Below are 55772 nucleotides of genomic sequence, written 5' to 3'. Positions count from 1 at the left end.
GCTTCTCACCTCGCCGCGTTTCTGGGGCTACTCGGTCGCGGCGATGTTCGCCTCCGGCACCTTCTTCGCCTACCTCGGCGGTGCGCCCTTCGTCGGTTCCGAGATCTACCACCTCGACCCGGCCACGCTGGGCATGCTGTTCGGCGCGGCGGCGCTAGGCTATCTCATGGGCAACGGCATCTCGGGCCGCTACTCGGTGCGCTACGGCATCGACCGGATGATCCTGGCCGGCACCGCCGTCTCCACCCTCGGCCTTGCCGCATCATTCTCGCTGCACCTGGCGGGGTTCGCCCATCCGCTGGTGTTCTTCGGCTTCATGGTCCCGCTCGGCTTCGGCAACGGCATGGTTCTGCCCAACGCCACGGCGGGCACGCTCTCGGTGCGCCCGCAACTCGCGGGCAGCGCCTCGGGGCTGGGCGGTGCGCTGATGATCGGCGGCGGCGCCGCGCTCTCGGCGCTTTCCGGCATGATCCTCAGCGCCGAGACCGGGGCGATCCCGCTGCTCGCGCTGATGCTGACTTCCTCGGCGCTCTCGGTGCTCGCCATCCTCGCGGTGATCCGGCGCAACCGGCGCATCGGCGAAGCCTGAACCGGTTGTCGCTTTCATCTTTCCCGAAATATCCCGGGGGTCCGGGGGCAGAGCCCCCGGTGCGTCGCCCGGGGCGAGACCGTTACTCCGCCGCGTCGGCGTAGGCTTCCAGCGGCGGGCAGATGCACACCAGGTTGCGGTCGCCATAGACGTTGTCGACCCGGTTCACCGGCGGCCAGTACTTGTCGACCCGGAACGCGCCGGGCGGAAAGCAGCCCTGTTCGCGTGAATAGGGCCGGTCCCAGTCGCCGACGAGATCCTCGGTGGTATGGGGCGCGTTCTTGAGCGGGTTGTTGTCGTGGTCCATCGCGCCCGCCTCGATTGCCCGGATCTCCTCGCGGATCGCCAGCATCGCGTCGCAGAACCGGTCGAGCTCGGCCTTGGTCTCGCTCTCGGTCGGCTCGATCATCAGCGTGCCCGCCACCGGCCAGCTCATCGTCGGTGCGTGGAAGCCGGCGTCGATCAGCCGCTTGGCGATGTCTTCCACGGTGACGCCCGCGCTCTCGGCGAAGGGGCGCACGTCGATGATGCATTCATGCGCCACCCGGCCGGTTGGCCCCTTGTAAAGCACCTCGAAGGCGCCGGCGAGCCGGGCCGCGATGTAGTTGGCGTTGAGGATCGCCACCTTGGTAGCCTGCGCCAACCCCGCACCGCCCATCATCAGGATATAGGCCCAGGAGATCGGCAGGATCGAGGCCGACCCGTAGGGTGCCGACGACACCGCGCCGGATGCGCCCGAGAACGGATCGCCCGGCAGGTGCGGGGCGAGATGCGCCTTCACCCCGATCGGCCCCATGCCGGGGCCGCCGCCGCCGTGCGGGATGGCGAAGGTCTTGTGCAGGTTGAGGTGGCTCACGTCGCCGCCGATCTCGCCGAGCTTCACGAGGCCGACGAGCGCGTTGAGGTTGGCGCCGTCGATATAGACCTGCCCGCCGAATTCGTGGGTGATATCGCAGACCTCGCGCACGGTCTCCTCGAACACGCCGTGGGTCGAGGGATAGGTGATCATCGACGCCGCCAGCCTGTCGCCGGCGGCCTGCGCCTTGGCGCGGAAATCGGCGACGTCGATATCGCCGTTCGCGGCCGATTTCACCACCACCACCTCCATCCCAGCCATGTGCGCCGAGGCCGGGTTGGTGCCATGGGCGCTCATCGGGATCAGGCAGATATCGCGGTGGCCCTCGCCGCGCGCGGCGTGAAAGGCGCGGATGGTGAGGAGCCCGGCGTATTCGCCCTGCGCGCCGGAGTTCGGCTGCATGCTCATCGCGTCATAGCCGGTGATGGTGCAGAGCTTGGCCTTCAAATCCTCGATCAGCTCGTGGTAGCCCGCCGCCTGGTCTGGCGGGCAGAGCGGGTGCATCATCGAGAACTCGCGCCAGCTCACCGGCATCATCTCGGCCGCCGAGTTGAGCTTCATCGTGCAGGAGCCAAGCGGGATCATCGCGCGATCAAGCGCAAGGTCGCGGTCGGCGAGGCGGCGCATGTAGCGCATCATCTCGGTCTCGGCCCGGTTCATGTGAAACACCGGGTGGGTGAGGTAGTCGCTGGTGCGCGCCAGCGCATTCGGCAGGCGGTGGTAATCCTCGGTGAAATCGCGGTCGTCCGCCACCACCCCGAAGGCGCGCCAGACCGCCTCGATGGTGGGCGAACGGGTGGCCTCGTCGAGCGTGATGCCGATCCGCGTCTTGCCGACGGGCCGCAGGTTCACCCCCTCCTTCAGCGCGGCGAGGATGATGCCCTTCTGCAGGTGCCCCACCTCCACCGTGATCGTATCGAAGAAATGTTCGGGCGCGATCTGGTAGCCCGCCTCTTCCAGCTTGCGGGCCAGCCGCGCGGTCTTGCGGTGAATGCGCTGGGCGATGGCCTTGAGCCCCTCGGGGCCGTGAAACACGGCATAGAAGCTCGCCATCACCGCCAGCAGCGCCTGCGCGGTGCAGACGTTGGAGGTGGCCTTCTCGCGGCGGATATGCTGCTCGCGGGTCTGCAGCGCCAGCCGGTAGGCCTTGTTGCCCCGCGCGTCGATCGAGACGCCCACGAGCCGCCCCGGCAGCGCGCGCTTGTGCGCCTCGCGGCAGGCGATGTAGGCGGCATGCGGCCCGCCATAGGCCATCGGCACGCCGAAGCGCTGGGTCGAGCCCACGGCGATGTCGGCGCCCATCGCGCCCGGCTCCTTCAGCAGCGTGAGCGCCAGCGGATCGGCGGCGACGATCCCGATGCCCTTGTACGCATGCAGCGCGGCGATCTCGCCGGAGAAATCGCGCAGCTCGCCATGTGTGCCGGGATACTGAAACACCGCGCCGAACACCGCTTCGGGGTCCATATGCGCCGGATCATCTACGATCACCTCGATCCCGAGCGGCTCTGCGCGCGTCTTCATCACCGCGATGTTCTGCGGGTGGCAGGCGGCATCGACGAAGAAGGCCTTCGCCTTCGATTTCGCCACCCGCTGCGCCATCGTCATCGCCTCGGCGCAGGCGGTGGCCTCGTCGAGCAGGGAGGCATTGGCCACCTCGAGCCCGGTCAGATCCGAGATCATCGTCTGGAAATTCAGGAGCGCCTCGAGCCGGCCCTGGCTGATCTCCGGCTGGTAAGGCGTATAGGCCGTATACCACGCCGGGTTTTCGAGGATGTTTCGCTGGATCACCGGCGGCGTGACGGTGCCGTGATAGCCCTGCCCGAGCAGCGAGCGCAGAACACTGTTCTTCGCCGCCGTCACCCGCATCTGGTAGAGCATTTCGCGCTCCGACCGGGGTTTGCCGAAGTCCAGCGGCTCGGCTTGCCGGATCGAGCGCGGCACGGTCTCGTCGATCAGCGCGTCGAGGCTGTCGACGCCCAGCGTCGTGAACATCTCGGCCATCTCGGCGGGCGAGGGGCCGATGTGGCGGCGGTTGGCGAAATCGTAGGGCCGGTAGTCGGTCGGGGTGAAGGGCATGGGGCAGATCCGGTCAGGTTTGTTCGACAAAACGGGCGAGGTTGGCGAGCGATGCGGATAGGCCGGCTTCGTGGTCCTCGGCGGAAATGCCGGGGGGCACGTTCTCGGCCACGACTTGGACCCGTGTGCCGCCGGGCACGGGCTGGAAATGCCAGCCGGTGCGCATGGCGCCTTCGAAGTCGGGATCGTCTGTGGTGAAGTCGCCCTCGGAGAGCACGAGTTCCCCCGGCGTGAGGGTGATGAAATGGCCCGTTATCACGTCCGTGTTCGCGCCGCTCTTGCCCTTGTAAGTGTCGAAGGTAAGCACGAAACGAAAGGCGCCGCCGGGCTGCGCGTCGAGCTTCTCGACGCGCAAACGCGCGCCCGGGGGCGCCAGCCATGATTCCAGCGCCTCGGGGTCGAGCAGGGCTTGATAGAGCACCTCCGGTGACGCGGCGATCTTGCGGCTGGCGCGGTGGGTTTGTGGCTCTCCCATGATCAGCCGATGAAGGCCTTGTAGGCGGCCTCGTCCAGGTAGTCGTCCATCTGGCCCGGCTCGGCGGGTTTGACCTTGAAGAACCAGGCCGCGCCCTCGGGGTCTTCGTTGACCTTCGCGGGGTCTTCGACGATCGCCTCGTTCACCTCCACGATCTCGCCGTCGATCGGCGCGAGGATGTCGGAAGCGGCCTTGACGCTCTCGATCACCACCACCTCGTCGTCCTTGGTCACTTCCGTCCCAATCTCCGGCAGTTCGACGAAGACGATATCGCCCAGTTGCTCGGCGGCATGGGCGGTGATGCCGACGGTCACGATGCCGTCGGCCTCGTCGAGCCATTCGTGTTCTTCGGTGTATTTCATGCGCGGGTCTCCGGTTTGGTGTCAGCGTTTGTAGGATGTGGGGTGAAAGGGCAGGGCGGCAACCGTCACGGGCAGGCGCTTGCCGCGCACCTCGCCCCAGAGCTCTGTGCCCTCGGCGGCCATGGCGGCGGGCACGTAGCCCATCGACATCGGCCGCCCGATCGAGGGGCCGAAGGCGCCGGAGGTGATCTCGCCCACCGGCTCGGCGGCGTCTTCACCGGCGAACAGCGGCGTATGCGCCCGCATCGGCGCGCGGCCCTCGGGCAGAAGGCCCACGCGCAGCCGCGCCGGGCCGTCCTCGAGTTCGCGCAGGATAAGCGCCGCGCCGGGAAAGCCGCCCGCGCGCGCGCCGCCGCTCCGCCGGGCTTTCTGGATCGCCCAGGAAAGCCCGGCCTCGACCGGCGAGGTGGTCTCGTCGATATCCGCCCCGTAAAGGCACATCCCGGCCTCGAGGCGCAGCGAATCGCGCGCGCCGAGACCGATCGGCGCAACCTCCGGGTTCTCCAGCAATGCCCGCGCCAGCCTTGGCGCCATCGTGCCCGGGATCGAGATCTCGAACCCGTCCTCGCCGGTGTAGCCCGACCGGCTCACCCAGCAGGTGGCGCCGACCAGTTCCATCTCGGCCACGTCCATGAAGCGCATGTCGCGCACGGCCGGGTTCAGCGCGGCCAGCGCCGCTTCGGCCCCGGGCCCTTGCAGCGCCAGCAGCCCGCGGCCGGTCGGGTGGCTGATCTCGACGTCGGGCAGGTGCTCGTGCAGGTGATCGAGATCCAGTTCCGCCCGCGCGGCGTTGACGACGAGAAACAGGTGCGCGCCGGTATTGGCCACCATCAGGTCGTCGAGGATGCCGCCGTCCTCGGTGGTGAACATCGCGTAGCGCTGGCGGCCCGGCGCGAGCCCCGCCACGTCCACCGGCACCAGCCGTTCCAGGGCTTCCGCCGCGCCCGGCCCGCGCAGGATCACCTGGCCCATGTGGCTCACGTCGAACAGCCCGGCCCGCGCCCGGCAGTGCAGATGTTCCTTCATCACCCCGGCGGGATACTGCACCGGCATCTCCCAGCCGGCGAAGGGCACCATCTTGGCGCCGAGTTCGATATGCAGGTCGTGCAGCGCGGTGCGTTTCAAGGCACTCATGGGTTCTCCCCGCCGGGAGTGCGCGCCCGGCATCGCGGGGCTCATGGCCCGCCCGATGCCCCCTCTGTCCCTTCGCCTGAGATCGTTATCCCTTCGGCGGGCCTCGCGGCCTCTCTCCAGAGTGTCGTCCCGCGCGGTCCGTTTGCCTGAGAGTTTTCCGGGGCGGTTGCTCCTTCGGCACCGGCCAACCCCGAAGGGCCGCCGGGTTCTCCCTGCGCAGGTGGCGCGAGCCTAGCAACCTCGCCTGCACCCGGCAAGAGCTTGCTTCGCCCGCGCCGCCGCGCCACATATCCGGCATGACCGACCCGTTCTTCTTCGGCTACGGTTCGCTGGTGAACCGCGGCACCCATGACTACGCCGAGGCACAGACCGCGCGGGCGACCGGCTGGCGCCGGGCGTGGCGCAAGACGCCGCTGCGCGACCGTTGCTTCCTCACCGTGGTGCCGGCCCCCGACGAATACGTCGAGGGCCTGATCGCCGCGGTGCCTGGCGCCGACTGGGCCGCGCTCGACGCCCGCGAACACGCTTACGCCCGCCACGACGTGAGCCACGTCACCACCCACCGCGCGGACCGCCCGCTCGAGGTGGCGATCTACGCCATTCCCGACGGTGCGCACCATGATCCGGGCGACGACAACCCGGTGCTGCTGTCCTATATCGACGTGGTGGTGCAGGGCTTCCTCGCCGAGTTCGGCGCGGAGGGCGTGCGCCACTTTTTCGAAACCACGGAAGGCTGGCACGTGCCGGTGCTCGACGACCGGGCGGCGCCGATCTACGCCCGCGCCCGGGTTCTCGACCTGGCCGAGCGCGCGGCGGTCGACGAGGGGCTGGCGCGCATCGGCGCGCGCATCTTGCGGCCCTGACGCCCCGCCCTGTCTTCATCCTGGCGGAAATACCTCGGGGGTGCGGGGGCAGAGCCCCCGCGTTCCCCGGCTGCTCACCCGAGCATGTGCTGGTAGCTCGCGGGCACGTAGTGGAAACCCTCGCCGCGGGCCTCGACAAAGCCGACCGCAGGCCAGGGCATGTGGTAGCCGATGAAGGGCAGCTTGTCTGAAGCCAACATTCCAAGCAGGCGACGCCGGGTTTCAGCCGCCTTTTCCTTGTCCTGATCGAACCTGACCTCCCAATCGGGATGCGCCAGCGACCAGACGTAATGGTTGGCGAAATCGGCGCCGAGCAGCAGCCCCTTACCCTCGCTCTCGATCATGAAGGCCATGTGTCCGGGCGTATGCCCGAAGGCTTCGATCGCTGTGATTCCCGAGGCCGGGCTGCCGCCATCGTCGAGAAAGGCCATGCGCTCGGCGAAGGGGCGCACCTTGGCCTCGAAGGCCTCGTTGCCCGACATGTCCCAGGCGTCGAACTCCACCGCCCCGGTTACGTAGCGGGCGTTGGGAAAGGTCGGCGCGCCGCTGTCGTCGGTCATGCCGCCGATGTGGTCGCCGTGCATGTGGGTGAGCACCACCACGTCCACCTGGTCGGGGCTGTAGCCCGCCGCCGCCAGCGCCGCGACGATGCCGGCATGGTCCGTGCCGGTGTCGAACAGCACCAGTTCGGCGCCGGTGTTCACCACCGTGGGGGTGAAGAAGAACTGCGCCCTGTCGGTGGGGATCATCGCCGCCGCGCTCGCCGCGGCGAAGTCCTCTTCCGAGGCGTTCAGCCCGAAAATGCCGTTCGGGTTTTCCACCGTGCGGGTGCCCGCGAGCAGCGCGGTCACCTCGAAGGCGCCGTGCTTGAAGCGGTTGAACCGCGTTGTCGCCATGCCCATCATCTCGGCCGCCGCGAAGGCGCCGGTGGTCGAGGCGGCGAGCGGCAGCGCCGCCGCCCCCATTATCATCGCCCGGCGGTTCAGTCTAAGATCGTTTCCAGCCATTTGGTCCTCCCGCTGCGGATTTCGGTTATGCTCAACCATACGATACCGAAACGGGGCGCGATTGCCGCAACACGAGAGCGTGAAGGAGCCGTGATGAACGAGAACAAGACAAGACCCACCGACGCGGCCGTCGCCGAGTTCCTCGACGCGGTCGCCCATCCCACGCGCCGCGCCGATGCCCTCGCGCTCGATGCGCTGTTTCGCGACGTCACCGGCTGGCAGCCGAAGATGTGGGGGCCGTCCATCGTCGGTTACGGCAGCTACCGCTACACCTACGACAGCGGCCGATCAGGCGAGATGTGCGCCACCGGCTTCAGCCCGCGCAAGGCGAACCTGTCGATCTACATCATGCCCGGTTACGCCGATTTCGGCGATATCCTCGCCGGCCTCGGCAAGCACCGCCTCGGCAAATCCTGCCTCTACATCAACAAGCTCGCCGACATCGACACCGAGGTGCTCAGGCGCCTGATCCGGGCCGGGCTAGACGATCTCGCGGCGCGCTGGCCGGTTGCGCCAGGCTGACCGCGCCACTCATTCCCACCAACGGTCGATCGCGGCGATATCGTCGTCCGACCAGCCGAAGTGATGCGCCAGCTCGTGCACCATCACATGCGCCACCAGCGCGGGCAGATCAACGTCGCCGCGGTCGATCCACTCGTCGAGGATGGCGCGGCGGAACAGCCAGATCGTGTCGGGGCCGTGTGGCACGTCCATCACCGATTTCTCGGTGAGCGGGATGCCGTCGTAGAGACCGCTGAGCTCGAAGGCGTCCTCGATCCCCATCTCTTCGAGGATGTAATCGGGCGCGAAATCCTCGACCCGCAGCGCCACCTTGCCCGCCGCGTCGCGATAGGGCGCGGGCAGGGCGGCGATGGCGGCGCGGGCCATGGTGTCGATCTCGTCGAGGGAGGGGGCGATCTGCTCGGTCATGCGCTCCATATGGACAAAACCCGCGCATTGTGAAAGAGCAACCGCGACAGGAGACACCCATGACCGTTACCCGTTTCGCGCCCTCGCCCACCGGCTATCTGCACGTCGGCAACCTGCGCACCGCGCTGTTCAACTTCCTCATCGCCCGCAAGGCGGGCGGGCAGTTCATCCTGCGCCTCGACGATACCGACCCGGAACGCTCGAAGCCGGAGTATGCCGACGCGATCATGGAAGACCTCGAATGGCTCGGCCTGACCTGGGACCGGGTGGAGCGCCAGTCGGCCCGGCTGGAGCGCTACGAGCAGGCGGCCGACGAGCTGCGCGCCAAGGGGCGGTTCTACGAGTGTTTCGAGACCCCCACCGAACTCGACCTCAAGCGCAAGAAGCAGCTCAACATGGGCCGGCCGCCGGTGTATGACCGCGCGGCGCTGGCGCTTTCGGAGGACGACAAGGCGAAGCTGCGCGCCGAGCGCGGGCAGGGGCACTGGCGCTTCAAGCTCGATCACGAGCGCATCGAGTGGGACGACGGCATCCTCGGGCCGCTCTCGATCGACGCCGCCAGCGTGTCGGACCCGGTGCTGATCCGTGCCGACGGGCAGTTTCTCTACACCCTCGCCAGCGTGTGCGACGATGTCGATTTCGGCATCACCAACGTGGTGCGCGGCTCCGATCACGTCACCAACACCGCGACGCAGATCCAGATCATAGAGGCGCTCGGCGGCACGGTGCCGGCCTTTGCCCACCATTCGCTGCTCACCGGCCCGCAGGGCGAGGCGCTGTCGAAGCGGCTGGGCACGCTTGCCTTGCGCGATCTGCGGGCGCAGGGCGTGGCGCCGATGGCGCTCCTGAGCCTGATGGCGCGGCTCGGGTCGTCGCAGCCGGTGGAACTGCGCAACTCGCTCGACGAGATCGTCGAGGGGTTCGATCTTTCCGCCTTCGGCGCGGCGCCGACCAAGTTCGACGTGAACGACCTTTTCCCGCTCACCGCGCATTACCTCGCCCAGCTCCCCTTCGCGGCGGTGGCCGATCACGTCCGCGCGCTGGGCGTGCCAGAGACGATGGCGGAGGCGTTCTGGACCGTGGCGCGTGAGAACATCACCACGCTGGCCGATCTCGAAGGCTGGTGGGTGCTGTGCCGCGACGGCGCCGAGCCGGTGGTGGACGCGGAAGATCGCGAGATGATCGCCACCGCGATGACCCTTCTGCCCGAGCCGCCCTATACCGCCGAGAGCTGGGGGAAATGGACGGCCGAGGTGAAGGAGGCCACCGGGCGCAAGGGCAAGGGATTGTTCATGCCGCTCAGGAAGGCGCTGACCGGCATGGATCACGGCCCCGACATGGGCGCGCTGATGCCGCTTCTGCAGAAGGTGCGGCGCTGAGCGCGCGCGCTATTCCAGCGGCGGAATGTCGACGCTCCAGCTGATCGTCGCCGCCACGGGCTCGGCCCCGTCGGCCACCCGGGGCTCCGACATGTAACCGGTGAGGCGCAGGAAGCTTCCCTCGACGCGCGCCTCGAGACGGTTGTTCTCGAAGCTGAACTCGGTCAACGCCCCGGTGCCGCCGTCGGCACCCATCGCCATCGGCGCGTCGTAGCCCTGCTCGTCGAACACCTCCGCCGACAGCAGCGCCATGCCACCGCCCTGCTTCTGCAGCGTGACCTGCACCATCGGTTGCCCCGGCTGACCATCGGCGGTCACCGTCTGGCCCACTGTGTTCAGCGTCAGGAACTGGCCCATGATCATTTTCTGCTCGGCATAGGCCGAGTCCTGCTCACGGTCGTAGGGGATCGTCAGTTCCAGCGTTTCGTCGCCGAGGGTGACCGTCATCGTGCCGATCGCGTCGTAGCGATCCGACAGCTCGGCGGCCAGCGTTGGCGAGGCGAGGGCGCAGAACAGGCCCAAGGCGAAGTGTTTCAACATGGCGCGCTCCAAATCCAACCTTCATTGGCTTGACGGTAGCGCAGGGGCGCGCGCCTGTCACCACGGGCGCCGGCGGCAAGCGCGTTTCAGCTCTTGTCGCGCCAGCGGTTGACCATCGGGTAGCGCCGGTCGAGCCAGAACGCCCGGGGGGTGAGCCGCGCGCCGGGGGCGGACTGGAAGCGCTTGTATTCCGAAATGTAGATCAAGTGCTCCACCCGCTTGACCGTCTCGCGGTCGAAGCCCTCGGCCACCAGTTCCGCCACGCTGGCCTCGCGGTCGATCAGCCCGTCGAGGATCGCGTCGAGCACCTCGTAGGGCGGCAGGCTGTCTTCGTCCTTCTGGTCTTCGCGCAGTTCGGCGGAAGGCGGCTTGTCGATCACCCGGGGCGGGATCACCTCGCCTGCCGGGCCTTTCATCCACGCCCGGTGATTGGCGTTGCGCCAGCGGCAGGTTTCGAACACGCGGGTCTTGTAGAGGTCCTTGATCGGGTTGTAGCCGCCCGCCATGTCGCCGTAGATCGTGGCGTAGCCCACCGCCACCTCCGACTTGTTGCCGGTGGTGAGCAGCATTTCCCCGAACTTGTTGGACAGCGCCATCAAGAGCAGCCCGCGCAGGCGCGACTGGATGTTTTCCTCGGTGAGATCGGGCTCGGTGCCGGCGAACAGTGGGGCGAGCGCCTCGGTCACCGCCGCGCGTGGCCCGGAAATCGGCACGAAGTCGTAGCGCACGCCGAGCGCCTTCGCCACGGCCTCGGCATCCGCCAGCGAGGCTTCGGAGGTGTATTCCGAAGGCAGCATCACGCAGCGCACGTTCTCGGCCCCGAGCGCATCCACCGCGATCGCGGCGACCAGCGCGGAGTCGATCCCGCCCGAAAGGCCGAGGAGCACCTTCCTGAACCCGGTCTTTCCCATGTAGTCGGCGAGCGCCATCACCATCGCGCGGTAATCGGCTTCCCAGTCATCGAGCTCGGGCACCACCTCGACGGGCGCGATGCGCCAGCCGGTCTCGGTGTTCACGAGGTCGACATGGGCCAGCGCCTCCTCGAACTGCGGCATCTGGAAGGCGATCTCGCCGTCCGGATTCACGCCGAAACTCGCACCGTCGAACACCTGATCGTCCTGGCCGCCGACGAGATTGAGATAGATCAGCGCGCGGCCGGTTTCGGCGACGCGCCCGCGGGCGTGGTTCTTCCGCACCGGCACCTTGGCGCGGTAATAGGGCGAGCCGTTGGGCACGAGAAAGACCTCGGCCCCCGCCGCGGCCATCGTGGTGCAGACCTCGGGCCACCACGCGTCTTCGCAGATCGGCGTGCCGAGGAGCAGCGGGCCGATGCGGAAAGGGCCCTGTTCGGGGCCGGGGGTGTAGAGGCGTTTTTCGTCGAAGACCGTCTCGTTCGGCAGCACCTGCTTGAGCACGCGCAGCCGCACTGCGCCGCCTTCGAGGATGTAATAGGCGTTGTAAAGGTCGCGCCCGTCGTGGAACGGCGCGCCGATGCCGATGGCGGGGCCGTCGGCGGTGTCGGCGGCGAGCGCGGTGGCGGCGTCCATCGCCTCGCGCCAGAAGGCGGGGCGCATCACCAGATCCTGCGGCTGGTAGCCGATCAGGAAGGCCTCGGGAAAGGCGACGAAATCCGCCCCAGCCGCCTTCGCCTCGCGCCATGCCGCGCGGGCCCGGGCGGCATTGCCGGCAATGTCGCCCAGCGTCGGGTTGAGCTGGGCCAGCGTGAAGCGGAAGGTCTCGCTCATGATGCGCCTTCGGGTTGGGACGGTCCGGGCATCGGTTTAACAGGTTTGTGGGCGAGGAAAAGCCAGCGCCGCGCCGGCCGGGGCGAAAACCGTTGTCTCATCGGGGGGTGTCGCATAGGTTTTGGGCAACCGGCCCCGTGGCTGGACAAACGGGAAACGAGGGATGTGATGTCGGAGCAGGTTTGGGGATGGAAGCCGGCGGTTCTGGCCCTGGCGCTTGCGATGGCGGCCCCGGCGGCCGCGCTGGCGCAGGACGGTGGCGCGCTGGAAGTCGTTCAATACGATGACGGCTCGATCTACGAGGGCCAGATGAAAGACGGCCTGCGCCATGGCCGCGGCAGCCTGCGCACACCCACGGGCTACGAATACAAGGGCAGCTTCGTCGATGGCGAGATCCGCGGCGAGGGCGTGGCGCGCTTTCCCAACGGCTCGGTCTACGAGGGCAGCTTCGCCAAGGGCCGCCCGCACGGCTTCGGCAAGGTCACCTACGCCGATGGCACCTCCTACGAGGGCGACTGGGTCGACGGCAAGATCAACGGCACCGGGCTGGCGATCTATGCCAACGGTTTCAAATACGAAGGCGGGTTCCGCACCGGCCAGCACCACGGCCGCGGCCGGCTCGAAAACCCCTCCGGCACCGTCTACGAGGGCGACTGGGTGATGGGCGTCAAGCAGGGGCAGGGCAAGCTCACCGAACCCGACGGCTCGGTCTACGAGGGCGCGTTTTCCGACGGCCAGCCCAACGGCGAAGGCGTGTTGGTGGCCGCCGACGGGATGCGCTACGAGGGCACCTGGACCGATGGCCAGATGGACGGCGAGGGCAAGCTCACCGAGGCCAACGGCGATGTCTACGAGGGCCCCTTCGTGATGGGCGTGCGCTCGGGCGTGGCGAAGGTGACCTATGCCAACGGCGATGTCTACGAGGGCGGCTTCGTTTCCAACCGGCGTTCGGGCCAGGGCGTGTTCATCGGCGCCGACGGTTACCGCTACGAGGGCGGTTGGATCGACGACCGGATCGAGGGTGAGGGCGTCGAGACCTACCCCGACGGCTCGGTCTACACCGGCCAGTTCCGCGCCGGGCTTCCCGATGGGCGCGGCCGGATCGAATACCCCGACGGGTCAATCTACGAGGGCGAGTTCCGCGATGGCGTGTTCGAGGGGCAGGGCACGCTGACCCGCGCCGATGGCACGGTTTACGAGGGCGCCTTCGTCTCCAACCTCTACGAGGGCGAGGGCACGCTCACGCTGCCGACCGGCGTGGTCTACACCGGCAACTGGAAAGCCGGGTTCGCCGATGGCGAAGGCCGCCTCACCCGCCCCGATGAAACCTTCTACGAGGGCGGCTGGAAAGACGGCACCCGCCATGGCGAGGGCCGCGAACGCTACGAGGACGGCACGATCTACGAGGGCGGCTTCGTTGACGGGATGCGCGAGGGGCGGGGCACGGTGATCTACCCCGATGGCCGGCGCGAGACCGGGCAATGGGAGCAAGGTGTCATGACCTCGGCGATCGACGAGGGCGCAACCGGCGAAACGGATGGCCAGCCGGCGGAGAACTGAGCGCGCCGCCCGCGCCGCGAACCGGCCGATCTCGCCCGCCTCCCGTGGCCGGCGCCGGCTTGCCGGATCTTGCCGGTCCCGCCCGGCAATTCCCTGATCTCGTCGAAAAAACGCCCTCATTTCCTGCAAGGGTCGGCGCTGTCACGAGGCAGGAGACAGAACATGGCAACACCCGGTCGTCAAAACCCCGTCAAGGCGAAACCCCTGAGCGAAAAGGCGCGGCGGCTTCTGGCCGCGCATGACCATGAAGTGGCGCGCGCCCGCGCCGCTTGACCGCTTCGGTTTGAATGCTCCCCCGGCGCGGGGGCTTGCGGTTGGCCCCGCCCAGTGCCGCAACCACATTGAGAAGGGCCGCCCGTGCGGGCGGCCCTCTTCATTCGCGCGATGTGATCACTGGATCTTGTTGATCTTCATCACTTTCATCGCGAGTTTTTCATAGAACGGTTCGGAGACACCGTTCTTGATCTTGCGCATGAAATACCATTCGAAGGCGAGCTTGGCCCAGTGCACCCACTTGCCCTCGCTCGCCCAGTTGACGTTGCGCGGCGGGTTCTGCGGCATGGCGAGGAAGGCCGCGCCACGGTCGCCGAAATCGGCAAGGCAGAGCGCGTTCCACGTCGGCAGGTTGTTGGGCTCCTCGCCGCGCAGGACACGCGGCAGATTGTGCGCGGTGGCGGTGACCATGCTCTCGATCATGAAGCCGGTTTTCGGCACGCCGGTGGGCACCGGGGTGGCGACCGGCGGGGCGATGGCGATGGCCACGCCGATGCCGAAGATGTTGCGGTATTTCGGGTTGCGCTGGTATTCGTCGACGATCACGAAGCCGCGCGGGTTCACCAGCCCCTCGATCCCCATGATCGCGGGGATGCCACGGAAGGCGGGCAGCATCATCTTGTACTTCGCCGGAATCTCGTGCTTTTTCTTCTCGTTGCCGTCCTCGTCGAACTCGGTCACGTGGACCGCGTCGGCGGTGAACTTCTCGGTCTTGGCGTTGGTGATCCACTTGATATCGCGGTCGCGCATGATCGACTCGAGCATGCCCTTGGTATCGCCCACGCCGCCAAGGCCGAGGTGGCCGATGTAGGGCTCGGAGGTGACGAAGGTCATCGGCACCTTGTGCTTGATCTTGCGCTTGCGCAGGTCGGTGTCGATCGTCAGCAGGTATTCATAGGCCGGGCCGAAGCACGAGGCGCCCTGCACCGCGCCCACCACGATCGGGCCGGGATCGGCGCAGAACTGCTCCCACGTCCCGCCCTTGCCGCCGGAAAGCTCGGCGTGTTCGATCGAGCAGACCGAGTTGGTGTGCCCCTCGGGGCCGAAACCCTCGATCTCGTCGAAGGCCAGATCGGGCCCGGTGGCGATCACGAGGTAATCGTAGGCAACCTCGCGGCCCGACTCGAGGATGATCTTGTTGTCTTCGGGCACGAGCTTGGAAGCGCCGTCGCAGATGAACTCGATGCCGCGGCGCTTCATCACCGGGGCGAGGTCGATGGTGATCTCGTCCTTGCTGCGCCAGCCGACACCGGCCCAGGGGTTCGAGGGGGTGAACTGGAAATAGGGCTTGTTGGAGATCACCGTGATCTTGTCGTCACGGGTGAGTGTTTCCTTCAGTTCGTAGGCCTGGATCGTTCCCCCGAGGCCCGCGCCGAGGATGACTACGTGCGCCATGGTTGCTTCCTTCATCTTGGCGGATCGGCTGCCGCCAGCTCCGTTGATGTTGCGCGCGCCCTTCAGTCAGAGAACGACTCCTGCCCAACATGAGGCCGACGCGAAATACTATAACACAAATCAATCTGTAGGGGCCGAATCATATGCCGAACGGATTGATTTTGCCGCGAGGCAAATGGACGCGGGAACCTGCGGCGGGCGTAGGGCCGCGCGGCGCGGTTGTCAGGCGCGGAAGCCGTCGATCAGCCCGCCGATCACCCGGCTGCCTTCCTCGACCAGGCCGAAACTCTGATCGTCGATCAGCCAGCGCAACGACAGGCCCTGTATCGACATGGTGACCAGCTGGGCGGCATCGTCGGCCGCGATCTCGGCGCGGTGGATCCCGTTTTTCTGCGCGGCGGCGATCAACTGCGCGATCTCCCGGCCGCGGGCTCCGAAGAACGCCGAAAACTTCTCCCGCAGCGGGGGATTGCCGGCCTGCAGTTCGCGAGAGAACAGGATCGCGGGGATCGCCGGGTTTTGCTCGATATGCACGAAGTGCTGGCCGACGAGCTGCTTGAGCCGGTTGTGCGGATCGTCGTTCGCGGTCACCACCGGATGCGCGTGCAGCGCCTGCATGTCCTCCACGATCCGATCGCCCACCGCGTCCCAGATCTCGGCCTTGGTGGAGAAGTGACGAAAGATCGCGGGCTGGGTAATTCCGACCGCGTCGGCAAGGTGCTGGGTGGTGACGCGGTCAGGCCCAAGTTCCGCTGACAACCTGATCGCAACGTCGACGATCTCGGCTTTTCGGTCCGCAGAAGCCTTGCGTTTTCGCGGCTGCGTCATGAGCCTGCCTTTCTTTCAAACACTCGATCACATGTGCCAAACCGGGTTTGACAGCCTGTTTCGCGCAGGTTCTGCGCGAAATCGTTTGTCGCGTCCAGTAGTTGGCCAGTCACTTGTCGCCTTTCTGTTACTCTGTCACGGGCTTTTGCCCGCGTCCATGCCGATCAGGATCGCCTCGGCCCGGTCGAGAACCGCATCGCGGGTGGCCGCGTCCATCCTGTCGAGGTTGGCGAACATCGGGCGCATCCGGTGGTTCGCGGCGAACCGGTCGCGGTGGCGGGTGAGAAAGTGCCAGTAGAGCGCGTTGAACGGGCAGGCGGCCTCGCCGCTGCGCGCCTTCACGTCGTAACTGCAGCCGCCGCAATAATCCGACATCCGGTCGATATAGGCGCCCGACGAGACGTAGGGTTTCGAGGCGACCATGCCGCCGTCGGCGAACTGGCTCATGCCGATGGTATTGGGCGCCTCGACCCATTCATGCGCGTCGGCATAGACGGAAAGATACCAGTCGTGCACCGCGCCGGGGTCGACCCCGGCGAGCAGGGCGAAGTTGCCGGTAACCATCAGCCGCTGGATGTGATGGGCATAGGCGTTCTCGCGGGTGGCGCGCACCACGTCCGAGAGGCAGGCCATGCGCGTCTCGCCGCCCCAGTAGGCGGCGGGCAGGGGGCGGCTGTGGCCGAGCGCGTTCTGCGCCGTGTAGCCGGGGCCGGCGAGCAGGTGGATCCCGCGCACGAACTCGCGCCAGCCGAGGATCTGGCGGATGAAGCCCTCGGCCGCGTTGAGCGGCGCCCGGCCCGCCCGCCATTCGGCCTCGGCGCGGCGGCACAGATCGAGTGGGTCGAGCAGGCCGAGGTTGAGGTAGGGCGACAGGAGCGAGTGGTAGAGCGTGTCCTCGCCCTTGAGCATCGCGTCCTGGTAGGTGCCGAATTCGGGCAGCGCCGCGCGGAAAAAATGCGTCGCCGCCTGTTCTGCCTCTTCGGGCGTGGTGGCGAAGCCGAAAGGATGAAGATCGCCGAAATGATCGGGGAAGTGCTGCGCCACGAGGTCGAGCACCTCGCGGGTGATCGCGTCGGGCGCGAACCGCGGCAGGGTGGGGCGAAACAGGTCGGCGCGGGCGGGCTTGCGGTTTTCGGCATCGTAATTCCACTTGCCGCCGGCGGGTTTGTCGCCCTCCATCAACAAGCCGTGCTTGCGCCGTATCAGCCGGTAGAAAAACTCCATCCGCAGCTCTTTGCGGCCCTTCGCCCAGGCGGAAAACTCGGCTTCGGTGGCGAGAAAGCGGCTGTCTTCCAGCCGGGTAACGGGCAGGGGCAGGGCGTCGAGCGCCTCGGTCAGCCGCCAGTCGCCGGGGGTGGTCGTGATCACTTCCTGCGCCCCGGTTTCGGCGGCGCGGCGCAGAAGCTCGCCGGTGATGCTCTGGCTGTTGTCGGGATCGTCCAGCCTGGAGTAGCGCACGCGCCAGCCGTCGGCCCGCAGCCGCTCGGCGAAATGCCGCATGGCCGAGAAGATCAGCGCGATCTTCTTGGGATGGTGCCTTTGGGTGGCCGCCTCGCCCATGACCTCGGCCATCACCACCACGTCGCGCGCCTTGTCGACCTGCGACAGAGACGAAAGCGCCGGCGTGAGCTGGTCGCCGAGGATCAGAACAAGGCGGCTCACCATGGGACGGGTTTTCCGGCCCAATCGAAAAAGCCCCCCGTGTCGGCGGGGGTGAGGCCGTCGAGCACGCCGAGCAGGTTGGCGGCCGCGGCCTGCGGGGAGACGCGGCTATGCCCCGCGCCGTGGGATTCGGTCAGGCGGGTGGCCACCGTGCCGGGGTGCAGCACGACGCAGACCGCCTCGCGATGGGTGCGGGCAAGCTCGATCGACGCGCCGTGGACGAGCTGGTTGAGCGCGGCCTTGGCGGCGCGGTAGCCGTGCCAGCCGCCGAGGTGGTTGTCGCCGATCGAGCCGACGCGGGCCGAGAGCGCGGCGAAACGGCTCGGTCGGTCGCGCGGCAGGAGACGGGGCAGGTGGCGCAGCACCAGGGCCGGGCCGGTGGCGTTGAGCGCGAACTGCGCCGCCAGCGCCGCGGCGCTGATCTGGCGCAGCGCCTTTTCCGGCCGGTGGCCGTCCGGTTCCAGCGCCCCGGTGGCGACAAGGATGGTTTCGAACGGGCCGTCGAGCGCGCCCAGCACGTGCTCGACGCTGGCCGGATCGGTCAGGTCGAGCCCGTCGTCGCGCCGCGACAGCCGGGTGACGCGCGCGCCGCGCGCCTCCAGCCCGTCGGCGAGGCCGGCGCCGATCCCGCCCGAGGCGCCGATGATGAGTGCATTGCCTGTCATGCCCTTGCTACGGCCCGCGCCGCACGGCAGACCAAAAAGCTCTTTTCATCGTGATCGTGGCGGCTATAGTGCCCGCCATGACCAACGCGGCACATATCATTTCAGCTCCCGGCGCGCCCCTGCGCCCGGCTGCCGCGCTGCTCCTTCTTCTTAGCCGCCTCTGAGCGTGCCCCTTGGCGCGAGCGCTCAGAGGATACCTTTTGCGCGCCTTCTGACGCAGACCGGCTAAGACCAGAACAGAAGAGATAGCACCATGAACATCCCCACCGAACAGGATCGTGTCCTGATTTTCGACACGACATTGCGTGACGGCGAGCAAAGCCCCGGCGCGACCATGACCCATGCCGAGAAGCTCGAGATCGCCGAGATGCTCGACGACATGGGCGTGGACATCATCGAGGCGGGCTTTCCGATCGCCTCGGAGGGTGATTTCAACGCGGTGAAGGAAATCGCGCAGCGCTCGAAAGACGCGGTGATCTGCGGCCTTTCGCGGGCGAACTTCAAGGATATCGACCGCTGCTGGGAGGCGGTGAAACACGCCGGCCGCCCGCGCATTCACACCTTCATCGGCACCTCGCCGCTGCACCGCGAGATCCCCGGCCTCAGCAAGGACGAGATGGCCAACCTGATCCACGAGACGGTGAGCCATGCCCGCAACCTGTGCGACAACGTGCAGTGGAGCCCGATGGACGCCACCCGCACCGAGCACGATTATCTCTGCCGGGTGATCGAGATCGCGATCAAGGCCGGGGCCACCACGATCAACATCCCCGATACCGTGGGCTATACCGCGCCGCGCGAGAGCGCCGAGCTGATCCGGATGCTGATCGAAAAGGTGCCCGGGGCCGACGAGATCGTCTTCGCCACCCATTGCCACAACGATCTGGGCATGGCCACGGCCAACGCGCTGGCCGCCGTCGAGGCGGGGGCGCGCCAGATCGAGAGCACGATCAACGGGCTTGGCGAGCGCGCCGGCAATACCGCGCTGGAAGAGGTGGTGATGGCGCTCAAGGTGCGCAACGACATCATGCCCTATACCACCGGCGTCGACACCACCCGGATCATGTCGATCAGTCGTCGGGTGGCGCAGGTTTCCGGCTTCCCGGTGCAGTTCAACAAGGCGATCGTCGGCAAGAACGCCTTCGCGCATGAAAGCGGCATCCACCAGGATGGGATGCTGAAGAACCCGCAGAACTTCGAGATCATGCGACCCGAGGATATCGGCCTGGCCGAATCCTCGCTGCCGCTCGGCAAGCACTCCGGCCGCGCCGCGCTCAAGGCGAAGATGAAGGGATTGGGCTACGAGCTGGCCGACAACCAACTCGCCGACGTGTTCGTGCGCTTCAAGGAACTTGCCGACCGCAAGAAGGAGGTTTTCGACGAAGACCTGATCGCGCTGCTGGGCGATGGCACCGATGCCGCCAACGACCGGATCCAGGTCAAGTTCCTGCGGGTGATCTGCGGCACCGAGGCGCCGCAATCGGCCGATCTCACGCTCTCCGTCGATGGCGTCGACAACCAGGTGACCGCCACCGGCGACGGCCCGGTCGACGCCACCTTCAACGCGATCAAGCAGCTGTTTCCGCACACCGCCAAGCTCAACCTCTACCAGGTGCACGCCGTCACCGAAGGCACCGACGCGCAGGCGACGGTGACGGTGCGGATGGAGGAAGACGGCAAGATCGTCACCGGCCTGTCATCCGACACCGATACCGTGGTCGCCTCCGCCAAGGCCTACGTCAACGCGCTCAACAACCTGATCGTGCGGCGCGAGAAGACCAAGCCGGAAGGCGTCTGAGCCCGCGGCGGGCGACGGCGAAAAACTGCCGTGAGGCGCGGCGCGGGGCCTTTCCACGCGCCGCCCCCACCCCTATAAGTCGCGGACGCGGGCAGCCGCCCGCCCTGCCACTCACACGGGATCTTCGCACCGATGTCACTCCTCTCCGGCCTCTTCTCGTCCGATATGGCGATCGACCTCGGCACCGCGAACACCTTGGTCTACGTCAAGGGCCGCGGGATCATCCTCAACGAGCCCTCGGTCGTGGCCTACCACGTCAAGGACGGGGTCAAGAAGGTGCTCGCCGTCGGCGAAGACGCCAAGCTGATGCTCGGGCGCACGCCTGGCTCGATCGAGGCGATCCGGCCGATGCGCGACGGGGTCATCGCCGATTTCGACAGCGCCGAGGAGATGATCAAGTACTTCATCCGCAAGGTGCACAAGCGAACCACCTTCTCCAAGCCCAAGATCATCGTCTGCGTGCCCCATGGCGCGACTCCGGTGGAAAAGCGCGCCATCCGGCAATCGGTGCTGAGCGCGGGCGCGCGGCGCGCCGGGCTGATCGCCGAACCGATCGCGGCCGCGATCGGTGCCGGGATGCCGATCACCGATCCCACCGGCTCGATGGTCGTCGACATCGGCGGCGGCACCACCGAGGTGGCGGTGCTTTCGCTCGGCGATATCGTCTATGCCCGCTCGGTCCGGGTGGGCGGCGACCGGATGGACGAGGCGATCGTCAACTTCCTGCGCCGCCAGCACAACCTGCTGATCGGTGAGAGCACGGCGGAGCGGATCAAGACCTCGATCGGGTCGGCCCGGATGCCCGATGACGGCCGCGGCGTGAGCATGATGATCCGCGGGCGCGACCTGCTCAACGGCGTGCCGAAGGAACTCGAGATCAACCAGGCGCAGGTGGCCGAGGCGCTGGCGGAGCCGGTGCAGCAGATCTGCGAGGCGGTGATGACCGCGCTCGAAACCACCCCGCCCGATCTTGCCGCCGATATCGTCGACCGGGGCGTGATGCTCACCGGCGGCGGCGCGCTGCTGGGCGAGCTCGATCTCGCGCTCAGGGAGCAGACCGGGTTGTCAATCTCGGTGGCCGACGAGTCACTCAATTGTGTGGCGCTGGGCACCGGCCGCGCTCTGGAATACGAAAAGCAACTGCGACACGTTATCGACTACGATAGCTGACGCCGGGGGTGGCCCCCGTCGCGTGGGAGGCCTGTTTGGCGAAGAACAGACGGCACGGCGAAGACTATGTAACCCCTGTCAGGCGCATCCTGGTGGGGCTGGTCGTGGTGAGCCTGCTGCTGGTGTTCCTCGTCTGGCGGATCGACAGCCCCAGGGTCGAGCGGTTCCGCGCCCAGATCGTCGACACGCTGGTGCCCAACATGGAATGGGCGCTGGTGCCGGTGACCAAGGCGGCGGGGCTGATCGAGGGGTTTCAGTCCTACGCCCGGCTGGCCGAGCAGAACCAGGAACTGCGCCGCGAGCTTCAGCAGATGAAGGCGTGGCGCGAGGCGGCGCTGCAGCTGGAACAGGAAAATGCCCAGTTGCTCGACCTCAACAACGTCCGGCTCGATGCCCGGCTCTCCTTCGTCACCGGCGTGGTGCTGGCCGACTCGGGCTCGCCGTTCCGCCAGTCGGTGCTGCTCAACGTCGGCGCGCGCGATGGGCTGGTCGACGGCTGGGCGGCGATGGACGGGCTCGGCCTCGTCGGCCGGATCTCGGGCGTGGGCGACCAGACCTCGCGGGTGATCCTGCTTACCGATTCGAACAGCCGCATCCCCATCACCATCCAGCCCTCGGGCCAGACCGGGCTTCTGCGCGGCGACAACACCGCCCAGCCGCCGCTGGAATTCATCGAGAACACCGACGAGGTGCGGCCGGGCGACCGGGTGGTCTCCTCCGGTGATGGCGGGCTGTTTCCCGCCGGGCTGCTCGTGGGCGAGGTGGTGCGCGGCCCCGACCGGCGGCTGCGGGTGCGCCTCGCCGCCGATTATGGCCGGCTTGAGTTCCTGCGGGTGCTGCGCTCGCACCCGGGCGAGTTCGTCGAAGACGCCGGTGCGCTGATCGTGATGAACCCGGTCATGGCCCCGGTGGCCGAGGGCGAAAGCGCCGATGACATCGCCGCCCGGACGGCGGGCGAGGCGGGGGAGGCCGAGCAATGATCTCCCCGCTCACCTTGCACCGCTGGGCCTACCTGGGGCTGTTCCTCGGGCTCTCCGCGCTGATCGTTTTCATCCGGATGCTGCCGCTCGACGCCTCCTCCGGCGGTATGCCGCCGCCCGACCTGATCGTGCTTCTGGGCTTCGCCTGGGTGCTGCGGCGGCCCGATTTCGTGCCCGTCCTGCCCTTTGCCGCGGTTCTGCTGGCCACCGACATGATCTTTCTGCGTCCGCCCGGCCTGGTCACGGCGCTGGCGGTGATCGGGCTGGAATGGCTGCGCGTGCGCGGCGGGGCGCTGCGCGAGCGCGGTCTTGCGGTGGAATGGGCAACGGTTGGCGCGGTGCTCGCGGCGATGCTCCTGGCCGAACGGGTGCTGCTCGCCCTGTTCTTCGTCGAGCAAGGCGGCTTTGGCCTCGCGGTTCTCGGCCTCGCGGTGAACGTGGTGGTCTACCCGCTGGTGGCCGCGATCTCGGTCTGGGGCTTCGGGGTGCGCCGCCTCGCCCCAGGCGAACACGCGGCGGAGGCGCGGCTGATATGAAACGGTCCCCCGCGGATATCGAGAAAAGCGCGCGCTTCATCACCCGCCGCGGCCTGATCCTTGGCGCGGCGCAACTGGGGTTCGTGGGTGTGCTCGCGGGGCGGATGCGCTACATGCAGCTCGAACAGGCCGACGAATACCGCCTTCTCGCCGACCGCAACCGGATCAACATCCGCCTCCTGCCGCCCGCGCGCGGGCTGGTCTTCGACCGCAAGGGCGTGCTGCTCGCGGGGAATGAACAGAACTACCGTATCGTCATGGTGCGCGAGGACGCCGGCAATCCCGAAGCGATCCTCGAGCGGCTGGGCAAGCTGATCTGGCTCGAACCGGCGGCGAAAGCCCGCGCGCTCGGCGAGATGAGCCGTCGCTCACCCTTCGTGCCGGTCACCATCGCCGACCGCGTGAGTTGGGACGACGTCGCCAAGGTCGCGGTCAATGCCCCGGCGCTGCCCGGTGTCTTCCCCGAGATGGGGCTCAGCCGGTTCTACCCGATGGGCGCCGATTTCGCCCATCTCGTGGGCTATGTCGGCCCGGTCTCGGAGCGCGACCTGAACCGTACCGAAGACCCCGACCCGTTGCTCCAGATCCCGCGCTTCCAGATCGGCAAGACCGGGATCGAAGCGCGCCTCGAGCCGGTTCTGCGCGGCAGCGCGGGCACCAGCCGGGTGGAGGTCAACGCCGTCGGCCGGGTGATGCGCGAACTCAGCCGCGAGGAAGGGGTGCCGGGCGCCAGCGTGCAACTCACCGTCAACCACGCGCTGCAGAACTTCTGCGAGGCGCGGGTGGCGGGCGAAAGCGCGGCGGTGGTGGTGATGGATGCGCGCAACGGCGATGTCCTGTCGCTCGCCTCGGCCCCGAGTTTCGACCCCAACCTGTTCGTGCGGGGGATCTCCTCCAAGGCCTACAACGCCTTGCTCGAAGACCCTTACCGGCCGTTGCCGAACAAGGCGACGCAGGGGATCTATCCGCCCGGCTCCACCTTCAAGATGGTCACCGCGCTGGCGGCGCTCGAAGACGGGCTTATCGCCTCCGACGACACCTTCACCTGCCGGGGCTTCATCGAGGTCGGGTCGCGCCGGTTCCATTGCTGGAGCCGGGGCGGGCACGGACGGGTCGACCTGCTGCGCTCGCTGAGCGAGAGCTGCGATGTCTATTACTACGAGCTGGCCCAGCTTGTCGGGATCGAGCGCATCGCCGCAATGGCGCGGCGGCTTGGGCTCGGTGTCGAGCACGACCTGCCGCTCGCCTCGGTGGCGGCGGGGCTGATCCCCTCGCGCAGCTGGAAGCTGGAAAACGGCCGGGGCGACTGGATGATCGGCGACACGCTCAACGCCACCATCGGCCAGGGGTTCGTGCTCGCCTCGCCGCTGCAACTGGCGGTGATGACGGCGCGGATCGCGTCCGGCACCCAGATATCGCCGCGCCTCGTGCTCTCGATCGACGGCGTGGAACAGCCTGTCAACGGGCTGGAACCGCTCGGGCTCGACCCCGAAAACCTCGCGCTGGTGCGCCAGGGCATGTATGACGTGGTGAACGGCGCGCGTGGCACGGCGGGCAGTTCGCGCGTGGTGGCCGAAGGCCTGCGCATGGCGGGCAAGACCGGCACCAGCCAGGTGCGCAACATCACCGCCGCCGAACGCGCCAGCGGGGTGACCTCGAACGATGATCTGCCATGGGAGCGGCGCGACCACGCCCTGTTCGTCGGCTACGCGCCACACGACGCGCCGGAACTCGTCGTCTCCGTGGTGGTCGAACACGGCGGCGGCGGCTCGACGGCGGCGGCCCCGATCGCGCGCGACGTGCTGCTTGCCGCGCTCTACGACGACGTGCCGCCGCTTTCCGCCTACCCGGCGACGCAGCGCAACACCATCCGCAGCCGTTTCGACAACCTCGATCTGCGCCCGCCGCAAGCGCCCTCGCGGGGCAGGAGCCAAGCGTGAGTTATCTCGAATACAACGTCAAATGGACGCCAACCGGGCTGGCCAAGGTGCTCTACCTGAACTGGGCGCTGCTGCTTCTGCTCGCGGCGGCGGCGGGGATCGGCTTTCTGATGCTCACATCGGTCGCCGGCGGCGACATGGGCCGCTGGGCCGAGCCGCAGATGAAGCGTTTCGGCCTCGGGCTGGCGCTGATGTTCTTCGTCGCCATGGTGCCGATCTGGTTCTGGCGCAACATGGCGGTGCTGGCCTTCCTCGTCTCGCTCGCGCTGCTGCTGGCGGTGGAATTCTTCGGCGAGACGGGCATGGGTGCGCAGCGCTGGATCAACCTCGGATTCATGCGCCTGCAGCCCTCGGAACTGGCCAAGATCACGCTCGTGATGGTGCTGGCTGCATATTACGACTGGCTCGACGTGAACAAGGTTTCGCGCCCGTTGTGGGTTCTGGTGCCGGTGCTGATCGTGCTGATGCCCGCCGCCCTCACGCTGGCCCAGCCCGATCTCGGCACCGCGCTTCTGCTGCTGCTGGGCGGCGCGGTGCTGATGTGGCTCGCGGGCGTACACCTGTTCTACTTTCTCGCGGTCGGCGCGCTGGGCGTGGGCGCGGTGGCGGCGGTGTTCCTGTCGCGCGGCACGCCGTGGCAACTGCTCAAGGATTACCAGTATCGCCGAATCGACACCTTCCTCGACCCCTCCAGCGACCCGCTCGGCGCGGGCTATCACATCACCCAGTCCAAGATCGCCTTCGGCTCGGGCGGCTGGACCGGGCGGGGCTTCATGGAAGGCACGCAGAGCCGGTTGAACTTCCTGCCCGAGAAACACACCGATTTCATCTTCACCACGCTGGCGGAAGAATTCGGCTTCGTCGGCGCAAGCTCCCTGCTGGCGCTCTATGTCGGTATCATTTTCGTCTCCGTGGTCTCGGCGATGCGCAACCCCGACCGGTTCGGGGCGCTGCTCACCTTCGGTATCGCCGCCACCTTCTTCTTCTATTTCGCGGTCAACATGTCGATGGTGATGGGGCTCGCGCCGGTGGTGGGCGTGCCGCTTCCGCTGGTCAGCTACGGCGGCTCGGCCATGCTGGTGCTGCTGATCGGCTTCGGTCTCGTGCAATCGGCGCATGTGCACAGGGCGCGGTCGAAATGAGCGTGGCGGTGCAGTTCATAACCTCCCGCGAGGTGTTCGAGGCGTATCGCACGCCGCTGGCCGAGGCGTTGGGCGAGGCGGGGCTGGAGGCCGCGCTGGCAATGGACCACCCGCCCGAAAACGTCGATTACATCGTCTATGCCCCGCATTCCGGTGCGGTGGACCTCTCGCCCTATACCCGCGCCAGGGCCGCGCTCGGGCTCTGGGCCGGGGTGGAGACGATCATCTCCAACCCGACGCTGACGATGCTCTATGCCCGGATGGTTGATCCCGGGCTGACCGAGGGCATGGTGGAATGGGTCACCGGCCACGTTCTGCGCCATCACCTCGGGATGGATGCCGATATCTGCCGCACCGAGCCGAAATGGCACAAGCACGTGCCGCCGCTCGCCCGTGACCGCCGCGTCGGCGTGCTGGGGCTGGGCGAGCTTGGCGCGGCCTGTGCCCGGGCGCTGGCGGGGCTGAACTTCGACGTCGCCGGATGGTCGCGCCGCCCCAAGGAGATCGCGGGCGTGGCCTGCCATGCCGGCCCCGGGGGCCTTGACGCGGTGCTTGCGCGCTCCGAGATCCTCGTGCTCCTGCTGCCGCTTACACCGGCGACCGAAAACACCCTCGACGCGGCGGCGCTCGCCCGGTTGCCGGAGGGCGCCGTGATCCTCAACCCCGGGCGCGGCGGGCTGATCGACGACGAAGGCTTGCTCGCCGCGCTCGACGCCGGGCAGGTGGCGCATGCCACGCTCGACACCTTCCGGGTGGAGCCCTTGCCTGAGGATCATCCCTACTGGCGCCACCCGCGCGTGACGGTGACGCCGCATATCGCCTCCGAAACCCGGGCGGCGACGGCGGCGCGGGTCATCGCCGAGAATATCCGGCGCGGCGAAACGGGGGAGCCGCTGCTGCATCTCGTCGATCGCAGCGCGGGCTACTGATCCGCCTTTCGGCGGCGGAACCGTGTCCGCCGCGCGCATCTTGCGGGACGTGGGGCCGGGTCAGAAGATGCCGATCTCGGCCAGCTTCGACGACAATTCCGCCGGCAGCGCCTCCTCACCTTCCCGGCCGGGCGGCAGATCGGCGGGCGCATCCGCCGGCGCGAGGTAGCGCCAGCCCTGGAAGGCCCGGCGCGGCGCGGTCTGGGTGCGGTGGATCTCGCGCGCCATCACGATGCCGCAGCGCCGGATCCCGTCCTGCCCGATCACCTCGTCGAGCCGCAGGATGCGCTGTCGGGCGAGGATCGCCCCCTTGACCACCCAGTAGAGCGAGCCGCCCGCGACCAACTCGGCCTCGCGCTTGGGCCACATCCGGGTGACGTGGCGGGGCAGCCAGTCCGGGTCGCCCATCCCGCGCTCGCGCTGGAACCGGGCAAGATCGTCGACGCTCTCGCAGCCGACGCAGAGTTTCACAAGGTTGACGTGTTGCGGCATTGGCACCCCCTGCACACAAAATACAGGCCCCGGGCCCGGGCGCAAGTTGACCCGGTCGGGCCCTCCGCGTATCGTGATCATCCCTCCACGCCTGCGCAGGATTTGCCCGATGAGCCGTTTCGCCGCCCCGATCGCCGAGTCCATCTGGGACATGAAATACCGTTTCAAGCAGGCTGACGGCACGCCGATCGACCAGAGCGTGGAAGACAGTTGGCGCCGCGTCGCCCGGGCGCTGAGCGCGCGTGAACCGGAGCGGGAGGGCGAGTTTTTCGAAGCCCTCGCCGACTTCAAGTTCCTGCCAGCCGGCCGCATTCTCGCCGGCGCGGGCACCGAGCGCAACGTCACGCTGTTCAACTGCTTCGTGATGGGCACGATCCCCGATTCGATGTCGGGCATCTTCGAAAACCTGCGCGAAGCGGCCCTGACGATGCAGCAGGGCGGCGGCATCGGCTACGATTTCTCCACCATTCGGCCCAAGGGCGCCGACGTGAAGGGCGTGGCCGCCGACGCCTCCGGGCCGCTTTCCTTCATGGATGTGTGGGATGCGATGTGCCGCACCATCATGAGCGCGGGCAGCCGTCGCGGCGCGATGATGGCGACGATGCGCTGCGACCACCCCGATATCGAGGATTTCATCGCTGCCAAATCCGATCCGGCCCGGCTGCGCATGTTCAACATGAGCGTGCTGGTGACCGATCCGTTCATGGAGGCGGTCAAGGCCGATGCGAGCTGGGATCTCGTGTTCGACGGCAAGGTTTACCACACCGTCGAGGCGCGCGACCTGTGGAACCGGATCATGCAGGCGACCTATGATTACGCCGAGCCGGGGGTGATCTTCATCGACCGGATCAACAAGATGAACAATCTCGCCTATTGCGAGACGATCTCCGCCACCAATCCCTGCGGCGAGCAACCGCTGCCGCCCTACGGTGCCTGCCTGCTCGGCTCGATCAACCTCGCCCGGCTGGTGCAGGCGCCGTTCGAGGAGGGGGCCGCGCTCGACGGCGCCGCGCTCGGCCAACTCGTGCGCACCGCGGTGCGGATGATGGACAACGTGGTGGACGAGTCGCGCTTCCCGCTCGAGGCGCAGCGCCAGGAAGCGCAGGCGAAGCGGCGCATCGGGCTCGGGGTGACGGGGCTGGCCGACGCGCTCCTGATGCTGGGCCTGCGCTATGGCTCCGACGGGGCGGCGGCGCAAACCGAAGACTGGATGCGCCTCATCGCGCGCGAGGCCTACCTCGCCTCGGTGGAGTTGGCGAAGGAGAAGGGCCCGTTCCCGCTGTTCGACGCCGAGGCCTTCCTCGCCTCCGGTTCCCTCACCCACATGGACGACGACGTGCGCGAGGCGATCCGCACCCACGGCATCCGCAATGCGCTGCTCACCTCGATCGCCCCCACCGGCACGATCAGCCTTTATGCCGGCAACGTCTCGAGCGGCATCGAGCCGGTGTTCGCCTACGCCTACACCCGCAAGGTGCTGCAGAAGGACGGCAGCCGCACCGAGGAAGAGGTTGTGGATTACGCGGTGCAGATGTGGCGCGACAAGTTCGGCGACCGCGCGCTGCCCGATTACTTCGTGAACGCCCAGACGCTGACGCCCTCCGAACACGTCAAGATGCAGGCCGCGGCGCAAAAATGGGTCGACAGCTCGATCTCGAAAACCATCAACGTGCCCGAGGATATCGGCTTCGAGGCGTTCAAGAGCGTCTACCTCGAAGCCTGGGATACCGGCTGCAAGGGCTGCACCACCTACCGCCCGAACGACGTGACCGGCTCGGTGCTGAGCGTCAGCGAAACCAGCGAGGAGGCGCCCGAGGCCGATCACGGGGCCGACGTGATCTACATGTCGGAGCCGCTCGACAGGCCCTCCGCGCTCGAAGGCGCCACCTACAAGCTGCGCTGGCCCGAGAGCGAGCACGCAATCTACATCACCATCAACGATCTGGTGGTGAACGGTCACCGGCGGCCCTTCGAGGTGTTCATCAACTCCAAGAACATGGAGCATTTCGCCTGGACGGTGGCGCTCACCCGGATGATCTCGGCGGTGTTCCGGCGCGGCGGCGACGTGTCGTTCGTGGTGGAGGAACTCAAGGCGGTGTTCGATCCGCGCGGCGGCGGCTGGATCGGCGGCAGATACGTGCCCTCCATCCTCGCCGCGATCGGCGGCGTGATCGAGCGCCACATGATCGAGACGGGCTTCCTCGCCGGCGAGGGCATGGGGCTGAAGTCCGACCCGCAATCGGAAGTGGTCAACCTCGGTATTCGGCGCGGCCCGGCCTGTCCGCGCTGCGGCCAGTACGAGATGCGCATGGTCGAGGGTTGCATGACCTGCGGCGCCTGTGGCCATTCGAAATGCGGCTGAGGCCGGGGCGCGCCCGTCCCACCGCCAGCAGGGGTGCGGTATGAAACGTAAGTGGATATCGTCCGGATCACCGTTCGAGGCCCAGATCGGCTACAGCCGCGCCGTCGTTGATGGCGACTGGATATTCGTCGCCGGCACCACCGGCTACGACTATGAGACCATGACCATGCCCGAGAGCGTCGTCGAGCAGACGGCCAACACGCTGGCGACGATCGCCCGCGCGCTTGAAGAGGCGGGGGCCAGCCTCGATGACGTGGTGCGCGTGCGCTACATCCTGCCCGACCCGGCGGATTTCGAGCCCTGCTGGCCGGTGCTGCGCGAGGCTTTCGGCAAGGCGCGCCCGGCGGCGACCATGCTGGTGGCGGGGCTTATGACCCCGCAGATGAAGATCGAGATCGAGGTTACCGCGCGCCGTCAGGCGCGGGCCTGAACTACCGATCCGGCGGCTGGCGCCGCGTGTCAGCCAGACGCATCCGCGCGCCCGGCGCCCACCCGTGCGCGGTGCGGCCCGAACAGCACCGCAAGGCCGAGGATCACGCCCGAGACCGCCGCGATCATGCCGGCCGCGCTCAACGCGTTCTGACCGCCGAACCAGAGCGGGCCGTAGCCCGCGAGGACGTAGCCCAGAACGGCCGAGACCGTCGCGAAAGCGACCGACCACCAGACCTGCGCCGCCAGCCGATTGGTCATCAGCCGCGCGGCGGCGGGCGGGCAGATGAACATCGCGATCACGATGATCGAGCCGACCGCGTCGAAGGCCGCCACGGCGGCGACGGCGGCGGTGATGACGAGGCCGAAGCCAAGGCCGGCGGCGGGAATGCCGAGCGCCTGCGCGAAGCCCTCGTCGAAGGTGGCGATCTTGAGCCAGCGCCAGAACACCAGCATGAGCCCGACGATCAGCGCGCAGACCGCGGCCATGCGGCCGAGTTCCGGCGGCAGGGTGGCCAGGGCCGCGGGATCGAGCAGCGAGTCCCACCCGGTGGCGCGGAACCAGATCAGCGATTCGAGGTTGCCCATCAGCGCGTGTTCGACATCGAGGTGAACGCTGGAGGTGTCGGTCTGTTCGAGCAGCAGCACGCCGGCGGCGAAGAGCGTGGTGAAGACCACGCCCATGGCGGCGCCCGGCTCGATCCGGCCGAGCCGTTTCACCGTCTCGATCAGGATCACCGCCACGATCGCCGCGCCGGCGGCGCCGATCAGCATCGGGATCGCCGCGACCGCGCCGGTGACGAGGAAGGCAACGACGATGCCGGGCAGCACGACATGGCTGATGGCGTCGCCGATCAGGGCCTGCCGCCGCAGGATAAGGAAATTGCCGGGCAGCGCGCAGGCGATGGCCGCGAAGGTGCCGATCAGGATCGGGGTCAGCGAGAACTGGACGAAGTCGGTTCCCATCAACTGCCCCCTCCTAGGCCGACCGGCGCGCCGAGGCGGCGGTCAAACTCGCCGATCTCGTCGGCGGTGAAGACCTCCTCGATCGGGGTCAGGCCATCGTATCGGCCAGTGAGACCGGCGTCCTGGTGGATTTCGCGCGCGATCGCCCAACGCCGTTCATCGCGCGAAACCTTCGCCGCCTGTGCCCGGCCGGCCTGGGTGGCCACGCCATCGGCGCGGACAAGGCCCTCGCGGGCGAGAAGGCGCAAGGTGAAGGGTTCGCGGATCGGATGCTGATGCGCGAGCGCCAGCAGGCCCTGGCGGCGATGCACCCGCACCTGGAACCTGCGGTGCCGCAACAGCGAGGCGACAACCCCGCGCACCGGCGCGAAGAGCAGCGAGATGGCGAAGGCGCCGGCCGCCACCAGCACGATCACCGGCCCGGTCGGCATCGACGGGGCCGACGCCGAGATCGCCGCGCCGACATAGCCCGAAACGCCGCCGATCCCGCCCGCGATCCAGACCACGTGATGCGCCCGCTCGGTCCAGAACCGCGCCGTCACCGAGGGGATGATCAGCATCGCGACGATCAGGATAAGGCCGACCAGCTTCAGGCCGATCACGGTGACCGCCATCGCGAGGCCCATCATCATCAGGTCGATCCGCCGCACGTCGTAGCCGAGCGCGGCGGCGTAATCCGGGTCGAAGGCGACGAGCGTCATCGGCCGGCGCAGAAGCCAGGTCGCGAACACGGCGACCGACCCGCCGACGGCGATGATGATCGCGTCCTCGAACAGCATCCCGGCGGTCGAACCCAGCAGGAACCCTTCAAGACCGGCCTGGCGGCCGGCGCTCATCGTCTGGATCACGGTGAGCAGGACGATACCCAGCCCGAAGAACACGCCCAGCACCGCGCCAATGGCGGCGTCTTCCGCAAGGCGGGTCCGGCGGGTGATCCATTCGATCAGCATCAGGCCGATCCACGCCGTGACGGCGGAGCCGATCAGCAGGCCGGCGAGGCTGCGCCCGTCGCCGCCGAGCGCGACCATGACGATGAAGGCCAGCCCGACGCCGGGCAGGGTGGCGTGGGCCACCGCGTCCGACACCAGCGCGCGCTTGCGCAGGAACAGGAACGTGCCCGACGATCCGGCGGCGAAACCGAGCAGGCCCGCGCCGATGCCGACGAGCGCGGCGTTATAGCCGGCCTGCAGGAGCAGGGCGTCGAGGAAGGGGCTCACGCCGCGCCTCCGGTGAGGGTGAGTTCGTCCACATGAGTGGCCGACAGGCGCCCGCCGTAGGTGGCGTTGAGGTTCTCGGCGGTGAAGGTGGTCTCGACCGGCCCTTCGGCGATCCGGCGGACGTTGATCAGGAAGACGTGATCGAAGTAGCCCCGCGCCGTGGCCAGGTCGTGGTGCACCGCGACCACCGATTTACCCTCGGATTTGAGCAACTTGAGCACGTCGATGATCGCCCGTTCGGTGGCGGCGTCGACGCCTGCGAAGGGCTCGTCGAGCAGGTAGAGGTCGGCGTCCTGCACCAGCGCGCGGGCCAGGAACACCCGTTGCTGCTGGCCGCCGGAAAGCTGGCCGATCTGGCGATCGGCGAAATCGGCCATGCCGACGCGGTCAAGGCAGGTCCGGGCCTGCTGTGCCGCCGCGCCCGACAGCCGCCCGAGCAGGCCGACCTTCCGATAAAGGCCCATCTGCACCACGTCGATCACGGTGGTGGGAAAATCCCAGTCGACGCTGGCGCGCTGGGGCACGTAGGCGATGCGGTCGCGCGCCTTCTCGATCGGTGTGCCGAACACCGTCACCGCGCCCGAAAGCCGGGGCACAACGCCGAGCGACGCCTTGAGCAGGGTGGATTTGCCCGCGCCGTTGGGGCCGATGATGGCCGACATCGCACCGGCCGGGAAGGTGGCGTCGACCGAGAACACGGCGGGCTTCTCGCCGTAGGAGACGGTCATCCCGCGCATGGCCAGCGCGCTTTCGGGCGTGGGCAAGGCCGGGTTGCGGGCTTGTCCGTCCTCGGCGGCGATTGTGACAGGGGTGGGGGTCATTCCGTGCTCCGTGGGGTCAACAGGCCCGACATGCCGCGTTCGGGCGCATCACCGCCGAGGGCGCGGGCGATGACCGTCGCGTTGTGGTCGATCATGCCGAGATAGGTGCCCTCGTAGCTGCCGTCCTCACCCATCGCGTCGGAAAACAGCTCACCGCCGATGACGACCTCGTGACCACGTGCGGCCGCGCCTTCGATCAGCGCCCGGATGTTGCGGTCGGAGACCGAGGTTTCGACGAAGACCGCGCCGATCTTGCGCTCGACGAGCGTATCGACAAGGTCGGAGATCCGCTGGAGGCCGGCCTCGCTCTCGGTCGAGATGCCCTGGATGCCCAGCACCTCGAAGCCGTAGGCCAACCCGAAGTAGTTGAAGGCGTCATGCGCCGAGAGCAGAACGCGGCTTTCGGCCGGCACCGAGGAGAGCACCCCGGTGGCATATTGCGCAAGCAGCTCCAGATCGGCGAGGTGCGACTCGCTGTTGGCGCGTAACGCCGCTTCGCTGTCGGGGCGCGCCGCGATCAGTGCGTCGCGAACCTCGAGCACCACCCGCGACCAGAGATCGGGGTTCATCCAGACGTGCGGGTCGAACTTGTCGTCGTAGTCCTCGTGGCCGATCAGCAGGCTTCGGGGCAGGCTTTCGGCCACCGCCACGACATTGCCGTTCCGCGCCAGCTCGCGCAGGAAATCCTCCATCTGCGCCTCGAGATACAGTCCATGCCAGAGCACGAGGTCGGCGTTCGCCAACGCCACGATGTCGGACCGGGTCTGGCGGTAGGCATGCGGATCGACGCCGGGCCCCATCAGGGCACGCACCTCGACGAGGTCACCGCCAACCTCGCGCGCCGCATCGGCGATCATGCCCGTCGTGGCGACGACGGTCAGCCGGTCCTGCGCGGTGGCCCAGCCCGCTGACAGCGCCAGCAGCATCGCCGCGAGGATGGTCGTGAGGCCGTGTTTCTTGAGGATCATCGCGCAAGCTCCCGTCCAAACGGCCCGGCGGAGGCCGCTCTGGCTTCAACTGATAATGAGAAGCGTTCGCAACGTCAATGCTCTTGAGACGCATTCGCAACAGGCTTGCGAGCGGGGCGGGTTCTCGGGCATACTCGCGGCATGAACAAGCCTTTCCAAAGCAGTGACGGAGACGACCTCCTGCGGGACGCCGGCCTGCGCGTGACCCGGCAGCGACAGGCGATCGCCCAGGTTCTGATCGAGGCCGAGGACCATCCCAACGCCGAGCAGGTGCTGGCCCGCGCGCGCGAGCACGATGAAAGCGTGAGCCAGGCCACGGCCTATCGCACGCTGTCGGTGCTTTCCGAGAAGGGGCTGCTGCACACGCATACCTTCGACAAGAACGTGATGCGATTCGAACTGGCCGACCGCCCGCACCACGATCACCTGATCGACGTCGAAACCGGCGAGATCCGCGAATTCGTTTCGGCGGAAATCGAGCGCCTGCAGCGGAAGATCGCCAAGGCCTATGGCTACGAGATCGTCGCGCATCGCCTCGAGCTGTTCTGCCGCAAGGCGGCCCCCGACGAGACCGAGGAAAGACAGGATACCGCCGATCTGTCCGAAAGCTGAGCAATCACGACCGGCTCCGACGCACCCCGCCACGGGAAACGGGCGCGGCACGGTGATCCGGCGCGCGTCCGGCCACGTCCCCGCCGGCGGTGCATCGCCCGGCCTCGGGTTTGGCACTGGACCTCGACGCCCCGTTGCGCCATATGGGGGCGAGACAAACGGAGGCTCTGATGCGGTTCATTCTGTCGCTCATCACATGGTATCATGGTGAAACGCTTGGCACCCGGCTGATGACCCGGTTCCGCGGCGCGAAGGTGGGCGAAGACGAGCTGGGCAACATCTATTACCGCAACCGCGACGACTCGCGGCGCTGGGTGATCTATTCCGGCGAGCCCGAAGCCTCGAAGGTTCCCGCCGAGTGGCATGGCTGGCTGCACCATACCTTCGACGAGAACCCGGCCGAAAACCCCCTGCCGCACAAGGCCTGGGAGAAGACCCACCACGATAATCTCACCGGCACCGCGCTCGCCTACGTGCCGGCCGGGTCGATCCGTCGCGAAGATCCGGCGGAGCGGCGCGATTACGAGGCGTGGCAGCCGGAATAACCCGGTTGCTCGCGTTGACCATGCTCCGGCTCCTCTCGCTTCTTCTCGTCCTTGCCGCCGGCCCGGCGGTGGCGCAGATCGTGGTTGTGCCGCTCGACCCGGTCGATCCTTCCGAGGTCGAACCGCTGCCCGAGAGCGACAGCGTCGAGAGCGCCGAGGGCGAAGTGATCGAGCTTGAAACCTTCGATTTCGAAACCCTCGAACCCTTGCCGCCCGGCTCCGTGGTCGGCGATGAAGTCATCACCACCGAGGAAGACGTTGTCGCCACCGGAACCGGCGCCCGGCTCAAGGGGCTCGACAAGCTCGCGGGCTCGGTCGAGGACCTCACCCTTTCAAATGGCGAAACCGTGGGATTAGGCTGGCTCCAGATCACGCTCGGCGAATGCCGTTACCCGGTCGATAACCCCGCCGGAGATGCCTACGCCTGGCTCGTCATCCGCGAGGAAGCCGGGGAGGCGCCGGTCTTCGAGGGCTGGATGGTGGCCTCGTCACCGGCCCTGAACGCGCTCGATCATGCCCGGTTCGACGTCTGGGTGATCGCCTGCACCACCGAGTGAGGATCGGGCAGGGGGCGTGACAGGATCTCCGCCGCGCCGGCCTGCAAGGCCTCCGAAAGCCTCTCGCGATAGTCCGACCGGCTGATTTCCACGCCCCCCAGCGAGGCGAGGTGCTCGGTGAGAAACTGGGTGTCGAACAGGGTGAACCCGGTGCGCGACAGGTGCGCCACCAGCGTCGCCAGCGCGATCTTCGAGGCGTCGGTGGCGGCGCTGAACATGCTCTCGCCGAAAAACGCCCGCCCCAGCGCCACGCCGTAAACCCCGCCCACCAGCCGGTCGCCCTCCCAGGCCTCGATCGAATGGGCATAGCCCAGCCGGTGCAGCGCGAAATAGGCGCGGAAGATGCTGTCGTTGATCCAGGTTTCGTCGCGGTCGGCGCAGCCGCGCACCACGTCCTCGAAGGCGAGATCGAGGGTCAGCTCGAACGGGTGGCGCAGGATCGCGCGCCTGAGCGAGCGCGACAGGTGAAAGCCATCGAGCGGCAGGATGCCGCGCCGGTCGGGATCGACCCAGAACACCCGCGGATCGTCGCGCCCCTCCGACATCGGGAACACCCCGGCGGCATAGGCGCGCAGCAAGAGCTCGGGGCTGAGACGCGTCGCCTCCACGCGGATTACCCGAGGTTTTCTTCCAGCCAGCGCTCGAGCCAGTGGATATTGTAGTTTCCGGCGATGATGTCGGGCTCTTGCAGGAGCGCGTGGAACAGCGGCACCGTGGTGTCGACCCCGTCGACGATCAACTCGCCGAGCGCCCGCTGCAGGCGCGAGAGCGCCTCGGCCCGGTCGCGGCCGTGAACGATGAGCTTGCCGATCAGGCTGTCGTAATAGGGCGGGATCGAATAGCCGTCGTAGAGCGCCGAATCCATCCGCACCCCGAGCCCGCCGGGCACGTGATACTGGGTGATCTTGCCGGGGCAGGGCGAGAAGTTCGGCAGTTTCTCGGCGTTGATCCGGATCTCGATGGCGTGGCCGTTGACGACCAGGTCATCCTGCGTGAACGACATCGGCAGCCCCTCGGCCACGCGGATCTGTTCGCGCACGAGGTCGACCCCGAAGATCGCCTCGGTGACCGGGTGTTCGACCTGGAGCCGGGTGTTCATCTCGATGAAGTAGAACTCGCCGTTCTCGTAGAGAAACTCGATCGTGCCCGCGCCGGCGTAGTTGATCGAGGCCACCGCGTCGGCGCAGACCTTGCCGATCCGGGCGCGGGTTTCGGCGTCGATCGTCGGGCCGGGGGCCTCCTCGAACACCTTCTGGTGGCGGCGCTGCAGCGAGCAATCGCGCTCGCCGAGGTGCACCGCACCCCCCTTGCCGTCGCCGAAGACCTGGATCTCGATGTGGCGCGGCGCGCCGAGGTATTTCTCGATATAGACCTCGTCGTTGCCGAACGCGGCCTTGGCCTCGGTGCGCGCGGTCTGGAAGGCGCGCTCGATCTCGGCTTCCGACTTGGCGAGCTTCATGCCGCGCCCGCCGCCGCCGGCGGTGGCCTTCACGATCACCGGGTAGCCGATCTCGCCCGCCACCCTGCGCGCGGTCGCCGCGTCGGGCACGCCGCCGTCGGAGCCGGGCACGCAGGGCACGCCGAGGTTCCTCATCGTCTCCTTGGCGGTGATCTTGTCGCCCATGATGCGGATATGTTCCGCCGTGGGGCCGATGAAGGTGATGCCGTGATCTTCGAGGATCTGGACGAAGGCGGCGTTCTCGGAAAGGAAGCCGTAGCCCGGGTGGATCGCCTGCGCGCCGGTGATCTCGCAAGCCGCGATGATCGCGGGCACCGAAAGGTAGCTGTCGGTGCTCGATGGCGGGCCGATGCAGACCGACTCGTCGGCCATGCGCACATGCATCGCATCGGCGTCGGCGGTGGAGTGGACGGCGACGGTGCGCACCCCCATCTCCCGCGCCGCGCGGATCACCCGCAACGCGATCTCGCCCCGGTTGGCGATCAGGATCTTGTCGAACATAGGCCCGCCCCCGGTTTATTCGATGATCATCAGCGGCGCGCCGAATTCCACGGGTGCGCCATCCTCCACCAGGATGCGCTTGACGGTGCCCGCGCGCGGCGCGGGGATCTGGTTCATCGTCTTCATCGCCTCGATGATGAGGACCGTGTCGCCCTCCGATACGCTGTCTCCGACCTTGACGAAGGGCGCGGCACCGGGTTCGGCCTGAAGGTAGATCGTGCCGACCATCGGCGAGGTGACCGCGCCGGGGTGGGCGGCCGGATCGCCTTCGCTCTCCGGGCTGATCGGCGCTGCTGCCGGTGCGGCGGCGGCCGGGGCGGGGGCGGCTTGCGCTGGCGCGGCGACGAAATGCTGCGCCGCCATCGCGCCGGCGCGGCTCACGCGCACGTCGATCCCGTCGTCCTCGCCGTATTTCCGCTTGACCCTGATCTCGCCGAGGTCGTTCTCGGTCAGGAGTTCGGCCAGGGCCTTGATGAAGGCCACGTCACTTTCACGGGTTTTCTCGGTCATACCTTCCTCGACGCCTGGGTCCCCCGGGCTGGCCCGGGGTTTTTGGATTTTACCGGTTATAGGCTGGTGTGCGGCGAGTTGAAAGCGCGAGTTTTCCTTCCGGGCGCATTGTGTCGGCGCGCCGGATCAGGTGGGGCGGGATCGCGGAAACCCCCGTCCGCCCAGGCTACTCCGCCGGGTCCTGGCCCACCTGCCCGGGGTGCCCTGCGGGCGATGGCGCGTCCGTGCCGGGTGCCGGTGCCTGCCGCTGCGGCGGGGCCAGGTCGGGGAACACGGCCCGCATCGCTTCGGCACGTGCGATGGCGTGTTTCAGATCCCGGCTGATCTCGAGCAGGCTGAGCTTGAAGGCCGGGGGCGGCCCGGGTTGCAGGGCGCGGCGTTCCATTTCCTGGCGCAGGGCGGCCAGATCGCGCGTCTCGGCCGCGCTCCGTCCCTGCCCGGAATTGCTCCGCGCTTCTGTGCCGGGCTCCTGCGCGGTTTGACCGGGGGCGATCCGCGTGCCCTGCATCTCGTGGCGGCGCGACTGGTCGAGCGGGGCCACGATCGGCGACGCCGGCGCCGCAGGCTTGGAAAAATCCATGTCCCGTTGCTCCTTGCGGAGCCCCCACCACCGGCCGGAGGATAGCCCGCCGGCGCGCGCCGGGGGAGAGATTTCCTGCGCTTTGGTTAACGCGGGTCCGGCGGGGTGAGACCGGCGCGGTAGAGCGCGGCGAGAAAGCGCGCCGCGTCGTCGAAATGTTCGTCGCCCTTGGGGGCGAGGATGCCGCGCACCTGAACGTCGAAATCGGCGTAGTGCTGGGTGGTGGCCCAGATCGAGAAGATCAGGTGGTAGGGATCGAGCGGGTTGAGCCGGCCGGCCTCGGCCCAATCGCGGATCACCGCCGCCTTCTCGTCGACGAGCGCCTTGAACCTGCCGGTGATCTCGGTGCCGAAACGCGGCGCGCCCTGCACGATCTCGTTGGCGAACAAGCGGCTCTCGCGCGGCATCTCGCGGCTCATGGCGAGCTTGCGCCCGACATAGGCGAGGATTTCCTCCACCGGGTCTCCGTTCGGGTCGAGATCGTGGAGCGGCTGCACCCATGTGTCGATCAGCCCGCCCACGAGCGCCTCGTGGATCGCTTCCTTCGAGGGGAAATAATACAGCACGTTGGGCTTTGACAGCCCCGAGGCGCTGGCAATCTGGTCGAGCGTGGCGCCGCGAAAGCCGTGTTGCGAAAACACCTCCAACGCCGCATCGAGAATGGCGGCGCGGTTCTTTTGCTGGATCCGGGTTCTGGGCGGATCGTCTGCCATCTGCGCCACTCCTGATGTCTGGCGCGAAGCTTGCCCCGGATGGAAGGCCTTTTCAACCGTTTGGTCGAAAACCGGCTCTGGCGTCGCCGCCACCGAGGGCCTAACCTCGGGCCGGTCGCGGGGGGTCACGATCATACGCGGACTTGGCTTTTTTCGTGATTCCATCGGGTTTCCCCCGCTTTCGACCGCAAGAAATTTCAGGATTCGCACATTAGTGCGGAATCGAGGAAAGAGGAACAGACCGATGACTGATTTGACGGGCAAGACGGCGCTGGTCACGGGTTCGGTGCGCGGCATCGGGTTTGGCGTTGCCAAGTCGCTGGCCGAGGCCGGGGCGCGGATCGCGGTGCACGGGATCGCCGGCGAGGTCGAGGTGCATGAGGCCTGCGAGGCGCTGAAGAAGGCGGGCGCGCCGCAGGCGGAGTTCTTCGAGGGCGACCTGCGCCAGCCCGAGCGCATCGCGGCGCTGATGGCGGCGGTCGAGGCCTGGGGCGGGGTGGATATCCTCGTCAACAACGCAGGCATCCAGCACACCGCCTCGATCGAGGAGATGGACCCGGGCATCTGGGACCAGGTTCTCGCGGTGAATCTCTCGGCGGCGTTCCACACCATGCAGGGCGCATTGCCCGGCATGGCCGCGCGCGGTTACGGGCGGGTGATCAACATCGCCAGCGTGCACGGGCTGGTGGCCTCGATGAACAAGGCGCCCTACGTTGCCGCCAAGCACGGGCTGATCGGGCTCTCCAAGGTTGCCGCGCTGGAATATGCGCAGGCCGGCAGCCGCGAGACCGGCGGCGTTACGGTCAATTGCATCGCCCCGGGCTGGACCGAAACCGCGCTGATCGAACCGCAGATCCAGTCTCGCGCCAAGGCGCGGGGCGGCGACCGCGACGCCGGCGTGGCCGATCTCCTGCGCGAGAAACAGCCTAGCCTCAGGATGTCGGACCCGTCCGAGATCGGGGCGCTGGCGCTCTGGCTCACCTCGCCGCTCGCCCATAACGTCACCGGCGCGACGATTCCCGTCGATGGCGGCTGGACGGCGCAGTAAACAGGCGGGGTCAAGCCCGGCGCCGGGTGACGGCCACGAACAGGCGCACGATGGCCGGGCGCAGCGGCAGGAACAGCCGATAACCCACTTCCATCAGCCAGATCGCGCCCGGCAGACGCGCGATATGCGCCAGCCAGCGCCAGCCCGGCAGATCGCGCCAGACCTCGACGAAAGCGCGCGCGCCCGAAACCAGCTGGCCGTCGCGGGTTCTGGCATGGAACCGGGCGAGGGCATCGGCACGGCTGGTGCCCTCCGGCAACTGAGACGCGGGATCGGCGACGTTGACGAGATCAAGTGCCCCGTCCCGATCGAGCCGGGCATATTGGCCGATCTCGGCCCTGCACAACGGGCAGTCGCCATCGTAATAGATCGTCGTTTTCGCCATGATGCGCTCCTTTTAACAAGATACGCGGCGCGGCGCGGGCTGGATCGCTGACCGGGAGCGAAAGGGCAGCCGGCCGGGCGCGGATCGGTTACGATCGTCGATCACCGGCGGCGCGTCGCGCGGCATTGAACCGTTTTGCGCGCGCGGGGCACTTGCCTTGTATCGGAACGGAAAGGAAACCGATGTCTGCGAAAGAACGTGCCCTCGATGCCTGGCTCGTCGCCGCCGCCAGAACCGGCGACCGGCGGGCGATGGCGCGCCTGGTCGCGCTGCGCGATCCCCGGCTTCTGGCCCATGCCACGCGCCTGCTCGGAGAGCGGGAGGGCGCGCGCGACGTGGTGCAGGAGGCCTGGATCGAGATCCTGCGCGGGCTGGGGCGGTTGCGGGACGAAAGCCTGTTCCTGCCCTGGGCGCTCAGGATCGTGACCCGCCGGGTGGCGCGCGAGATCAGGCGCCGCCAACGCGGGCGGTCGCTGGCCGAAGCGGTGCGCGCGGAAGTTGAGCCGTCGGTCGCCGAGGCGGGGCCGGGCGCCCTCGATGCGGCGAAACTGCGCGCCGCCATCGCCGCGCTGCCGCCGGCCCAGGCCGCCACCGTGGCGCTGTTCTACCTTGAAGACCTTTCCGTAACCGAAGTGGCCACCGCGCTCGACGTGCCGGTGGGCACGGTGAAAACGCGGCTCATGCATGCGCGCGCGAAATTGCGCGCCCTTTTGGAAGGAAACGAAAATGGACAAACTTGACCGGATGATCGCCGAGGCGCTCGCGGAGGAAGACCGGGAGATCGTGGAGGCAACCAATGAGCGCGGCGTGTTCGCCGAGCTTGCGGCCCAGCTTTCCGGGCACAATGCCTGGATAAAATGGATAACCTACCTCTACATCGCGGTCTTCGCGGTGCTGTTTTTCTGGGCCGGCTGGCAGTTCTTCGCCGCGACCGACGCCTTGGTTGCGCTGAAATGGGGGCTTGGGGCGGTGGTCGCGATGCTGGTTGTCGCGGTGTTGAAAATCTACCTGCTCACCGAGGTCCAGACCGACCGGGTGATCCGCGAGCTCAAGCGGGTGCAGCTGATGCTGGCGGCGCGCGAGAAGTGAGCGCCGGGAGCGCGGATCGGTCGCGTTGCACAACCTGTCCGCGCGCCCCATCTATCGGGTGTGTTTCATGGAGGCGATCATGCGGCCCGTGGTTCTCGCCTACTCCTTCACCGGCAACAACCGGCTGCTGGCCGAAGCCCTTGCCGGCCGGATCGGTTGCCCCTTGGTCGAAGTCGTGCCACGCGGCAAACGCTGGCCGATCAGCATTGCGCTCGACCTGATGTTTCGCCGGTTTCCGAAGATCCACCCGGTCAGCCTGCCGGAGCACGATCACCTCCTGGTAATCGCCCCGCTCTGGGATCGCTGGATCGCCCACCCGATGCGCTCGGCGCTGAAGGCGCTGGGGCCGGCGATCGGTCCCTATTCCTTCATCAGCCTGTCGGGAGGTGTGCGCCCGGGGCAGGTCGCATTCGTCGACGAACAGCTCGAACAGCTGACCGGCCAGCCCCCGCGCAATCATTGGGCGCTCTATGTCGAGAAGCTGGTGCCGGAAGAGATCCGCGGCACGCCCAAGGTTTCGGCTTACCGGGTCTCGCCGGAGGAACTGGAGAGCTACCCCGAGCTCGGCGAGATCGTGAACTGGGTCAGGGCGCGGCCGTAACGAAAACGGCCGGGGTTGCCCCCGGCCGCTCGTTTTGCGCGATCCCCCGGGGGATCACTTGTTCATGCGGTTGTCGATCAGGTCGTCGACCACGCCCGGATCGGCCAGCGTCGAGGTGTCGCCGAGCGCGCCGAAATCGTTCTCGGCGATCTTGCGCAGGATCCGGCGCATGATCTTGCCCGAGCGTGTTTTCGGCAGGCCCGGCGCCCACTGGATGAAGTCGGGCTTGGCGATCGGGCCGATTTCCTTGCGGACCCAGGCCACCAGCTCTTCGCGCAGCTCGTCGTTGTAGGGCTCGCCTTCCATCAGGGTGACGTAGCAATAGATGCCCTGGCCCTTGAGCGCGTGGGGGAAGCCCACCACCGCCGCCTCGGCCACCTTGGAATGCGCCACGAGCGCGCTTTCCACTTCCGCCGTGCCCATCCGGTGGCCGGAGACGTTGATCACGTCATCCACCCGGCCGGTGATCCAGTAATCGCCGTCGGCATCGCGGCGGCAGCCGTCGCCGGAGAAGTAGTAGCCCTTGTAGTCGGCGAAATAGGTTTTCACGAAGCGGTCGTGGTTGCGGAACACCGTGCGCATCTGGCCGGGCCAGCTGTCCTTGATGCAGAGCACGCCTTCGCATTCGGTCTCGTCGATCTCCTTGCCGGTCTGCGGATCGAGCACCACCGGCTGAACGCCGAAGAAGGGCTTCATCGCGGCGCCGGGCTTGGTGGCATGGGCGCCGGGCAGCGGCGTCATCATGTGGCCGCCGGTTTCGGTCTGCCACCAGGTGTCGACGATCGGGCGGGTGCCCTTGCCGACGACCTCGTTATACCATTCCCAGGCTTCCGGGTTGATCGGCTCGCCGACCGTACCCAGCACCTTGAGCGACGACAGGTCGTGGCGTTCCACCGGCTCGGTGCCGTGGCGCATCAGCGCGCGGATGGCGGTGGGCGCGGTGTAGAACTGGTTGACCTTGTGCTTCTCGCAGACCTGCCAGAACCGGCCAACGTCGGGGTAGGTGGGCACGCCCTCGAACATCAGCGTGGTCGCGCCATTGGCCAGCGGGCCGTAGACGATATAGCTGTGCCCGGTCACCCAGCCGACATCGGCGGTGCACCAGAAGATGTCGCCGTCGTGGTAGTCGAAGGTGTATTCATGGGTCATCGCGGCATAGAGCAGGTAGCCGCCGGTGGTGTGCAGCACGCCCTTGGGGGTGCCGGTCGAACCCGAGGTGTAGAGGATGAACAGCGGGTCTTCGGCGTTCATCGCTTCCGGCTCGCACTGGTCGGAGGCTTCCTCGAACAGCGCGGTATAGCCGTGATCGACGCCCGGCTCCATGTGCACGTCGCCGCCGGTGCGCTCGACCACGAGGGTGGGCACGTTGCCGGTGTGTTCACGCGCCTTGTCGACATTGGCCTTGAGCGGGGTGTTGCGGCCGCCGCGCGGGGCCTCGTCGGCGGTGATGATGAGGGCGGCGTCGCTGTCGTTGACCCGGCTGGCCAGCGCCTCGGGGCTGAAGCCGGCGAACACGATGGAGTGGACCGCGCCAATCCGGGCCGAGGCCAGCATGGCGTAGGCCGCTTCCGGGATCATCGGCATGTAGAGCACCACCCGGTCGCCCTTCTTCACCCCGAGCTTCTTGTAGATGTTGGCGAACTTGTTCACGTTCGCCGAAAGCTCCTTGTAGGTGATGTGCTTGGCGACGTTGGGATCATCCGATTCCCAGATGATCGCCACCTGGTCGCCGCGGCTGGCAACGTGCCGGTCGACGCAGTTGACGGCGACGTTCAGCTCGCCATCCTCGAACCACTTGATCGAAACATCGGGGTAGCTGAAATCGGTGTTCTTGATCTTGCTGGGTTTCTTGATCCAGTCGAGCCGCTCGGCGGCCTCGCCCCAGAACCCGTCCGGGTCGGAGATCGAGCGGGCATACATCTCTTCGTACTTGGCGGCGTCGATCTTGGCGTTCTTGACGAAGTCGGCCGAGGGCGGGTGAATCTTGAGTTCGGTCATGCTTTCCTCCTTCGCCCACCCCTCCCGGGCAGGCCACGTTCTGCGCCATCCGCGCCGCGACCGGCGCGCGCGATGATGGCTTGATGGCACATTTCGCGAAACCGGCGATGATCTGGATCAGATCGCCAGGTATTCGTGCCTGAGCGTCTCGTTGTCGAGCACCTCCTTGGCGGTTCCATCGAAGACGACGGTGCCAGTGTCGAGGATCACGGCGCGGTCCGCAAGGTTGAGCGCGCGGATCGCGTTCTGCTCGACGAGCAGGGTGGTGATGCCCTGCGCCTTGATGATGTTGAGCGTTTTCTCGATCTCGTCCACGATGACCGGCGCGAGCCCCTCGTAGGGCTCGTCGAGCAGCAGCAGCTTGATGTCGCGCACCAGCGCGCGGCCGATGGCGAGCATCTGCTGTTCGCCGCCCGAAAGCGTGGTGCCCTCCTGCTTGGCGCGCTCGCCGAGGCGGGGGAAGAGCTCATAGACCCGCTCGAGTTCCCAGCCGTGGCCGGGCGCGATGCGGGCGAGCTCGAGGTTTTCCTCCACCGTCAGGCCCTGGATGATGCGCCGGTCCTCCGGCACGAGCTGGATCCCGGCCTGGGCCGCTTCGTAGCTCTTCATCCGGTGCAGCGGCTGGTGGTCGAGCCAGATCTCGCCATGGGTCACCAGCGGGCTGCCGGTGCGGGCGATGGCGCGCAGCGTCGAGGTCTTGCCGGCGCCGTTGCGGCCCAGGAGGGCGAGGATCTCGCCCTCGTGGATGTTGAAGCTCACGCCCTGAACGATGTAGCTCTCGCCGTAATAGGCGTGGATATCGTAGGCCGAGAAGTAGGCGGGCGCGGTGGCCGCGTGGTTGGCGTTCTTGTCCATCTCGTGTCTCTCCTCAGACCGACTCGCCCAGATAGGCTTCCTTCACCTTCGGATGGCCCTTGATGTTTTCGGGTGTATCCTCGACGAGCGGTGTGCCTTGGGCCAGAACGGTGATCCGCTCCGCGAGCGAGAACACCACGTGCATGTCGTGTTCGATGATCGCCATGGTGATATCGCGCTTTTCCTTGATCTCCTTGAGCAGGTCGATCGTGTTGTTGGTATCGGCGCGGGCCATGCCGGCGGTGGGCTCGTCGAGCAACAGGAGCCGGGGCTCCTGCGCCAGGCACATCGCCATCTCGAGCCGGCGCTTGTCGCCCCGGCTGAGCGAGGCGGCGTGCATGTTGCGCTTGTCGGCCATGTTCACGTCGAGCAGCATTTTCTCGGCCTGTTCGATGATGTCGGTCTCGTGCGCCACCGTTTCGAACGGGTGCAGCCGGAAGGCGCCGTCGCGGTGGGCGAAGCACGAGATCATGACGTTTTCCATCACCGTCAGGTCGGTGAAGATCTCGGGTGTCTGGAACACCCGGGAAATGCCCATCTGGTTGATCTCGTGCGGCTTGCGGCCGAGCACGCTTTCACCGTTGAACATCACCGACCCGGTATCGGGGATCAGCTTGCCGACGAAGCAGTTGAGCAGGGTCGACTTGCCTGCGCCGTTCGGGCCGATGATCGCGTGCACGGTGTTCTCGGCGACTGAGAGGTTCACGTCCGACAGCGCCTGAAGGCCACCGAACCGCTTGCCCACACCTTTGACTTCGAGGATTCCCATTGTCTTTCCTCCTTACTCGGCCACGTGGGGCGCTGGCTGCGGGTGATGATCGGAGCCTTTGCCGCCGTTCTCGGGCGGCTTCTTCTTGAACAGCCGGGCGATGCGCTGACCGGCTTCGACGAGGCCGCCGGGCAGGAAGATCACCACCAGCATGAACAACAGGCCGAGCGTGAGGTGCCAGGATTTGCCGACGAAGAAGTGGCTGATCTCGATCAGCAGGCCGGACAGCCAGTCGGGCATCCAGGAGAACCAGCCTTGCAGGATCTGGTCGTTGATCTTCGAGAAGATGTTCTCGAAATACTTGATGAAGCCGGCGCCGAGGATCGGGCCCATCAGCGTGCCCGCGCCACCGAGGATCACCATCAGCACCACTTCGCCCGAGGCCGTCCACTGCATCCGTTCGGCGCCCGCGAGCGGGTCCATCGCCGCCATCAAGCCGCCGGCGAGGCCGGCATACATGCCCGAGATCACGAAAGCCGCGAGCGTGTAGGGGCGGGTGTTGATGCCGGTGTAGTTGAGCCGGGTCTGGTTGGTCTTGATCGCGCGCAGCATCAGGCCGAACGGCGAGCGGAAGATCCGCAGGCTGATGTAGAACACGATGATGGCGATGATCGCGGTGAAGTAATAGCCGTTGTTGAAGGTGAACTGCCAGCCGCCGAAGTTGGGCTGCCAGAAGTTGTCCCGCATCACGATGCCGAAGAAGTGCGGCGTGGTGGGCTCGCTCGCCCCGAGCAGAACCTGCGAGTCACTGGAATAGACCTGCAGGCCTGTTTCGCCGTTGGTGATCGGGGTGAGCACCGAGTAGGCGAGGTTGTACGACATCTGCGCGAAGGCCAGCGTGAGGATCGAGAAGTAGATCCCCGAGCGCCGCAGGCTGACGAAGCCGATGAGGAGGGCGAAGATGCCGGAGGTGATCACCGCCAGCGGCAGGCCCCAGACCACGTTGTAATCGAGCAGCTTGTACATCCAGACCACGGTGTAGGAGCCGACCCCGAGGAAGGCCGCGTGGCCGAACGAGAGGTAGCCGGTGAGGCCGAAGAGGATGTTGAAGCCGATGGCGAAGATGCCGAAGATGGCAAAGCGCTGCATCAGGTCGGGGTAGCCGGCGTTGAAGGTGGCCAGCCCCGAACCCTCGGGGAAGGGTTGCAGCAGGATCGGCGTCGCCAGCGTCAGGAAGATGACGATCAGCAGAAACCGGGTGTCTTTGGCGGAAAGGCCGAGGATTTTCATCGGTTAGTCCTCCATCACGCCGGCGCGGCCCAACAGGCCCCGCGGACGGGTCAGCAGAATGATGATGGCGACGAGGTAGATGATCACCTGGTCGATTCCGGGGATGAGCGACTTGATCTCGTTCATCGAGGCGAAGCTCTGCAGGATCCCGAGGAGGAAGCCCGCGGCGACGGCGCCGGGCAGAGAGCCCATGCCGCCGACGACGACCACGACGAAGGACAGCACGAGGAAGTCCATCCCCATGTGGTAGTTCGGGCTCAGGATCGGCGTGTACATCACCCCCGCGATCCCCGCCACCGCGGCGGCGATGCCGAACATGATGGTGAAGCGCTTGTCGATGTTGATGCCGAGCAGGCCCACGGTTTCACGGTCGGCCATGCCGGCGCGCACCACCATCCCGAAGGTGGTGAAGCGCAGGAAGGCGAACACCGCGCCGAGCACCACGACGGCGAAGGCGAAGTAGACCAGACGCCAGTAGGGGTAGATGATCGCGTTCGGATCGAAGCCGACGAGAACGCCGAAATCGAACGATCCCTTGAACGCCGAGGGGGCCGGGGTCTGGATCGGGTTGGCACCGTAGAAATACTTGATCAGTTCCTGCAGCACGATGGCGAGGCCGAAGGTCACCAGGATCTGGTCGGCATGCGGACGCTTGTAGAAGTGCTTGATCAGCCCGCGCTCCATCACGAAGCCGACGAGCAGCATGATCGGGATCGCGACGAGCACCGCCACCGGCACCGACCAGTCTACGATCGTGCCGCCGACCTCGGGGCCGAACCAGCTTTCGACATAAGTTACCTTCACCTTCAGCGGGTTGCCGAGGAAGTCGGTCTTGTCCGGGTCGATCTGCTCGAAGGAGAATCCGAGGAAACGCTGCACCGTGACAGCGACGAAGGCGCCGATCATGAACAGCGCACCGTGCGCGAAGTTCACCACGCCGAGCGTGCCGAAGATCAGCGTGAGCCCGAGCGCGATCAGCGCATAGGCCGAGCCCTTGTCGAGCCCGTTGAGAATCTGAAGAATGATGGCGTCCATAGTCCCCACCCTGGGTCGTGTTGGGAAAACCGGGTCTGTTGCCCGGGTTCGAAGGCAGGGCGGGGAAGTCCCCGCCCTGCCATCTGTCTAGCCTCGGAAGATCAGGCGCCCGGGTTGCACTCGCCGAGCGAGGCTTCGGCGCCGCCGAACATCGGGTGATCGGGGGCGTAGGTCACCTGCTCGACCGGGGTGACTTCCACGATCTCGAGGGTGTCGTACTGGGTGGTCGGGTTTTCCGCGCCCTTCATGACCAGCACGTCCTTGAAGCACTGGTGATCCGCGCCACGGTAGAGCGTCGGCCCGTTGCCCATGCCGTCGAACTCGAAATCCTCGAGCGCTTCGACCACGGCGCAGGGGTTGAACGACCCGGCGCGGGTGACGGCATCTGCGTAGAGCAGCGTCTGCACGTAGCAGGTGTGCGCCGAACCCGACGGCGGGAAGCCGTATTTCTCGCCGAACGACTTCACGAAGGCCTGGGTGCCTTCGTCGGAAAGCTGCCAGTTCCAGTTCATCGAGCCGTAGACGCCCTTGATGTTCTCGCCGGCACCGGCGGCCATCAGCTCGGAGTAGAGCGGCACGATGATTTCGAAGTCCTTGCCGTTGGCCTGAGCGTCCTTCAGGCCGAATTGCACCGCCTGGGTCAGCGAGTTGACCATGTCACCGCCGTAGTGGTTCAGGATCAGCACGTCGGCACCCGAGTTCAGAACCGGGGTGATGTAGGACGAGAAGTCGCCCGCGCCGACCGGGGTCAGCACGTTGTTGACGGTCTCCCAGCCCAGCGCCTCGGTGGCGGACTGGATCGATTCCTGCTGCGTCCAGCCCCAGGTGTAGTCGGCGGTGAGGTGATAGGCGCGACGGTCGGTGCCGTAGGCGTTCTTCAGCACGGGGGCCAGAGCGGCGCCCGACATGTAGGCGTTGAAGAAGTGACGGAAACCGTTGGCCTTGCGGTCCTTGCCGGTGGTGTCGTTCGAGTGGGTGAGGCCAGCCATGAAGATGATGCCGGCTTCCTGGCACAGGCCCTGAACGGCCACGGCCACGCCCGAGGACGAGCCGCCGTTGATCATCACGACGCCGTCTTTCTCGATCATCGACCGGGCCGAGGCGCGCGCGGCGTCCGACTTGGTCTGGGTGTCGCCGGTCACGAAGTTGACCTTCTTGCCGAGCAGGCCGGTGCCGTCCAGCGCCTTCGACGAGAACGTGTTCAGCATGCCGCCGTCGCCCATGCCGTTGATGTGCTCAACCGCCAGTTCCTGGGCGCGCAGCTCGTCGAGGCCCTCTTCGGCGTAGGGGCCGGTCTGCGGCACGTTGAAGCCGAAGGTCACCGTGTCGCCGGTGGGTTCGTTGGTGAAGGCCGAGGCCGCCGAGGTGAAGATCGTCGGCAGCGCGAAACCGGCGCCGGTGGCGGCGCCGGTCTTCATCAGGCCGCGACGGGTAAAGTTCGTAGTGGACATGTAAATCCTCCCGTTAGGTGAGAGCGGTGCCTCCTCGCACCGCCTTTGGCCCTTTACAGGGCTCTCACATTATTGTGCGCGGACAGAAAACTGCGCAACAACTCCTTCTGGTGAAACATTTTTTTTGTAAACAAATGAACAAGAGATGTGATAGGTTTGTAAAATAGTTTTCACCACGGCGCAGAAAGCGCATGGAATCAGGGGGTTTCGTTCTTGCCTGCCAGCCCGCTCACCGGCAGCCGCATCCGCGAGCGCCGCCTCGCCCGGGGCACCCGGCAGGCCGACCTTGCCCGCGCGGTGGGAATTTCGCCTGCCTACCTCAACCTGATCGAGCATAACCGGCGCAGAATCGGCGGCAAGCTCATCGTCGATATCGCCCGCGAACTCGGCGTCGAGCCGACCCAGCTCACCGAGGGCGCGGAAGACGCGCTGATGGTCGCGCTGCGCGACGCCGCGGCGCGCAGCGGCGAGGCCGGGCCCGGTGGTGCGCCGGAACTCGACCGGGCCGAGGATTTCGCCGGGCGTTTCCCCGGATGGGCCGCGCTGGTGGCGACGCAGGGGCGCAGGATCGAGGCGCTCGAACGGCTGGTGGAAACGCTGTCCGACCGGCTCGCGCACGATCCCCACCTCGCCGCCTCGCTGCACGAGGTGCTCTCGGCGGTGACGGCGATCCGTTCCGCCGCTTCGATCCTCACCGAAACACGCGATATCGACCCCGACTGGCAGGCGCGGTTCCTGCGCAACGTGGGCGAGGAGAGCCGCCGGCTGTCGGAGAGCGCCGAGGGGCTGGTCGCCTGGCTCGACACCGGCGGCGATGTCGCCGAAACCCCGCTGTCCCCGGTCGATGAGCTCGGGGCCTTCGTGGCGCGCGCGGATTACCACTTCCCGACCCTCGAGGCGCCCGGCGCCGGCGCACGCGAGATCGGCGCGCTGCTCAAGGGGGCGGAGGCGCCGCGTGATCCGGGGACGGCGGAAATGGCCCGGGCGATGCTCTCGCGCTACCATGCCGATGCGCGCGCCATGCCCGCGGGCGCCTTCACCGTCTCGCGCGCGGCGGTGGATGGCGATCCGTCGCGCCTTGCCGCCGCCTTCGACGTGCCGCTCGACGCCGTGCTGCGGCGGATGGCGAGCCTCGGCGGCGATGCGGCAGGGCTGGTGGTCTGCGATGGTGCGGGCACGCTCACCCTGCGCAAGCCGGTCGAGGGTTTCGTTCTGCCGCGCTTCGGCGGTGGCTGCCCGCTCTGGCCGCTCTACCAGGCGCTCACCCGCCCGGCCCAGCCGGTTGCGGCGGTGCTCGAGATGCCGGGACGGATCCCACGCCGCTTCCGCTGCCGCGCGGTATCGCTGCCGCTGGCGGGCACCGGGTTCGACGCCCCGACCGTGCACGGGGCGACGATGCTGATCGAGCCGGTGGAGCGCGAGGTGCCCGGCCCGCTGGTCGAGGCCGGCAGCACCTGCCGGGTCTGCCCGCGCGAGAGCTGCCCGGCGCGGCGCGAACCCTCGATCCTCGGCGCGCGCGTCCCGGCCGCCCCCCGGTCCGACCGCGATCAGTGACAGCCTTCGCCCGCGATTCTAGGCTGCGACGCAAGGAGGAATCGCCATGCGTCTCGCCCATGTCCTGCTGTTTCTCGCCGTCACCTTCGGTTGGAGCTGGGGGTTCTGGTCGCTGCCGGTTCTGGCGCATTACGGTGTCGACCTGCCCGCCGGGCTGGCCGATCTTGCCGCCGGCGGCACGCCCGCGCCCTGGGGGCCGCTGGTCGGGGCGCTGGCGGTGGCGCTTCTGCGCGGCGGTCCGCGTGGCGTGCTCGATCTGCTGCGGCTGGGCCTGCGGTTCCGCATCGGCTGGCGCTGGTGGCTCGTCGTCGTCCTCTTGTTCCCGGCGCTGATCGGCGGCGCGCTTCTGGCGGGCTGGCTCGCCGGGGCGCAGATCGTGCCGAGCGCGGCGATGGCGAACCCGGCGATGCTCCCGGTGGCCTTCGCCATCATCCTGTTCACCGGCGGACCGCTGCAGGAGGAATTCGGTTGGCGCGGCACCCTGCTCGACCCGATGCAGGACCGCTTCGGCGCGCTCGGCGCGAGCCTCGTGGTCGGCGCGGTCTGGGCGCTGTGGCACCTGCCGCTGTTCCACTTCCCCAACGAGGCCGCGCCGTATTACGGCCGGCCGTTCTGGGGGCTGTTCGTCACCTGCCTGATGGTCTCGGTGCTGTTCACCTGGATCTGGAACCATACCGATCGCTCGATCCTCGCGATGCTGGTGTTCCACACCATGTTCAACCTTTCGCACTGGGTGTTTCCGGTGCTGGAGGCCGATACGCCGGCGCTCGTGCTGTTCGCGGTTCAGGCCGCCGCCGTCGTCGCGGTGGTGCTGCGCTTCGGCCCGGCTCGGTTGCGGCGCCGGGGGGTGCAGCCCTGAGGCTTTGACACAAGCGCCCGCTTTGGAGATAGTCGACGGGCACGGCCCGGGGGAGGGGCCAGAGGGGAACCCATGACCAAGCGCGTTGTGATCGTCGAGGATGAGCCGAATATCATCGAGGCGATCAATTTCATCCTCAGCCGCGACGGCTGGGACGTGACCGTGCACGCCAACGGCGAAACCGCCGTGGCGGCGGTGCGCACGGCGCGGCCCGACGTGATCCTGCTCGACGTGATGCTGCCCGGCCGCTCGGGCTACGACATCCTCAAAGACTTGCGCGCCGACCCCGATTTCGCCGCGCTGCCGGTGCTGATGCTCACCGCCCGCGGCCAGAAGAAAGACCGCGAACTGGCCGACTCGCTGGGGGTCACCCGCTTCATGACCAAACCCTTCTCGAACGCCGAACTGCTCGCCGCGCTGGGCGAGATCGCCGCGGGAGCCTGAGCCTTGGCGGGGCCGCGCGAACCGATCTTCCTTGGCCGCGAGACCTATCGCCGCCGCCGCCTGATCGACGCGATGCGGCTTCTGCCGGTGGCCGGGGCGCTCCTGTTCCTGCTGCCGCTCCTCGGCGGCGGGGCCACGCCGCGATCGACGGCGCTGGGCGGGATCTACCTCTTCGTCGCCTGGTTCGGCCTCATCCTGGCCGCCGCCCTGTTCGTGCGGGCGCTCTCGCGCGCGCCGGACGGGGTCGGGTCCGACCCGCTGGAACCGGAGGCGGGGCCGGTGTCGGAGGCCGACGAAAGCCGTGACGGCCCGGGGCCCGAGGGGCGATGACCTCCAATGTCCTGATCTCGGTCAGCCTGGTCTACGTGGCCTTCCTGTTTCTCGTCGCCTTCGGGGCCGACAAATGGGCCCACGCCGGGCGCGGCGCCTGGCTGCGGTCGCCGATCGTCTACACGCTGTCGCTCTCGATCTACTGCACGGCGTGGACCTTCTACGGCGCGGTCGGCTACGCCGCGCGCTCGGGGCTGGAATTCGTCACCATCTACCTCGGCCCGACGCTGGTGATGGTGGGCTGGTGGTGGATCCTGCGCAAGCTGGTGCGGATCGGGCGGGCGCAGCGGATCACCTCGGTGGCCGACCTGATCTCGTCGCGCTACGGCAAGTCCAACCTGCTTGGCGTCATCGTCACCGTGCTCGCGGTGATCGGCACCACGCCCTACATCGCGCTCCAGCTGCAGTCGGTCACGCTGTCGCTGGCGGTGTTCGGGGCCGAGGGCTCGGGGGCCGGGCTGGTGACCGCCGACGCCCCCGCCACCGCGCTCTGGGTGGCGGCGGGGCTGGCGGTGTTCACGGTGATGTTCGGCACCCGCAACCTCGACGTCAACGAGCGCCACCACGGCGTGGTGACGGCGATCGCCGTCGAGGCGGTGGTCAAGCTGGTGGCGCTGCTCGCGGTCGGGATTTTCGTCGTCTGGGGCCTCGCTGGCGGGCCGACCGACGTGGCGCGGGTGATCGAAGCCTCGCCGATTTCCGAATGGCAGCTCGACAGCGGGCGCTGGGTCGCGCTCACCTTCCTTTCGGCGGTCGCCTTTCTCACCCTGCCGCGGATGTTCCAGGTGCTGGTGGTGGAGAACGTCGACGAAAACCAGCTTGCCACCGCCTCCTGGGCCTTCCCGCTCTACCTGTTCCTGATGAGCCTTTTCGTGGTGCCGATCGCCGCGGTCGGCCTCGCGCGGCTGCCGGAAGGCTCCAACCCCGATCTCTTCGTGCTCACCCTGCCGCTCGCCGAGGGGCGCGACGGGCTCGCCATGCTGGCCTTTCTCGGCGGCTTTTCGTCGGCCACCTCGATGGTCATCGTCGCCGCCATCGCCCTCTCGACGATGGTGTCGAACCACATCGTGATGCCGCTCTGGCTCTCGCTCCGGCAGGAGGGTGCGTCGGTCTCGGGGGATGTGCGCAACGTCGTGCTGATCGCGCGCCGGGTGTCGATCGCCGTGGTGCTGGCCTTCGGCTATCTCTACTACCGGTTTTCCGGTGGCGGCGAGGCGCTGGCGGCGATCGGGCTGATCTCCTTCGCGGGCATCGCGCAGGTTCTGCCGGCGATGCTGGGCGGGCTGTTCTGGCGCGGTGCGACGCGGGTGGGCGCGGCGGTGGGGCTGATCGCGGGCTTCACGATCTGGGCCTATGCGCTGTTCCTGCCCTCCTTCGGCCCGGCGTTGTTTTCGCCCGAGATGATGACCCACGGCCCCTGGGGGCTGGGCTGGCTGCGGCCACAGGCGCTTTTCGGCGTCGAGGGTATGGCGCCGGTGGTGCATGCGCTGGTGTGGTCGATGCTGGTCAACGCGGCGCTGTTCTTCCTCTTTTCGCTGGTCTCCTTCCCGACGCCGCTCGAGCGGCTGCAGGGCGCGCAGTTTGTCAACGTCTTCGAGCATAGCCAGGCCCGGCGCGGCTGGGCGCGCGGCGCGGCCGAGGCGGAAGACCTGCTGATCATGGCGCAGCGGATCATGGGCGGCGCGCAGGCGCAGGCGCTGTTCCGCGCGCAGGCGGCAGAACAGGGCAAATCGGGGTATCTGCCCGATACGACGCCCGAATTCCTCGAACGGCTGGAACGTCAGCTCTCCGGCTCGGTCGGCGCGGCGACGGCGCATGCGATGGTGGGCCAGATCGTCGGCGGGGCCGCGGTTTCGGTCGAAGACCTGATGGCGGTGGCCGACGAAACCCAGCAGATGCTGGAATATTCCTCCCAGCTCGAAGCGAAGTCCGAGGAACTGGCCCGCACCGCGCGCAAGCTGCGCGAAGCCAATGAGAAGCTCACCCAGCTTTCGATCCAGAAAGACGCCTTCCTCAGCCAGATCAGCCACGAGCTGCGCACGCCGATGACCTCGATCCGGGCGTTCTCCGAGATCCTGCGCGACGGCGCGCTCGACGGCCCGGCGCAGCACCATTACGCGGGCATCATCCAGGATGAGGCGATCCGGCTCACCCGCCTGCTCGACGACCTGCTCGATCTCTCGGTGCTGGAAGCCGGGCAGGTCACGCTCAACATCCAGCAGGCTGCGCTCGGGGCGGTGCTGGATCGCGCCGTGGCTTCGGCCAACAGCGCCGGCGAGGGCCGCGTGCTCGATATCCGCCGCGACCGGGCGCGCGAGGATGTCACCATCGAAACCGACACCGACCGCCTCGCGCAGGTGTTCATCAACATCATCGCCAATGCCCGCAAGTATTGCGATGCCGCCGAACCGCGGCTGACGATCTGGGTCAGCAAGCAGAAAGGCGGCCTGGTGATCGACTTCGTCGACAACGGCTCGGGCATCCCGGCGGAAGCCGAGGCGATGGTGTTCGAGAAGTTCTCGCGCCTCACCGACCAGCAGAAAGCCGGCGGCGCCGGT

Annotated in this window: 55 protein-coding genes and 1 riboswitch (2 of these 56 running past the window's edge); of the genes, 26 read left to right on the top strand and 29 right to left on the bottom strand. The window is 67.5% G+C overall.

Features of this window, described 5'->3' with window-relative positions:
* Positions 1-589, top strand: partial view of a multidrug effflux MFS transporter gene (locus tag IEW01_RS15380; RefSeq protein ID WP_188529347.1) — the 3' portion only. The gene continues 629 nt to the left of window position 1, outside the view; 589 of the gene's 1218 nt are visible here — the last part of the coding sequence; its start codon lies beyond the left edge, outside the window; its stop codon occupies positions 587-589.
* A gap of 82 nt (positions 590-671) precedes the next feature.
* Here IEW01_RS15380 and gcvP read toward each other — a convergent pair whose 3' ends face one another.
* Genes gcvP through gcvT form a run of 4 tightly spaced genes read right to left on the bottom strand, consistent with a single transcriptional unit; the run spans position 672 to position 5492 of the window.
* On the bottom strand, positions 672-3521 hold the full coding sequence (gene gcvP, locus IEW01_RS15375) for an aminomethyl-transferring glycine dehydrogenase (protein WP_188529345.1): 2850 nt from the start codon (positions 3519-3521) through the stop codon (positions 672-674).
* A gap of 13 nt (positions 3522-3534) precedes the next feature.
* Positions 3535-3996: an SRPBCC domain-containing protein gene (locus IEW01_RS15370; RefSeq protein WP_188529343.1), complete on the bottom strand. Its 462-nt coding sequence runs from the start codon at positions 3994-3996 to the stop codon at positions 3535-3537.
* A 2-nt stretch (positions 3997-3998) separates the two neighbouring features.
* Complete coding sequence (gene gcvH / locus IEW01_RS15365; RefSeq protein WP_188529341.1) at positions 3999-4358, bottom strand: glycine cleavage system protein GcvH; 360 nt, start codon at positions 4356-4358, stop codon at positions 3999-4001.
* Positions 4359-4379: 21 nt separating this feature from the next.
* Positions 4380-5492: a glycine cleavage system aminomethyltransferase GcvT gene (gcvT, locus tag IEW01_RS15360; RefSeq protein WP_188529339.1), complete on the bottom strand. Its 1113-nt coding sequence runs from the start codon at positions 5490-5492 to the stop codon at positions 4380-4382.
* Between the two features lie 124 nt (positions 5493-5616).
* A riboswitch (glycine riboswitch) is annotated at positions 5617-5717 on the bottom strand.
* Between the two features lie 71 nt (positions 5718-5788).
* Here gcvT and IEW01_RS15355 point away from each other — a divergent pair.
* Positions 5789-6355 carry a gamma-glutamylcyclotransferase family protein gene (locus tag IEW01_RS15355; protein WP_188529337.1) on the top strand — a complete coding sequence of 189 codons (567 nt, stop codon included), beginning with the start codon at positions 5789-5791 and terminating at the stop codon, positions 6353-6355.
* Positions 6356-6429: 74 nt separating this feature from the next.
* Here IEW01_RS15355 and IEW01_RS15350 read toward each other — a convergent pair whose 3' ends face one another.
* Positions 6430-7362, bottom strand: coding sequence for an MBL fold metallo-hydrolase (locus IEW01_RS15350; RefSeq protein WP_188529335.1), 933 nt, complete (start codon positions 7360-7362; stop codon positions 6430-6432).
* Between the two features lie 93 nt (positions 7363-7455).
* On the opposite strand from IEW01_RS15350, the gene IEW01_RS15345 reads away from it, so the two are divergent.
* Positions 7456-7884: a DUF1801 domain-containing protein gene (locus tag IEW01_RS15345; protein WP_188529333.1), complete on the top strand. Its 429-nt coding sequence runs from the start codon at positions 7456-7458 to the stop codon at positions 7882-7884.
* A gap of 9 nt (positions 7885-7893) precedes the next feature.
* Here IEW01_RS15345 and IEW01_RS15340 read toward each other — a convergent pair whose 3' ends face one another.
* Entirely contained in the window at positions 7894-8292 is a 399-nt protein-coding gene (locus IEW01_RS15340; protein ID WP_188529331.1) for a metallopeptidase family protein, read from the bottom strand.
* Between the two features lie 59 nt (positions 8293-8351).
* Between IEW01_RS15340 and gltX the strand changes: the two genes are divergently transcribed.
* Entirely contained in the window at positions 8352-9671 is a 1320-nt protein-coding gene (gene gltX, locus IEW01_RS15335; RefSeq protein ID WP_188529329.1) for a glutamate--tRNA ligase, read from the top strand.
* Between the two features lie 9 nt (positions 9672-9680).
* On the opposite strand, the gene IEW01_RS15330 is transcribed toward gltX, so the two are convergent.
* Together IEW01_RS15330 and IEW01_RS15325 are read right to left on the bottom strand one after the other, a co-directional pair.
* Positions 9681-10211: a hypothetical protein gene (locus tag IEW01_RS15330; protein WP_188529327.1), complete on the bottom strand. Its 531-nt coding sequence runs from the start codon at positions 10209-10211 to the stop codon at positions 9681-9683.
* 86 nt (positions 10212-10297) lie between these two features.
* Positions 10298-11956, bottom strand: coding sequence for an NAD+ synthase (locus IEW01_RS15325; RefSeq protein WP_188529326.1), 1659 nt, complete (start codon positions 11954-11956; stop codon positions 10298-10300).
* 168 nt (positions 11957-12124) lie between these two features.
* Between IEW01_RS15325 and IEW01_RS15320 the strand changes: the two genes are divergently transcribed.
* Entirely contained in the window at positions 12125-13516 is a 1392-nt protein-coding gene (locus tag IEW01_RS15320; RefSeq protein WP_188529324.1) for an MORN repeat-containing protein, read from the top strand.
* Between the two features lie 390 nt (positions 13517-13906).
* Here IEW01_RS15320 and IEW01_RS15315 read toward each other — a convergent pair whose 3' ends face one another.
* The 4 genes from IEW01_RS15315 to IEW01_RS15300 all read right to left on the bottom strand — a co-directional run bounded on the left by IEW01_RS15315 (position 13907) and on the right by IEW01_RS15300 (position 18339).
* The gene (locus tag IEW01_RS15315) at positions 13907-15184 is read right to left on the bottom strand and encodes an NAD(P)/FAD-dependent oxidoreductase (RefSeq protein WP_188529322.1); all 1278 of its coding nucleotides are present in this window, start codon (positions 15182-15184) and stop codon (positions 13907-13909) included.
* A 222-nt stretch (positions 15185-15406) separates the two neighbouring features.
* Positions 15407-16012: a TetR/AcrR family transcriptional regulator gene (locus tag IEW01_RS15310; RefSeq protein ID WP_188529320.1), complete on the bottom strand. Its 606-nt coding sequence runs from the start codon at positions 16010-16012 to the stop codon at positions 15407-15409.
* Positions 16013-16147: 135 nt separating this feature from the next.
* Positions 16148-17677 carry a cryptochrome/photolyase family protein gene (locus IEW01_RS15305; RefSeq protein WP_308418954.1) on the bottom strand — a complete coding sequence of 510 codons (1530 nt, stop codon included), beginning with the start codon at positions 17675-17677 and terminating at the stop codon, positions 16148-16150.
* Positions 17671-18339 (bottom strand): SDR family NAD(P)-dependent oxidoreductase, encoded by a 669-nt coding sequence (locus tag IEW01_RS15300; RefSeq protein ID WP_188529316.1) that lies wholly within the window; start codon positions 18337-18339, stop codon positions 17671-17673. Before IEW01_RS15300 ends, IEW01_RS15305 begins: the two co-directional genes overlap by 7 nt.
* 253 nt (positions 18340-18592) lie before the next feature.
* Here IEW01_RS15300 and IEW01_RS15295 point away from each other — a divergent pair, with 253 nt between their 5' ends.
* The 7 genes from IEW01_RS15295 (at position 18593) to IEW01_RS15265 (ending at position 26834) form a co-directional block, all read left to right on the top strand.
* Positions 18593-20137, top strand: coding sequence for a 2-isopropylmalate synthase (locus IEW01_RS15295; RefSeq protein ID WP_188529314.1), 1545 nt, complete (start codon positions 18593-18595; stop codon positions 20135-20137).
* Between the two features lie 132 nt (positions 20138-20269).
* The gene (locus IEW01_RS15290) at positions 20270-21307 is read left to right on the top strand and encodes a rod shape-determining protein (RefSeq protein WP_188529312.1); all 1038 of its coding nucleotides are present in this window, start codon (positions 20270-20272) and stop codon (positions 21305-21307) included.
* Between the two features lie 35 nt (positions 21308-21342).
* Entirely contained in the window at positions 21343-22287 is a 945-nt protein-coding gene (gene mreC, locus IEW01_RS15285) for a rod shape-determining protein MreC (RefSeq protein WP_188529310.1), read from the top strand.
* On the top strand, positions 22284-22823 hold the full coding sequence (locus IEW01_RS15280) for a rod shape-determining protein MreD (protein WP_188529308.1): 540 nt from the start codon (positions 22284-22286) through the stop codon (positions 22821-22823). Before mreC ends, IEW01_RS15280 begins: the two co-directional genes overlap by 4 nt.
* Complete coding sequence (gene mrdA, locus IEW01_RS15275; protein WP_188529306.1) at positions 22820-24763, top strand: penicillin-binding protein 2; 1944 nt, start codon at positions 22820-22822, stop codon at positions 24761-24763. The genes IEW01_RS15280 and mrdA overlap by 4 nt, the downstream gene beginning before the upstream one ends.
* Positions 24760-25905, top strand: coding sequence for a rod shape-determining protein RodA (gene rodA, locus IEW01_RS15270; protein WP_188529304.1), 1146 nt, complete (start codon positions 24760-24762; stop codon positions 25903-25905). Before mrdA ends, rodA begins: the two co-directional genes overlap by 4 nt.
* Complete coding sequence (locus IEW01_RS15265) at positions 25902-26834, top strand: 2-hydroxyacid dehydrogenase (protein WP_188529302.1); 933 nt, start codon at positions 25902-25904, stop codon at positions 26832-26834. The genes rodA and IEW01_RS15265 overlap by 4 nt, the downstream gene beginning before the upstream one ends.
* Before the next feature lie 60 nt (positions 26835-26894).
* On the opposite strand, the gene IEW01_RS15260 is transcribed toward IEW01_RS15265, so the two are convergent.
* Positions 26895-27326 (bottom strand): DUF1489 family protein, encoded by a 432-nt coding sequence (locus tag IEW01_RS15260; protein ID WP_188529300.1) that lies wholly within the window; start codon positions 27324-27326, stop codon positions 26895-26897.
* Positions 27327-27435: 109 nt separating this feature from the next.
* Between IEW01_RS15260 and IEW01_RS15255 the strand changes: the two genes are divergently transcribed.
* Both IEW01_RS15255 and IEW01_RS15250 read left to right on the top strand, forming a co-directional pair.
* A complete protein-coding gene (locus IEW01_RS15255) occupies positions 27436-29688 on the top strand; it encodes an adenosylcobalamin-dependent ribonucleoside-diphosphate reductase (RefSeq protein WP_188529298.1) in 2253 nt (750 codons plus the stop codon).
* A gap of 40 nt (positions 29689-29728) precedes the next feature.
* Positions 29729-30118, top strand: a complete 390-nt coding sequence (locus IEW01_RS15250; protein WP_188529296.1) for a RidA family protein — start codon at positions 29729-29731, stop codon at positions 30116-30118.
* A gap of 29 nt (positions 30119-30147) precedes the next feature.
* Here IEW01_RS15250 and IEW01_RS15245 read toward each other — a convergent pair whose 3' ends face one another.
* From IEW01_RS15245 to IEW01_RS15230, 4 genes are read right to left on the bottom strand one after another with little or no spacing between them, the layout of a single operon-like run.
* On the bottom strand, positions 30148-31083 hold the full coding sequence (locus IEW01_RS15245) for a metal ABC transporter permease (RefSeq protein WP_188529294.1): 936 nt from the start codon (positions 31081-31083) through the stop codon (positions 30148-30150).
* Positions 31083-32300, bottom strand: a complete 1218-nt coding sequence (locus IEW01_RS15240; protein ID WP_188529292.1) for a metal ABC transporter permease — start codon at positions 32298-32300, stop codon at positions 31083-31085. The genes IEW01_RS15245 and IEW01_RS15240 overlap by 1 nt, the downstream gene beginning before the upstream one ends.
* Positions 32297-33121 (bottom strand): metal ABC transporter ATP-binding protein, encoded by an 825-nt coding sequence (locus tag IEW01_RS15235; RefSeq protein WP_188529290.1) that lies wholly within the window; start codon positions 33119-33121, stop codon positions 32297-32299. Before IEW01_RS15235 ends, IEW01_RS15240 begins: the two co-directional genes overlap by 4 nt.
* The gene (locus IEW01_RS15230; protein WP_188529288.1) at positions 33118-34089 is read right to left on the bottom strand and encodes a metal ABC transporter solute-binding protein, Zn/Mn family; all 972 of its coding nucleotides are present in this window, start codon (positions 34087-34089) and stop codon (positions 33118-33120) included. The genes IEW01_RS15235 and IEW01_RS15230 overlap by 4 nt, the downstream gene beginning before the upstream one ends.
* A 141-nt stretch (positions 34090-34230) precedes the next feature.
* Here IEW01_RS15230 and IEW01_RS15225 point away from each other — a divergent pair, with 141 nt between their 5' ends.
* The 3 genes from IEW01_RS15225 to IEW01_RS15215 all read left to right on the top strand — a co-directional run bounded on the left by IEW01_RS15225 (position 34231) and on the right by IEW01_RS15215 (position 35803).
* Positions 34231-34701, top strand: coding sequence for a Fur family transcriptional regulator (locus tag IEW01_RS15225; protein WP_188529286.1), 471 nt, complete (start codon positions 34231-34233; stop codon positions 34699-34701).
* A gap of 170 nt (positions 34702-34871) precedes the next feature.
* A complete protein-coding gene (locus IEW01_RS15220) occupies positions 34872-35246 on the top strand; it encodes an NADH:ubiquinone oxidoreductase subunit NDUFA12 (protein ID WP_188529284.1) in 375 nt (124 codons plus the stop codon).
* 20 nt (positions 35247-35266) lie between these two features.
* Positions 35267-35803: a DUF2155 domain-containing protein gene (locus tag IEW01_RS15215; RefSeq protein WP_188529282.1), complete on the top strand. Its 537-nt coding sequence runs from the start codon at positions 35267-35269 to the stop codon at positions 35801-35803.
* On the opposite strand, the gene aat is transcribed toward IEW01_RS15215, so the two are convergent.
* From aat to IEW01_RS15190, 5 genes are all read right to left on the bottom strand, one after another.
* On the bottom strand, positions 35758-36411 hold the full coding sequence (aat, locus tag IEW01_RS15210; RefSeq protein WP_268236835.1) for a leucyl/phenylalanyl-tRNA--protein transferase: 654 nt from the start codon (positions 36409-36411) through the stop codon (positions 35758-35760). The two genes, IEW01_RS15215 and aat, sit on opposite strands and share 46 nt — an antisense overlap.
* A 5-nt stretch (positions 36412-36416) precedes the next feature.
* Entirely contained in the window at positions 36417-37763 is a 1347-nt protein-coding gene (gene accC / locus IEW01_RS15205; RefSeq protein ID WP_188529280.1) for an acetyl-CoA carboxylase biotin carboxylase subunit, read from the bottom strand.
* 15 nt (positions 37764-37778) lie between these two features.
* Positions 37779-38273 carry an acetyl-CoA carboxylase biotin carboxyl carrier protein gene (accB, locus tag IEW01_RS15200; protein ID WP_188529278.1) on the bottom strand — a complete coding sequence of 165 codons (495 nt, stop codon included), beginning with the start codon at positions 38271-38273 and terminating at the stop codon, positions 37779-37781.
* Between the two features lie 166 nt (positions 38274-38439).
* On the bottom strand, positions 38440-38853 hold the full coding sequence (locus IEW01_RS15195) for a hypothetical protein (RefSeq protein WP_188529276.1): 414 nt from the start codon (positions 38851-38853) through the stop codon (positions 38440-38442).
* Between the two features lie 86 nt (positions 38854-38939).
* Complete coding sequence (locus tag IEW01_RS15190) at positions 38940-39566, bottom strand: TetR family transcriptional regulator C-terminal domain-containing protein (protein WP_188529274.1); 627 nt, start codon at positions 39564-39566, stop codon at positions 38940-38942.
* Positions 39567-39810: 244 nt separating this feature from the next.
* Here IEW01_RS15190 and IEW01_RS15185 point away from each other — a divergent pair, with 244 nt between their 5' ends.
* Positions 39811-40614, top strand: a complete 804-nt coding sequence (locus IEW01_RS15185) for a 3-hydroxybutyrate dehydrogenase (RefSeq protein ID WP_188529272.1) — start codon at positions 39811-39813, stop codon at positions 40612-40614.
* A gap of 10 nt (positions 40615-40624) precedes the next feature.
* On the opposite strand, the gene IEW01_RS15180 is transcribed toward IEW01_RS15185, so the two are convergent.
* Positions 40625-40999, bottom strand: a complete 375-nt coding sequence (locus IEW01_RS15180; protein WP_188529270.1) for a thiol-disulfide oxidoreductase DCC family protein — start codon at positions 40997-40999, stop codon at positions 40625-40627.
* Between the two features lie 182 nt (positions 41000-41181).
* On the opposite strand from IEW01_RS15180, the gene IEW01_RS15175 reads away from it, so the two are divergent.
* The 3 genes from IEW01_RS15175 (at position 41182) to IEW01_RS15165 (ending at position 42689) form a co-directional block, all read left to right on the top strand.
* Positions 41182-41739, top strand: a complete 558-nt coding sequence (locus IEW01_RS15175; protein ID WP_188529268.1) for an RNA polymerase sigma factor — start codon at positions 41182-41184, stop codon at positions 41737-41739.
* Complete coding sequence (locus tag IEW01_RS15170) at positions 41726-42088, top strand: DUF6768 family protein (protein WP_188529266.1); 363 nt, start codon at positions 41726-41728, stop codon at positions 42086-42088. The genes IEW01_RS15175 and IEW01_RS15170 overlap by 14 nt, the downstream gene beginning before the upstream one ends.
* A 79-nt stretch (positions 42089-42167) precedes the next feature.
* Complete coding sequence (locus IEW01_RS15165; protein ID WP_188529264.1) at positions 42168-42689, top strand: hypothetical protein; 522 nt, start codon at positions 42168-42170, stop codon at positions 42687-42689.
* A 54-nt stretch (positions 42690-42743) separates the two neighbouring features.
* Here IEW01_RS15165 and acs read toward each other — a convergent pair whose 3' ends face one another.
* The 6 genes from acs to IEW01_RS15135 all read right to left on the bottom strand — a co-directional run bounded on the left by acs (position 42744) and on the right by IEW01_RS15135 (position 50027).
* Positions 42744-44687, bottom strand: a complete 1944-nt coding sequence (acs, locus tag IEW01_RS15160) for an acetate--CoA ligase (protein WP_188529262.1) — start codon at positions 44685-44687, stop codon at positions 42744-42746.
* Positions 44688-44804: 117 nt separating this feature from the next.
* Complete coding sequence (locus IEW01_RS15155) at positions 44805-45542, bottom strand: ABC transporter ATP-binding protein (protein WP_188529260.1); 738 nt, start codon at positions 45540-45542, stop codon at positions 44805-44807.
* Positions 45543-45555: 13 nt separating this feature from the next.
* The gene (locus tag IEW01_RS15150) at positions 45556-46311 is read right to left on the bottom strand and encodes an ABC transporter ATP-binding protein (protein ID WP_188529258.1); all 756 of its coding nucleotides are present in this window, start codon (positions 46309-46311) and stop codon (positions 45556-45558) included.
* Positions 46312-46323: 12 nt separating this feature from the next.
* The gene (locus IEW01_RS15145) at positions 46324-47535 is read right to left on the bottom strand and encodes a branched-chain amino acid ABC transporter permease (RefSeq protein WP_188529542.1); all 1212 of its coding nucleotides are present in this window, start codon (positions 47533-47535) and stop codon (positions 46324-46326) included.
* A gap of 9 nt (positions 47536-47544) precedes the next feature.
* On the bottom strand, positions 47545-48576 hold the full coding sequence (locus IEW01_RS15140) for a branched-chain amino acid ABC transporter permease (protein WP_188529256.1): 1032 nt from the start codon (positions 48574-48576) through the stop codon (positions 47545-47547).
* 101 nt (positions 48577-48677) lie between these two features.
* Positions 48678-50027, bottom strand: coding sequence for a substrate-binding protein (locus IEW01_RS15135; protein WP_188529254.1), 1350 nt, complete (start codon positions 50025-50027; stop codon positions 48678-48680).
* A gap of 213 nt (positions 50028-50240) precedes the next feature.
* On the opposite strand from IEW01_RS15135, the gene IEW01_RS15130 reads away from it, so the two are divergent.
* From IEW01_RS15130 to IEW01_RS15110, 5 genes are all read left to right on the top strand, one after another.
* Positions 50241-51581 carry an XRE family transcriptional regulator gene (locus tag IEW01_RS15130; protein WP_188529252.1) on the top strand — a complete coding sequence of 447 codons (1341 nt, stop codon included), beginning with the start codon at positions 50241-50243 and terminating at the stop codon, positions 51579-51581.
* Between the two features lie 46 nt (positions 51582-51627).
* The gene (locus IEW01_RS15125) at positions 51628-52440 is read left to right on the top strand and encodes a CPBP family intramembrane glutamic endopeptidase (RefSeq protein ID WP_188529250.1); all 813 of its coding nucleotides are present in this window, start codon (positions 51628-51630) and stop codon (positions 52438-52440) included.
* Between the two features lie 72 nt (positions 52441-52512).
* On the top strand, positions 52513-52884 hold the full coding sequence (locus IEW01_RS15120; protein WP_188529248.1) for a response regulator transcription factor: 372 nt from the start codon (positions 52513-52515) through the stop codon (positions 52882-52884).
* A 3-nt stretch (positions 52885-52887) separates the two neighbouring features.
* On the top strand, positions 52888-53214 hold the full coding sequence (locus IEW01_RS15115; protein WP_188529246.1) for a hypothetical protein: 327 nt from the start codon (positions 52888-52890) through the stop codon (positions 53212-53214).
* Positions 53211-55772, top strand: the 5' portion of a protein-coding gene (locus IEW01_RS15110) for an ATP-binding protein (protein ID WP_188529244.1). Its footprint extends 114 nt past the window's final position; the window shows 2562 of its 2676 coding nt (coding positions 1-2562); its start codon is at positions 53211-53213; its stop codon lies off the right edge, out of view. Before IEW01_RS15115 ends, IEW01_RS15110 begins: the two co-directional genes overlap by 4 nt.

The sequence above is a fragment of the Sinisalibacter lacisalsi genome (assembly GCF_014640115.1).
GTDB classification, from domain to species: domain Bacteria; phylum Pseudomonadota; class Alphaproteobacteria; order Rhodobacterales; family Rhodobacteraceae; genus Sinisalibacter; species Sinisalibacter lacisalsi.
Note: the sequence above shows the minus strand (reverse complement) of the source record. Positions and strands in the feature narration are given on the sequence as shown.

Bases quoted from the DNA above. Each gene is read 5' to 3' on its own strand.
- gcvP (WP_188529345.1), bottom strand. From the start codon at position 3,521: ATGCCCTTCACCCCGACCGACTACCGGCCCTACGATTTCGCCAACCGC.
- IEW01_RS15370 (WP_188529343.1), bottom strand. From the start codon at position 3,996: ATGGGAGAGCCACAAACCCACCGCGCCAGCCGCAAGATCGCCGCGTCA.
- gcvH (WP_188529341.1), bottom strand. From the start codon at position 4,358: ATGAAATACACCGAAGAACACGAATGGCTCGACGAGGCCGACGGCATC.
- gcvT (WP_188529339.1), bottom strand. From the start codon at position 5,492: ATGAGTGCCTTGAAACGCACCGCGCTGCACGACCTGCATATCGAACTC.
- IEW01_RS15355 (WP_188529337.1), top strand. From the start codon at position 5,789: ATGACCGACCCGTTCTTCTTCGGCTACGGTTCGCTGGTGAACCGCGGC.
- IEW01_RS15350 (WP_188529335.1), bottom strand. From the start codon at position 7,362: ATGGCTGGAAACGATCTTAGACTGAACCGCCGGGCGATGATAATGGGG.
- IEW01_RS15345 (WP_188529333.1), top strand. From the start codon at position 7,456: ATGAACGAGAACAAGACAAGACCCACCGACGCGGCCGTCGCCGAGTTC.
- IEW01_RS15340 (WP_188529331.1), bottom strand. From the start codon at position 8,292: ATGACCGAGCAGATCGCCCCCTCCCTCGACGAGATCGACACCATGGCC.
- gltX (WP_188529329.1), top strand. From the start codon at position 8,352: ATGACCGTTACCCGTTTCGCGCCCTCGCCCACCGGCTATCTGCACGTC.
- IEW01_RS15330 (WP_188529327.1), bottom strand. From the start codon at position 10,211: ATGTTGAAACACTTCGCCTTGGGCCTGTTCTGCGCCCTCGCCTCGCCA.
- IEW01_RS15325 (WP_188529326.1), bottom strand. From the start codon at position 11,956: ATGAGCGAGACCTTCCGCTTCACGCTGGCCCAGCTCAACCCGACGCTG.
- IEW01_RS15320 (WP_188529324.1), top strand. From the start codon at position 12,125: ATGTCGGAGCAGGTTTGGGGATGGAAGCCGGCGGTTCTGGCCCTGGCG.
- IEW01_RS15315 (WP_188529322.1), bottom strand. From the start codon at position 15,184: ATGGCGCACGTAGTCATCCTCGGCGCGGGCCTCGGGGGAACGATCCAG.
- IEW01_RS15310 (WP_188529320.1), bottom strand. From the start codon at position 16,012: ATGACGCAGCCGCGAAAACGCAAGGCTTCTGCGGACCGAAAAGCCGAG.
- IEW01_RS15305 (WP_308418954.1), bottom strand. From the start codon at position 17,677: ATGGTGAGCCGCCTTGTTCTGATCCTCGGCGACCAGCTCACGCCGGCG.
- IEW01_RS15300 (WP_188529316.1), bottom strand. From the start codon at position 18,339: ATGACAGGCAATGCACTCATCATCGGCGCCTCGGGCGGGATCGGCGCC.
- IEW01_RS15295 (WP_188529314.1), top strand. From the start codon at position 18,593: ATGAACATCCCCACCGAACAGGATCGTGTCCTGATTTTCGACACGACA.
- IEW01_RS15290 (WP_188529312.1), top strand. From the start codon at position 20,270: ATGTCACTCCTCTCCGGCCTCTTCTCGTCCGATATGGCGATCGACCTC.
- IEW01_RS15280 (WP_188529308.1), top strand. From the start codon at position 22,284: ATGATCTCCCCGCTCACCTTGCACCGCTGGGCCTACCTGGGGCTGTTC.
- mrdA (WP_188529306.1), top strand. From the start codon at position 22,820: ATGAAACGGTCCCCCGCGGATATCGAGAAAAGCGCGCGCTTCATCACC.
- IEW01_RS15265 (WP_188529302.1), top strand. From the start codon at position 25,902: ATGAGCGTGGCGGTGCAGTTCATAACCTCCCGCGAGGTGTTCGAGGCG.
- IEW01_RS15260 (WP_188529300.1), bottom strand. From the start codon at position 27,326: ATGCCGCAACACGTCAACCTTGTGAAACTCTGCGTCGGCTGCGAGAGC.
- IEW01_RS15255 (WP_188529298.1), top strand. From the start codon at position 27,436: ATGAGCCGTTTCGCCGCCCCGATCGCCGAGTCCATCTGGGACATGAAA.
- IEW01_RS15250 (WP_188529296.1), top strand. From the start codon at position 29,729: ATGAAACGTAAGTGGATATCGTCCGGATCACCGTTCGAGGCCCAGATC.
- IEW01_RS15245 (WP_188529294.1), bottom strand. From the start codon at position 31,083: ATGGGAACCGACTTCGTCCAGTTCTCGCTGACCCCGATCCTGATCGGC.
- IEW01_RS15235 (WP_188529290.1), bottom strand. From the start codon at position 33,121: ATGACCCCCACCCCTGTCACAATCGCCGCCGAGGACGGACAAGCCCGC.
- IEW01_RS15230 (WP_188529288.1), bottom strand. From the start codon at position 34,089: ATGATCCTCAAGAAACACGGCCTCACGACCATCCTCGCGGCGATGCTG.
- IEW01_RS15225 (WP_188529286.1), top strand. From the start codon at position 34,231: ATGAACAAGCCTTTCCAAAGCAGTGACGGAGACGACCTCCTGCGGGAC.
- IEW01_RS15220 (WP_188529284.1), top strand. From the start codon at position 34,872: ATGCGGTTCATTCTGTCGCTCATCACATGGTATCATGGTGAAACGCTT.
- IEW01_RS15215 (WP_188529282.1), top strand. From the start codon at position 35,267: ATGCTCCGGCTCCTCTCGCTTCTTCTCGTCCTTGCCGCCGGCCCGGCG.
- accC (WP_188529280.1), bottom strand. From the start codon at position 37,763: ATGTTCGACAAGATCCTGATCGCCAACCGGGGCGAGATCGCGTTGCGG.
- accB (WP_188529278.1), bottom strand. From the start codon at position 38,273: ATGACCGAGAAAACCCGTGAAAGTGACGTGGCCTTCATCAAGGCCCTG.
- IEW01_RS15195 (WP_188529276.1), bottom strand. From the start codon at position 38,853: ATGGATTTTTCCAAGCCTGCGGCGCCGGCGTCGCCGATCGTGGCCCCG.
- IEW01_RS15190 (WP_188529274.1), bottom strand. From the start codon at position 39,566: ATGGCAGACGATCCGCCCAGAACCCGGATCCAGCAAAAGAACCGCGCC.
- IEW01_RS15185 (WP_188529272.1), top strand. From the start codon at position 39,811: ATGACTGATTTGACGGGCAAGACGGCGCTGGTCACGGGTTCGGTGCGC.
- IEW01_RS15180 (WP_188529270.1), bottom strand. From the start codon at position 40,999: ATGGCGAAAACGACGATCTATTACGATGGCGACTGCCCGTTGTGCAGG.
- IEW01_RS15175 (WP_188529268.1), top strand. From the start codon at position 41,182: ATGTCTGCGAAAGAACGTGCCCTCGATGCCTGGCTCGTCGCCGCCGCC.
- IEW01_RS15170 (WP_188529266.1), top strand. From the start codon at position 41,726: ATGGACAAACTTGACCGGATGATCGCCGAGGCGCTCGCGGAGGAAGAC.
- IEW01_RS15165 (WP_188529264.1), top strand. From the start codon at position 42,168: ATGCGGCCCGTGGTTCTCGCCTACTCCTTCACCGGCAACAACCGGCTG.
- acs (WP_188529262.1), bottom strand. From the start codon at position 44,687: ATGACCGAACTCAAGATTCACCCGCCCTCGGCCGACTTCGTCAAGAAC.
- IEW01_RS15155 (WP_188529260.1), bottom strand. From the start codon at position 45,542: ATGGACAAGAACGCCAACCACGCGGCCACCGCGCCCGCCTACTTCTCG.
- IEW01_RS15150 (WP_188529258.1), bottom strand. From the start codon at position 46,311: ATGGGAATCCTCGAAGTCAAAGGTGTGGGCAAGCGGTTCGGTGGCCTT.
- IEW01_RS15140 (WP_188529256.1), bottom strand. From the start codon at position 48,576: ATGGACGCCATCATTCTTCAGATTCTCAACGGGCTCGACAAGGGCTCG.
- IEW01_RS15135 (WP_188529254.1), bottom strand. From the start codon at position 50,027: ATGTCCACTACGAACTTTACCCGTCGCGGCCTGATGAAGACCGGCGCC.
- IEW01_RS15125 (WP_188529250.1), top strand. From the start codon at position 51,628: ATGCGTCTCGCCCATGTCCTGCTGTTTCTCGCCGTCACCTTCGGTTGG.
- IEW01_RS15120 (WP_188529248.1), top strand. From the start codon at position 52,513: ATGACCAAGCGCGTTGTGATCGTCGAGGATGAGCCGAATATCATCGAG.